This window comes from Olleya marilimosa CAM030, from assembly GCF_000518485.1.
Taxonomy (GTDB): Bacteria; Bacteroidota; Bacteroidia; order Flavobacteriales; family Flavobacteriaceae; genus Olleya; species Olleya marilimosa.
Window position 1 is genome coordinate 346,028 of sequence record NZ_JADR01000002.1, and the last position, 57,671, is coordinate 403,698.

Below are 57,671 nucleotides of genomic sequence, written 5' to 3' on the forward strand. Positions count from 1 at the left end.
GCAGTGGCAGGTGCAATTATTGTTTTTGCGGTGTCTTTAATTGATAGGTTAAAGTTAGATGATCCTGTTGGAGCTATTGCAGTACATTTAGTATGCGGTATCTGGGGTACTTTAGCTGTTGGTCTTTTTGGAGAATTAGCCAGTGGTGCACAGTTTGTAAGTCAGCTTATAGGTGTGGTTTCTTATGCTGTTTTGTGTATAGTATCTTCGTTTTTAATTATTTATACATTAAAGAAAACTGTTGGAATTAGAGTTTCTGAAAAAGAGGAATTGGAAGGACTTGATGCTCATGAGCATGGTATGGATGCGTATCCAGACTTTAGATTAAATGAACATTAAGCTTTAGTTAATTTGTTGAAAAAACCTGAAGACATTTTGTTTTCAGGTTTTTTTTTAACTAAAAAAGTCCGGTAAAAATTACCGAACTTTTTAGACTAATAAATAAATTATTATATAATTGTAGATTGTCCTAAATGAATATTAGCGAAATTAATATTCGTGTCCTTTGGGTTGCTAATAAAGTCGGCAATAAAGTCTCCAACTTTAGAAGTAGAAACATTATCATAGGTTGTATTTAGATCTGGAGTAGTAATATTTAATTTTAAAGATTTTTCTACGCCTTCTTTAATTAATTCTGCTTCCTCATGTAATTCAAAATGTTCAAGTAGCATCGCAGCACTTAAAATTGAAGCTACAGGATTAGCAATACCTTTGTCTGTTGCTTGTGGATAAGACCCATGTATTGGTTCAAACATCGCATATTTATCTCCAACAGATGCAGATGCTAATAGTCCAATTGAACCACCAATGACGCTAGCTTCGTCACTAATAACGTCACCAAATAAATTTTCTGTAAGGATAACATCAAACTGTTTAGGGTTTAAGATAATTTGCATTGCTGCATTATCAACAAATAAAAAGTCTAATGTTACATCTGGATAATTTTTAGCTAAGTCTGTTACAACCTTTCTCCATAAACGTGAGGTTTCTAAAACATTAGCCTTGTCAACTAAAGTGACTTTTCTTTTTCTGCTCTGTGCACTTTTAAAGGCTAAATGTGCAATGCGTTCAATTTCATGTTTAGAATATTCACATAAATCTGACGCAGTATTGCCATCTTCGCTTAAATGTTTTTCGCCAAAATAAATACCTCCAGTCAGTTCACGATAAATAGTTATATCTGTACCTTCTATAATATGTTGTTTTAATGGTGATTTATCCAACAGTGTATCATAGGCCTTAACAGGTCTAATGTTTGCGTAAAGACCAAGTTCTTTTCTAAGCTTTAATAAGCCTTGTTCTGGACGTATTTTTGCACTTGGATTATTGTCGTATTTAGGGTGTCCAATAGCTCCAAATAAAATAGCGTCACTTGACTTGCAAAGTTCTAAAGTGGCTTCAGGTAAAGGATTGTTATGTTGGTCTATTGCTGTAGCGCCAACAGGAGCTTCCTTAAATAAAAATGAATGGTTGAACTCTAAAGCAATTGCTTTTAAAACTTTTATGGCTTGATTTGTTACTTCTGGTCCAACGCCATCACCTGGTAAAACAGCTATGTTTAATTTCATAGTATAAAATTTAATATGTTTTTTTAGCTTCAAAAGCTGTAATAGTTTCTTTTTTGCTTAATAAATAGTCAATATCATCGTAGCCATTTATCATGCATGTTTTTTTATAGGTATCTATATCAAAAGTTTCTTTAAAGGACGTGTCATTAACAGATATAGTTTGATTTAATAGGTCTACTTTTAATAATGTTTCTGGATGATTAGTTATTGTGTCTAGTAAAACTCTTAAAAATTCAGCAGAAACTTGAACAGGAAGTAGTCCATTGTTTAAAGCGTTACCTTTAAAAATGTCTGCAAAAAAGCTAGAAACAATAACCTTGAAACCATAATCGCTTAAAGCCCAAGCTGCGTGCTCCCGACTAGAACCGCAACCAAAATTGTCTCCAGCGACTAAAATACTCCCTGAATATTTAGAATTATTTAAAGAGAAAGACTTATTTATAGAGTTGTCTTTGTTGAATCTCCAGTCCTTAAATAGGTTGTCTCCAAAACCTTTACGATCTGTTGCTTTTAAAAATCGAGCAGGAATAATTTGATCGGTATCTATGTTTTCTATTGCTAACGGAATAGCTTGAGATTGTAGTGTTGTAAACTTTTCCATTTTAATTTAGTTGTTTTGTTATGTCCACAATTTTGCCTTCAATAGCTGTTGCTGCTGCAACTAAAGGACTGGCTAATATTGTTCTAGACCCTTGTCCTTGTCTACCTTCAAAATTTCGATTTGAGGTTGAAACACAATATTCGCCTTGCGGAATTTTATCATCGTTCATTGCTAAACATGCTGAACAGCCTGGTTGTCTTAGCTGGAAACCAGCTGCATCAAATACATCTTTAAGTCCTTCTTTTATAATTTGAGCTTCTACTTGTTTACTACCTGGAACTAACCAAGCGGTAACATTAGCTGCTTTTTGTTTTCCTTTTATATAATTTGCTGCAACTCTAAAATCTTCAATTCTTGAATTGGTACAACTACCTATAAAGACATAGTTAATAGGTTTATTGATTAAAGATTCTCCTTTTTTGAAATCCATATATTGCAATGATTTTTCAAAAGAAGCATCGTTTATTGTTGGTATGTTCTCGGTTACCTTAATTCCCATTCCTGGGTTTGTCCCATAGGTTACCATGGGTTCTATATCTTGTGCGTCAAAAGTATATTCTTTATCAAAAACAGCATCAGCATCGGTTGGAAGTGTTTTCCAATACGCTACTTTTTTATCAAAAGCATCTCCTTTTGGCGCAAATTTTTTGTCTTTTACATAGTCAAAAGTGGTTTGGTCCGGAGCAATCATTCCGCCTCGAGCTCCCATTTCAATACTCATATTGCAGACTGTCATTCTGCCTTCCATGGACATATTTTCAAATACATCTCCAGCATATTCACAGAAATATCCAGTACCTGAGTTTGTTCCTAATTTTGCAATGATGTATAAAATGACATCTTTTGGTAGTACACCATTTTTGAGTGTTCCGTTAACGGTTACTCTTAAGCTTTTTGGTTTGGTTAATAATAAACATTGACTAGCAAAAACTTGAGCTACTTGACTGGTTCCAATACCAAAAGCAATAGTACCAAAAGCGCCATGAGTAGAGGTGTGACTGTCACCACAAACCATAGTCATTCCTGGTTGTGTGATTCCTAATTCTGGAGCCATGACGTGTACAATTCCATTGTATTTATGCCCTAATTGGTAGAGTGTAATATTATTTTTTTTACAGTTTTTGGATAATTGTTCTAATTGATTTCTAGATAAATCATCTTTAACTGGTAAGTGTTGGTTTTGTGTTGGTGTATTGTGGTCTGCTGTAGCTACGATTTGATTAGGTCTAAAAACAGGAATATTGCGTTCTTCAAGCTCGTTAAAAGCCTGTGGACTTGTTACTTCGTGGATTAGGTGTTTATCAATATACAATACTTGTGGACCATTTTTAATGGTTTCTACAACGTGTGCATCCCAAACTTTATCAAATAATGTTTTTCCCATATTAAGCAGAAATTATTTGTTGATACACGTTACTAGTTTCTATAATTTGATGGATGTCTCCATCGTTTATTTCTTTTTTTCTGTCTGCAAAATTTAAAAAATTAGCATACACATCGTCTAGTTGTAATTTGGTTAATTCATAACCAACATTTTTAGCTCTGTAAGCTAAAGCTGCACGACCACTTCTTGCTGTTAATACAATTGCTGATTCTGTTACACCAACATCTTTAGGGTTGATAATCTCATAGGTTTCACGATTTTTAATTACACCATCTTGGTGTATTCCAGAGCTATGTGCAAATGCATTTGCGCCAACTATTGCTTTGTTGGGTTGTGTATAAATTCCCATGCTGTCTGATACTAATTGGCTTAATCCGTAAAGCATTTCGGTTTTTATACTTGTATCTAAGTTTAGATAAGGGTGTTGTTTTAAAACCATAACTACTTCTTCTAAAGCAGTATTACCAGCTCTTTCTCCAATACCATTAATGGTACATTCTATTTGTCTTGCACCATTTATGACGCCTTCAATGGAGTTAGCGGTAGCTAAGCCTAGATCGTTGTGACAATGACAGGACAAAATAGCGTTTTCAATACCTTTTACGTTTTCTTTTAAATATTTAATTTTTGCTCCATATTCACTAGGTAGGCAGTAGCCTGTAGTGTCTGGAATATTTAATACTGTTGCGCCAGCTTTAATGGCAGCTTCACAGACTCTTGCTAGATATTCGTTTTCTGTTCTACCTGCATCTTCTGCATAAAACTCGACATCTTCAACAAACGATTTAGCATATTTTACAGCATCGTAAGCACGTTGTATAATATCTTCTCTGTTAGATTTAAATTTGTGAATGATGTGAGAATCCGATGTTCCAATTCCAGTGTGTATTCTTGGGTTTTTAGCATGCTTTAAAGCTTGTGCAGCTACTTTAATATCGTTTTTAACAGATCGGGTTAATCCGCAAACAGTCGCGTCTTTAACAATTTTTGAGATAGCTTCAACCGATTTAAAATCTCCTGGACTAGACACAGGGAATCCTGCTTCAATAACATTTACGCCTAAAAGATCTAATTGTTTAGCAATGACTACCTTTTGCTCTGTATTTAATTTGCAACCAGGTACTTGTTCGCCATCCCTAAGGGTGGTATCAAATATTTGAATTGTGTTTTTTGACATTTTAAGAGAGAATTATTTTTCATTTGAATTACTAATTTATACTTTGGTTATCTGTTAAGATCCTCGTCCTAAGATGTGTTACGATGTTCAATAAACAAATAAGGTTGTAAATAATTGATTATCAGTAAAATAAAAAATATATTAGTTGATGACTAAAGAGCAAAAAGATAATTTATTTTTATTAGTTAAGTCATTAACTAAGTCTGAAAAGCGCCAATTTAAATTGTACGTGGGTAGACTTGGTGTGAATTCTGATTCAAAATTTTTAAACCTTTTTAATCTATTAGATAAGGCAAGTTTGTATAATGAAAACGCTATTTTAAAAAGCGGAGTGGTAAAAAAACAGCAACTTGCTAATGTTAAAGCGCACTTGTATAAACAAATTTTAGTGAGTTTAAAATTAAATCCCTCACATCAAAATATTAGGTCTCAAATAAGAGAGCAACTAGATTTTGCTTCTATATTATATCATAAAGGGTTATACAGACAAAGCTTGAAGATTTTAGAAAAGGCTAAAGAGGTTGCTATAATCAATGAAGAAAAAAACTTGGCTTTTGAAATAGTTGAGCTTGAAAAGATTATTGAGACACAGTATATAACACGAAGTATTGGTAGTAGAGCTGATCAATTAACCATTCAGGCAAAAGAGTTAAGCGAGCTAAATGTTATTACCAGCAAATTATCCAACTTGTCACTGCAACTTTATAGTATTATTTTAAAAACGGGCTACGTTAAAAATGAAGAAGAAAGTACAGCTGTTACAAAGTATTTTAACGATAGGTTACCAAAAGTTGAGATATCTGGATTGGGTTTTAGAGAAAAACTATGGTATTACAAAGCGCATTTATGGTATAGTTTTTTAATGCAAGATTTTTTAAACTGTTATAAGTATGCATTAAAATGGGTAGATTTATTTTATGAAAACCCTAATATGATAAGCTTAAATCCTGTATTTTTTTTAAAAGGAAATAACTACCTATTAGAAGCTTTATATTTTATAAAAAACAAACCTAAGTTTAAAGCTAAGCTAGCAGATTTTTACTCTGTGGTAGACCAGGCTAATTTCCCGAAAGACGAAAACGTAGCTTCATTAGTATTTTTATATGGTAATTTTCATAAAATAAATTTACACTTCATTGATGGTAGTTTTGATGATGGATTAGTTTTGATACCTAAAATTGAAGCAGAGTTAATTCAGTTTGATAATAAGATTGATGCACATCATAAAATGATATTTTATTACAAATTTGCAAGTTTGCATTTTGGAGCAGGTAATAATAAGGAGTGCATTAAATACTTAGATAAAATTATTTCTAACAAGTCGCTGTCTATGCGAGAAGATTTATTATGTTTTTCTAGAGTTTTAAATTTAGTAGCACATTATGAAGCAGGTCTAGATTATCATTTGGAAACCCTACTAAAAAGTACTTACAAGTTTTTAATTAAAATGAATGACTTACATAAAGTGCAAAAAGAGATGATAAAATTTATTAGAGGTTTACAGGATATTTATCCTCAAGATATTAAAAAGGAATTTAAAAAACTATTAGAAACCTTAAAGCAGTACGAAGACCATCCATTTGAGCGTCGTGCGTTTTTATATTTAGATATTATCTCTTGGTTAGAAAGTAAAATTGAAAACAAACCAGTTGGTAAAATTGTCAGAGATAAATATTTAAAGTTATATGCTTAGTCAGACCATATAAAAAATGATCATCATATAATATTATTAAAATTTAATAGTTTGTATGTCGTAATGCAAGTGGTTTTAAAAAAACAAATGTTATCAAATAGTCAAATAATTGAAATTTCAACCCTAAAACGGTATTTTACCGAAGAAAACAGCACTTAAAAGGTGTTTTTGTTTAAAAAAGAGAATCAAATGTTTTGATAGCATGCTTTTTTTATTACATTTACAATCTCAAATCAGCAATGAAGAAAAATAAAACATTAATAGCAACAGTCTTATTTTTAATGATAAGCATAGTTGGTGTAGCTCAGATAGTAACTCCACCACCTCCAGCACAACAAGTACCTCCTGTAGGGTTGCCAATAGATAGTGATATTATTGTGCTTGTAGTTGTTGGTCTATTGTATGGTGTTTATAAGTTGCTAACTAAACGTAAAGCATCAAACATTTAATTCGTTTAAACGCTTTACATACTTTCCAATAACGTCAAACTCTAAGTTTATTTTAGTTCCAATTTTAAACTGTTTAAAATTAGTGTGTTCATAGGTATACGGTATGATTGCAACGCTAAAACTGTTTTTTTGAGAATTTACAACTGTTAGACTAACTCCGTTTACAGTTATAGACCCTTTTTCTATAGTTATGTTGTTAAGTTTTGGGTCATACTCAAAGGTGTATAGCCAGCTACCATTAGTTTCTGTAGCTTCAGTGCATATTGCTGTTTGATCTACGTGACCTTGTACAATGTGACCGTCTAATCTGTCTCCAAGTTTCATAGCACGCTCAATATTAACTATATCATTAATTTGTAAATCGCCTATATTGGTTTTATCTAAAGTTTCCTTAATAGCAGTAACTTTGTATTGGTCATCATTTATTTCAACTACAGTTAAGCACACGCCATTATGCGCAACACTTTGATCAATTTTTAATTGATTAGTAATGGTACTTTCAATAGTAATATCTAAATTATCTTTAACTGTTGTTAACTGCTTAACAGTTCCAAGTGTTTCAATTATTCCGGTAAACATAAACTTAATCGTATTATTTGGTTAAATTTGCTTTGGTAAATTTACAAACAATAGTTATTAGTATTAATGAAGAAAGAAGAAAATATTAGACTAGGTATATCAATAGGTGACTTAAATGGTATAGGTGCTGAAGTGGTTTTAAGAATTTTTGAAGATAATAGAATGTTGGATTTTTGCACACCTATTATTTTTGCTTCCATTAAAACCATGAGTTTTGTAAAAAATCATTTTAAGTTAGATATTAACTTAAACGGAATTCATAATATAAATCAAGCAATAGCTGGACGAGTTAATGTTTTAAATTGTTGGAAAGAAAACGTAAACATAAATTTTGGACAAGAAGATTTAAAAATAGGTGAATACGCAATAAAATCTTTAGTTCAGGCAACAAAAGCTTTAAAGGAGGACGAAATAGATGTTTTAGTCACAGCTCCTATAAATAAGCACAACATACAATCAGACACTTTTAAATTTCCTGGTCACACAGATTATCTAAATCAAGAGTTAGAAGGTAATAGTCTTATGTTTATGGTAACTCAAGGATTAAGAGTTGGATTATTAACAGACCATGTTCCGGTAAAAGATATTGCAGCCCATATTACTCCAAAACTTATAGAAGAAAAAATTGCAACAGTATACCAGTCATTAATACAAGACTTTAGAATAAACAAACCAAAAATAGCAGTATTGGGCATTAATCCTCATACTGGAGACAATGGCGTGATTGGTAATGAAGATGATACTGTTTTAAGACCTACATTGCAAAAAATAAAAGCTTCAGGTAAGCTAGTTTTTGGCCCATATGCAGCAGATAGCTTTTTTGGATCAGATAATTATAAAAACTTTGACGCTATAATTGCATCCTACCATGACCAAGGTTTAATACCATTTAAAACCCTGTCGTTTGGGCAAGGTGTAAATTATACAGCAGGATTAAATCGAGTAAGAACCTCGCCTGATCACGGAACAGCCTATGAAATAGCAGGAAAAGGAACTGCAGATATTAGTTCTTTTAAAGAAGCTATTTTTACTGGAATACAGATTTTTAACAACAGAAAAGAGTATCAAGAGCTTACCAAAAACCCATTAGGATTTTCTAAACGAAAGATATAAACAAAAAAATGTTTATAAGTCTTTTTAATAAAGAAAATTTTATATATTTGCAGGCTCAAAATAGATGTGGTAATGAAGCAATTAAAAGAATTTACAATACCATTTGTAGGTTTAAAAATAGGAAAACATCATTTTGATTATAGTATAGATCAAACGTTCTTTAATCATTTTGAATATGAAGACTTTAACTCTTGTAATATTAAAGTAGATTTAATTTTAGAAAAAAAATCAACTTTATTAGAGTTAAACTTTCAGATTTCAGGAACAGTAAACGTCAATTGTGATGTTACAAACGAACCATTTGACCTACCAATAACAACAGATTTTGATTTGGTAGTAAAATTTGGAGACGAGTATAATGATGAGCATATAGACATATTAATCATTCCACATGGAGAGTATGAAATAAATGTGCAACAATATATATATGAGTCTGTTGTGTTAGCATTACCAAGTAAACGTATACATCCAGGTGTGGAAGACGGAACATTAGATTCTGATATACTTGACAAATTAGATGAACTTAGCCCAAAGCTAAAAGAAAAAAAAGAAGACAAAGAGGAAACAGATCCTCGTTGGAATACATTAAAAAAACTATTAACGGATAAATAATAATATAAAATGGCACATCCTAAGAGAAAAATCTCGAAAACAAGAAGAGATAAGAGAAGAACACATTATAAAGCAGTTGCGCCACAAATTGCAACTTGCCCAACAACAGGTGAAGCTCATTTATACCACAGAGCGCACTGGAGTGAAGGTAAACTTTACTACAGAGGTCAAGTTTTAATTGACAATTCAGTAGAAGAAAACGTAGCATAATTACTATGCATGCATATAATAAAACGCTCACTTGTGGGCGTTTTTTTTATGATTTGTTTTTCTTTACGTTAAAAAGCATTTACTTTGCATAGAATTAGTCTGAAAAAGAGTAATTTTATTATAATTAAGTCAAATCAGGTCATTTTGGACCTTTTTTTGACTAAAATAGCTAAAATATGAGCAAAATCTCTGCTGCAATTACTGCTGTTGGTGCCTATGTACCAGACTACGTTTTGTCTAACAAGGTGCTAGAAACACTTGTTGACACAAATGATGAATGGATAACATCAAGAACAGGAATAAAAGAGCGTAGAATACTTAAACTAGAAGGCGAAGGGACATCTTACCTTGCCATTAATGCAGCTAAAGATCTGCTTAAAAAACGTAATCTAGACCCTAAAGAAATAGACTTAGTTATTGTCGCAACTGCAACACCAGATTTACCTGTTGCTGCAACAGCGGTATATACAGCAACCCAAATTGGAGCAACTAATGCATTTGCCTATGATTTGCAAGCAGCTTGTTCAAGTTTTCTTTATGGTTTATCCACAGCAACCAGTTATATAGAGTCTGGACGTTACAAAAAAATATTACTTATTGGAGCAGATAAAATGTCGTCTATAATAGATTATACAGATCGTGCTACATGTATAATTTTTGGAGATGGTGCAGGAGCTGTTTTATTAGAGCCAAATACAGAAGGACTAGGTTTTCAAGATGAATACCTAAGAAGTGATGGTTCTGGTAGAGAATTTTTGAAAATTGAAGCAGGTGGATCAATCTTACCTCCATCTCATGAAACAGTAGACAATAAACAGCATTTTGTACACCAAGACGGTCGTACAGTATTTAAGTTTGCAGTTTCAAATATGGCAGATGTTTGCGAAAAAATTATGCAACGCAACAACCTTAGTCACGATGATGTGTCATGGTTAGTGCCACATCAAGCTAATATGCGTATTATTGACGCAACAGCTAACAGAATGAATTTACAAGACGATAAAGTCTTAAAAAATATACATAGATACGGTAATACAACATCTGCAACATTACCATTGTTACTAAACGATTTTGAATCTAAACTAAAAAAAGGAGATAATTTAATATTTGCTGCTTTTGGAGGTGGATTTACTTGGGGTTCTATTTATTTAAAATGGGCTTACAACTCTTAAACTAACTAAATAAAGATTAATAACTTATAATTATGGATTTAAAAGACATTCAAAACTTAATTAAATTTGTTGCTAAATCAGGAGCAAGTGAAGTTAAATTAGAAACTGACGATGTAAAAATCACGATAAAAACGGGATCAGAAACAGAGACTACTTACGTTCAACAAATTCCAATGCAAGCTCAAATGCCAATGCAACAAGCTATGCAACAAGCTCCTGCAGCACCAGCAGCTACAGAAGCAGCAGCTCCAGCAGCAGATGAAAACTCAAAATATATCACTGTTAAATCTCCAATTATCGGAACATTTTACAGAAAACCATCTCCAGACAAACCATTATTTGTAGAGGTAGGACAAACTATTGCAGAAGGTGATGTACTATGTATTATCGAAGCAATGAAATTATTTAACGAAATAGAATCTGAAGTGTCAGGTAAAATCGTTAAAATATTAGTGGATGACTCTTCTCCAGTAGAGTTTGATCAACCATTATTTTTAGTAGACCCATCTTAATTTTAGATTATTAGTGTTTTTGACTGCTTGTAAAGTAGTTGAAAAATCGAATAATCAAATCGTCTAATTATCTAATTTATACAAGATGTTTAAAAAAGTATTAATTGCCAATAGAGGAGAAATAGCATTACGTGTTATCAGAACCTGTAAAGAAATGGGCATAAAGACCGTTGCAGTATACTCTACTGCAGATGCTGAAAGTTTACACGTCAAATTTGCTGATGAAGCAGTTTGTATTGGACCTCCAGCAAGTAGTGAGTCTTATTTAAAAATGTCAAATATTATTGCTGCAGCAGAAATAACAAATGCAGACGCTATCCATCCAGGTTATGGATTTTTATCTGAAAATGCTAAGTTTTCTAAAATCTGTGAAGAACACCAAATAAAATTTATTGGTGCATCTGAAGAGATGATTAACAGAATGGGAGATAAAGCAAACGCTAAAGCAACTATGATAGCTGCAGGTGTACCTGTAGTACCAGGAAGTGAAGGTGTAATTGCAGACTTTAAAGACTGTCTAAAAGTAGCTAAAGAAACAGGATATCCTGTCATGCTTAAAGCTTCTGCAGGTGGTGGTGGTAAAGGTATGCGTGCTGTTTGGAAAGAAGAAGATTTACAAAACGCTTGGGAGTCTGCTCGTGCAGAATCTAAAGCTGCTTTTGGAAATGATGATATGTACATGGAAAAACTTATCGAAGAGCCACGTCACATCGAAATTCAAATTGTAGGAGATAGTACAGGAAAAGCTTGTCATTTATCAGAAAGAGATTGTTCTATCCAACGTCGTCACCAAAAGTTAACAGAAGAAGTGCCTTCTCCTTTTATGACAACAGCTTTACGTAAAAAAATGGGTGAAGCAGCTGTAAAAGCAGCAGAATATATTAAATACGAAGGTGCAGGAACAGTAGAGTTTTTAGTAGATAAGCATAGAAATTTCTACTTCATGGAAATGAATACGCGTATCCAAGTAGAGCACCCAATTACAGAACAAGTTATCGATTTTGACTTAATCCGTGAGCAAATATTAGTTGCAGCAGGTGTGCCAATTTCTGGAAAAAACTATACTCCAAATCTACACTCGATTGAGTGTCGTATAAATGCGGAAGATCCTTTTAACGACTTCCGTCCTTCACCAGGAAAAATTACAACATTACATGCTCCAGGTGGTCATGGTGTTAGACTAGACACGCATGTATATGCAGGTTATAGCATTCCGCCAAATTATGACTCAATGATTGCTAAGTTAATTACAACAGCTCAAACTAGAGAAGAAGCTATCAATAAAATGAAGCGTGCTTTAGACGAGTTTGTTATAGAAGGAATTAAAACAACCATTCCTTTTCATAGACAATTAATGGATCATCCAGATTATTTAGCTGGTAATTATACCACTAAATTTATGGAAGATTTTGTTATAGAAAAACAAATAGAAGAATAAAACTAAGGCTCCGAAATTAATTTCGGAGTTTTTTTTTGATGCATATAACAAATAGCTTCAGTATATTTGAATACTAAAGTAAGTTTCATGAAAAGTCCTAGTTACCTAAAATACAGTCTTTTGTTATTGGTGTTTTTTTCAATAACATCTTGTTTTGAAATTATTGAAGAGATTGACCTAAATAGTGATGGTACAGGTACAATGACTTTTACGTTAAACATGAGTAGAAGCAAGTCTAAACTAGCATCAATAATGCTGTTAGACTCTGTTAATGGTTATAAAATACCTTCAAAAGCAGATATACAAAAAGGACTAAATGATATGGTTTCCGAGCTTAAAAAAGCAGAAGGAATCACTAATGTTGTTAAATCAGCAGATTACGAAAATTTTGTGTTTTCAGTAAAATGTGATTTCAATAAAATTGAAAATATCAATAAGATTACTAACAAAATAACTAGTCAGCAAAAAAGTAACTCAGGATCGACCTCGTATTTATTTGATGATAAAAACGGTGTTTTTAAAAGAAAGTATGTCTATTCTTCCCAAATCAAAAAACAGTATAATAAATTAAAAACCGAGAATAAAAAGATTTTTGATGATGCCTCCTATACAGTAATTTACAGATTTGATAAAGAGGTAAGCACTCAAAACAATAATCAAGCTAAAGTTTCTAATTCTAAAAAAGCAGTTATGCAACGCGTAAGTGCAATGGATGTGATTAATGGTACAGGAGACTTTACCACTCATATTCAATTAAAAAAATAATCCTTAAACTAACACAACCAACCAATGAAAAAATTATCATGTGTAATCATGCTATGTGCATCTGTATTTTCTTTTGCACAAAATTCAACATCAAAAATCCCAAGTGATGCAGCTGTTGTAGCCACAATAAAAGGAAATAATTTGTTACAATTAATGTCAATAGATGAGTTAAATAACTCGTTTATGGGAACTGAGATTTTAAAAGAATTATCTAGAAAACAGACTAAATACAACTCGTTGGAAGATTTTGGTTTTGACTTAAATGGCGCTGCTCATTATTTTTTCCAAGCTAATGATAGTATTAATTACAACGCATTTATCGTTCCTTTAAAAAATGTAACTGCTTTTGAAAGCTTTTTAACCACCCAAAGCAAAAAAGAAATTGCAAACGTTAACGGAATCAGGTCTTTTAAAGATCATAATCAAGGCGGAATTGTTTGGGATAGCTCAACTTTGATAATGGTTGTTGGAAGTACTAACGATGCGTATTTTCAAAACCCAGAGGTCATGGAGCGTTACGGACTAACACAGGATGATTATTATGGATACGTAATAGATGATGCTGTTGTTGAAAGTGCAGAGGATTACGATGATGAAGTTATAGAGGCTGAAGAAGCTTATGAGGAAGAAATAGAAGAAACGGTTATCGAGTCTACAGAAAGTGAAGAGGTCTATGAGGACGAGTATATGGAAGAGGAAGCTACTGAAGTTGTAGAGTATGATTACAATAATGATGCGTCTAACTACCAAATTAAAAGCGCCATAAATAAAAATTGGGCTTTATTAAAGGCAGAGCAGCTTTTAAAGCAACAACCAAATCGTTCTATCTTAAAAAACAAATCATACTTAAGTAGCCTAGACAGTAAAGCAGAAGCTACATTATGGGTCAATGACTTTGGGCAATTATATGCTAATATGTTAGGGTCTATGTACTACAATCAATTAGTTGGTTTTGATTTATCAAGCATGTATGCTAATAATGGTTTAACAGCTAAATTGTTTTTAGAAAACGACAAAATGGTACTAAATACAAAGTACACTATGTCTGATCAAATGGCAGATAGTTATAAAAAAATGACCTCTAGAAAACTTAATAAAAAGTTTTTAGATTATGTAAATGAAGACAGAATGATTGGTTTTATGAGCTACTCTATAGACACAGAAGCCATGTTAGAAGAGTATCCTAAATTAATGAAGTCTATGTATAGCAACATGCCATATTACGGAGAAGAAGCTAGTTTGGGTATAGATTTATTTTCTTTATTATTAGATGAGGAAGCTGTTGGAGAAGTAATTAATGGAGATTTACTGTTTTTATTATCAGGTATCTCTCAGCAAGAAGTAACTTATACTACATACCAATATAATGACGATTATGAGTATGTTGAAGTTGAAAAAACAAAAACTGAAACAGTTCCTGATTTTTTATTAATGGCATCTACGGATGAGCCTAGCATGCTTAATAAATTAATCCAATATACTGTAAATAAAGAAATGGTAACTTTTAACAATGGTTATTACACATTTGAAATTCCAAGAAGCCCACTGGCTATTCACTTTGTAATTAAAGACGGAATTGCTTTTTTAGGTACATCTGAAGCAGAAATGAATAAAATCGTCTCAGGTACATTTGATGCTAAAGTAACATCTAAAACTAAAAAAATGATGTTAGACAATTCTTATTCAGTATTTGTTAGTGCTAAACAATTAGCACAACAATTACCAATAGAAGAGATGGGAATTGACAGAAGTGGTAAGCTAGAATGGTTTTTAAACACAACAGAGGATGCATATATTACAGCATCAAAAATTAAAGGAAATGCAGTTAATAGCGAAATGGTTGTTGGTGTGCCTCCAACCGAAGAAAATGCTTTAAAATACATCTTTAATATCATCGAAAAATTTGCAAAATAATTATTAATGAAAATTAAGAAAATATTAAAAAAAGCAGCCATTATTATTAGTGTGCTGCTTTTAGCTTTTAAAGGCTTTTTAATGTACCGTAATTACACGTCTTACCAAGATGTAATACATTATAAGGCCAATCAAATAGTAAAGGTAAATATTGACGGTATCGCTCAATCACTAGTGTTTAATGCAATTGCAAATCCTTCATTTTATTTAAAATCAAAAAGGGAGAATGACTCTATTATTGATGACGATAACAAACAAAAAAAAGGATTCAATATTCCTGCTAACATCTTTTTATACACTATTAAAGGACAACCTATAACCACAGTATTTACATCCTTTAAAATTTCAGAACAAAACACCTTTAAAGACTACCTTAAAGCTAATTATAAAACTGAAGATTTTAAAGACACCCAAAACTTTACTGTTGCAACAGTATTAAATAATAGTGTGGTTATAGCATTTAACAAAACACAAGCAGTTATTGCATACAATCCAAGTAAGGACGATGTAAATCAAGTGTTTGAAGACATATTGGTAAATCATAAAACATTAGAAAAGTCAGATGTAAAATGGGAGAAATTACAAGATGCAGATGGACATTTTAATTACCTCACAAAAACAGATCATTTGGCTATTAATTTTCAATCTGGAAAAGCTATAATACAAGGTGATTTTGTATTGCCAGTATTTTTGGACACGCCAAAAGTTTATAAAAGCACAAATTTTTCTAAAGATGCTAGTGTAACTTTTAATCTTAATCTACTTTCAACATTAAAGTATGTAAACTTTAAACACAAAAATCAAAGTGTAGACATAGACAGTTTAGATACATATTATAAAGGTCATATGGCTCTAGAAATTGCTAAAGCAACAACACAATTAGACTCGGTAATAACTTATGAGTATAATGACGATTTTGAAAAAGTAGAAACCCTGACAACGGTAACAAAACAAGTACCAGAAATTAATTTGCAATTAACCTCTGACGCTTCAAAACTTTATAAATATTTAGAAAAAATAGCGATAGTAAAAGATGGTAAATTAAGTAAAGATATATTTCCTTTGTATCAAGTTAAAATAGATTCTACTAATGCTAAAAGTTTGCAAGCAAGTACCAATTTATCCAATACAGTAAAATCAATATTAAACGAAACTTCAGAAGTTTTTGCTTTAAACGTTAATTTTGAAAAATTGCAAAAGCAGAATCATTTTCCAATGATACATGATTATTTAGAAAAGCTAATAACCTTAAAAATTATTGGAAATAATTCTCAAAACGAAGCAATAGCAGTAAATGGACAAATGATTTTAAAAAATCAAGATATTAATGCCTTAGCTCAGTTTTTTATTAATCAAAAAGAATAAACAAATTTAGTATCTTACTAAGATGACATTAAGCTATTGGGAAATAAAATCATGGTTAACCAACGTGGATTATACTATTGTTGGTAGCGGAATTGTAGGTTTAAATTGTGCTTTGCAATTAAAAAAACGTTTCCCCAAAGCCAATATTTTAATATTAGAAAAAGGCACTTTACCTCAAGGAGCAAGTACTAAAAATGCAGGTTTTGCTTGTTTTGGTAGTTTGTCAGAAATTGTAGCCGATCTTAAAACACATACAGAACAAGAGGTTTTAGATTTGGTGCAAAAACGTGTCAAAGGATTACAAAAATTAAGAGATAATCTTGGAGATAAAACCATAGATTATCAACAATTAGGAGGTTATGAGTTGTTTAATACTAACAGTGATTTATTTGAAACCTGTTTACATCAAAAAACGTTAGTTAATAATTTATTAAAACCTGTTTTTGAAGACAACGTATTTAGCCTTAAAGAAAATAGATTTGGCTTCAAAAACATCAAGAATCAATACTGTTTTAATCAATTTGAAGGACAAATAGACACAGGTCGCATGATGGAGGCATTACTAAAAAAAGCACTCTTAAAAGGCATTAAAATACTTAATAATGTTTCGGTGTCTAGTTTTTCAGAAGATGCCAATGCTGTTAAAGTGGAGACCAATCAATTTAGTTTTTCTACTTCAAAATTATTAATAGCAACAAATGGCTTCGCTTCGGTTTTGAATATTCCAAAAGTTAAACCAGCAAGAGCACAAGTGTTAATTACAAAACCAATAAAAAATCTTCATATAAAAGGCACGTTTCATTTGGATGAAGGGTATTATTATTTCCGAAACATCGATAACAGAATACTATTTGGAGGTGGACGTAACCTAGATTTTAAAGGCGAAGAAACTACTGAATTAAGTCAAACAGATTTAATTCAGAATAAACTAGAAGCGTTATTAAAAACTACAATTTTACCAAATACACCTTTTCAGATAGAGCATCGCTGGAGCGGAATTATGGGAGTAGGAACTCAAAAAAAACCAATTGTAAAACAGCTTAGTAATAATGTGTTTTGTGGTGTGCGATTAGGCGGAATGGGAGTTGCAATTGGAAGTTTAATAGGAGAAGAATTAGCAAACCTAATAGCGTAATATGTTTAAAAAAATATTCAAATTTTTAGCTAAATGTTTACTTTGGTTTATTATTTCAACCGTTGGTGTGGTGGTTTTATACAAGTGGATGCCTGTACCAATAACACCATTAATGGTCATTAGATATTTTGAAAAGGACAGTCCAAAACTTTTAAAACACGATTGGGAACCAATAGAAAACATCTCTAAAAATTTACAACTAGCAGTGATTTGTAGCGAAGATCAAATTTTTTTAAGTCACAATGGATTTGATTTAAAAGCAATTGAAAAAGCTTACGAAAACAATAAAAAAGGAAAACGTATTAAAGGAGGTAGTACCATAAGCCAACAAACAGCAAAAAATGTGTTTTTGTGGCCACAACGTAGTTGGTTACGCAAGGGGTTAGAAACATATTTTACATTTTTAATAGAGTTGGTTTGGTCCAAGGAGCGTATCATGGAGGTCTATACAAATAGTATAGAAATGGGTAATGGTGTTTATGGTGCTGAAGCTGCAGCTCAATATTGGTTTAAAAAACCAGCATCTAAATTATCAAAATTGGAAGCGTCTGCAATAGCAGCAATTTTGCCAAACCCAAGAAAATATAAGGCTAATCCTGTTACTAATTACATAGCCTCTAGAAAAAATTGGATAATAAAACAGATGAATTTTTATGGTCCTTTAAATTATAAAACAGAGGATGAATAGCACTGAAAAAGTTAAACTAGCATTACATAATGGTTGTGTTTTGTTTACACAAAATAGACTAGATACCATTAATAAAACCATTTTGGAACTGCAAGAATCCTTAACCTCTGAGACTAAAAGTAGCGCTGGAGATAAGCATGAAACTGGACGAGCTATGGTGCAATTAGAACGCGAAAAAGCAGGACATCAATTAGCCGAAATACAAAAGGTCAATCAGCTATTAGCAAAAATAAGTACAGAAAAGACCTCTAAAGTTATTGGCTTAGGTAGTGTTGTTTATACTACAAAATCTAATTATTACATTGCTATTAGTGCTGGAGAACTAGAGGTTGGTACTCAAAAATTTTATGCAATTGCAGCCAATACGCCTATTGCACAATTGCTTTTAGGTAAAACAATTGGCGATGATATTGTTTTTAGAGCACAAAATTTTTCAATAACAGATGTTAACTAACGTCTAAGTCAACAATTTTCGAGGTGTCTTTAGTGAAATTGAATTAGAAAAAAGTTGAATATAATTCCCTTAAATTTAGAATAAGGAACTAGTATTAAAAACAACATTGGTGTGCCTAAATTACAGCATAATAGAGTCTTGTTAGCTATCTCTATTTCGTTGACACATCATGGTGCTTTTAGCGGTTATGCTATTTTGTGATTTCTAAATACTGAGTAGTATTTTTTTCTAAGTTTGTTTTACTTTCAAAAAATACAATGTCATCACCTAATAAGGCTTCAATTAAGTAATAGTGTCCTTTAAAATAAGAGTGCAACACTGTAGCTTTAAGCTCAGAATTGGTTACCATTTTTAATTGATGCGCGTATATTATTGCATCGTTAATTATATTAAACTCGCCAAAAAACGAAGCTATTAATGGTGCTTCTGGATTTTTGAATAAATTTTCTGGGCTATCATTAACAACAATTTTGTTGTCGTACAAAACAATCATTCTGTCTGCAAAACCTAAAACATCTTCTCTGTCGTGGGTTGCAACAATACAAGTTATGTTTTTATCTTTTAAATATCTAAACACATTACGTCTAAGTGATTGTTTTTGGAAGTTATCAATATGACTAAAAGGCTCGTCTAATAAAATAATTTCTGGCTGTTTTGCCAATGCACGTGCTAATGCGACGCGCTGTTTTTGACCACCGCTTAAGGTTTTTACTTTGGTTTTAGCAAGCTCTGTAAGTTCTACAACTTCTAGTAACTCTGCAGTGCGTTCTTTTTTTTCTTCTGGAAAAAAGTTAGACAGGTGTTTACCAATGTTTTCTTCAACGGTTATATAAGGCATTAAGTCAAATTCTTGAGAGACATATTTCATGAATTCATAACCGACAACCAAATTATATTTAGGACCTAAAATCTCTTGGTCTTTCCAGAAAATTTGACCTTCATTTAAGTCAAATTCGCCAAAAATAAGATTTAAAAGAGTGCTTTTTCCAGAACCGCTTTCGCCAATAATAGCAACGTGTTCACCTTGATTAGCAATTAAAGAGATGTCTTTTAAAACAGGTGTTTTATTATACGAAAAAGAAAGATTTTTTACTGCTAGCATAGTCGTGCAAAAATAGTATAAAAAAACCGCTCCAAATGGAACGGTTTTGAAATTTATTATTGTTTTTTAATTCCACCCACCACCTAAAGCTTGATATAGTTTTACATTAGCTAATAATTGGTCTCGTTTAGTTTCTATAATTTCAATTTTAGAATCTAATGCTTCTCTTTGTGTAAGGAGTACTTCTGTATATTCTGCTCTTGCAGATTTAAAAAGTCTAATAGAAAGCTCTATAGCTTCCGTAAGTGCCTCCACTTGTTGTGTTTTTAAAAGGTAACTTTTGTTTAAATTCTCTACATTAGATAATTGATTTTCTACTTCTATAAACGCATTTAAAATCGTTTTTTCGTATTCATAAATAATCTGAAGTTGTTTGTTACTGGCAGTTTTATATTCTGCTTTAATTGCATTTCGGTTAATTAATGGAGCGATTATATCTCCAATTAAAGAATACGCTAAAGATTCTGGTGTGCTAGTTAAAAATTTAGGTTTAAAAGCTTCTAATCCAACACCAGCTTTAATACCAATGGAAGGATAGAAATTTGCCTTAGCTATATTTACGTTTAACTTTGAGGCAGATAACTCTAGTTCAGCTTGTCTAATATCTGGTCGATTGGCTAATAGTTGTGAGGGTACACCAGAGTGCATAACGTCTACTTCTTTAGTTATAAAATCATCAGAATGTCTGATTACTGTTTGTGGGTATCTTCCAACTAAAAAATTAATCAAATTTTCTGTTTCTACTATTTTTTGCTGAATTTGATATTTATTACTTTTATTTTTAAAAACCTCAGCCTCAAAGCGTCTAACAGCTAGCTGTGTTGCTCTAGCAGCTTCTTTTTGAAGCTTTACCATTTTTAAAGCACTTTGTTGTAAGTCTAAGTTCTGTTTAACTATAGTAAGTTGGTTATCCAAAGCAATAAGCTCATAATAGGCACTTGCTATTTCTGAAACTAATTGCGTAACCATAAAGTTTTTACCTTGGATAGTTGCTAAATATTCTAAAACTGCTGATTTTTTACCATTTCTAAGTTTTTTCCAAATATCCAATTCCCAAGAGGCAGAAAGTCCTGCCGAAAAGTTGGTTAATGGTTCCGGAAACTCTTCATGTTCACGTATGTCTAAGTGTTGCTCTACAGCACCATTTCTGGTGAATTCACCAACTTTATCAACTTCCGCACCAGCGTAGATACCTACATAAGGCAAATAGTCTCCTTTTTTAGCTTTTATTTCGTTTTCAGCCATATTAATTTGCTGTAGCATCATATTTAATTCTTGATTATTAGCTAATGCCAAGTCTATCAAGTTTGTTAAATTTTGGTCGGAAAAAAAGTCTTTCCACTTTACAACTGCTGTGTTTAGTGTATCATTACTATTGTTACTGTAAGTCTCAGAAATGGTTTTATTTTCTTCTCTTATCGCTATTTGTGTTGGCACACATGATTGTAATAATAGTACAATCATGATGCTAACAACAAAAAGATGTTTTATGGTTTTATTATTCATCTTTATTTTTTTTGCTTAGTTTTTTAAATAGATTTTTTAGTTTAACAATCTGCTCAGTATTCTTTTTAGTTTGTTGTCCAGCAGATTCACTATTTCTAATAAATTCTTCAGATAAAGGCTCAAGCGACTCATCTTTTATTAGACTTTTTCCTTCAGCCATTTTGGCGAAAATGTAATATAATCCTGGAATAATTAATACTCCGCCAATAGTCCCTATTAACATACCTCCTAATGATGAACTTCCTATGGTTTTATTAGCAATTGCTCCTGCACCTGTTGCTATTATTAAGGGAATTAATCCTGCAATAAAAGCAAAGGACGTCATTAAAATAGGTCTAAATCTAGCTTTGGAACCCTCAATTGCTGCTTCTAGAATTGTAGCGCCTTGTCTTTGTTTTTGCACTGCAAACTCCACAATTAATACTGCGTTTTTACCAAGTAGTCCTACCAACATGATTACTCCAATTTGTGCATAAACATCATTAGCTAATCCCATTGCTTTTAATAGGACAAATGATCCAAAAACACCCACAGGAAGTGATAAAATAACCACTAATGGTAATAAAAAACTTTCGTATTGTGCAGCTAACACAAAGTAGACAAATACTAAAACTATAATAAATATATAAGTCGATTCATTACCTCTACTGGCTTCATCATAGGATAAGCCTTCCCAAGCGATGTCATATCCATTGGGTAGCTCTTTTTTAGCTACTTCGTTTATCGCGTTTATGGCGTCACCACTTGTATATCCTGAAGCAGGTAACCCTCTTATTGACGCAGAATTGTAAAGGTTATATCGTGTAATTTCATTTGGTCCTAATTTTTTTTCAATAGACATAAAAGCGGAGTATGGTACCATATCTCCTTCTTCGTTTTTAACATAAAGCTTTTCTAGATCAGATGGTAGTCTTCTATATTCTGGTGCTGCTTGTGTGTATACTTTAAAGAATCTACCAAATCGAATAAAACCTTGCTCGTAAGTACTACCAATTAAAATATTTAAATTTTCCATTGCTTTACTAATAGTTACTCCTTTTTGCATAGCAATTTTGTTGTTTATTTTTAACTCATATTGAGGGTAGTTTGCAGAAAAGAAGGTAAATAATCCAGTTAGCTCTTTACGTTTGGACAATGCAGCTATAAAGTCGTTATTAATCTTTTCAAAATGTTGATAATCTGTAGAGTTGGTTTTGTCTAGTAAGCGCATTGCAAATCCACCAGAAGATCCAAAACCAGGTACTGCAGGAGGCTCAAAATACTCGATAACAGCTCCTAAATCTTTGGTTTCTTCTTCAAGTTCTTCCATTATCTCATGCACAGAGAGGTGACGATCTGACCAAGGTTTTAAATTAATTAAACACGTACCAGCATTAGAGCCTCGACCTTCTGTCATAATCTCATAACCAGAAAGTGATGACACAGATTCTACACCTTCGGTTTCTTCACAAATTTTTTGAAGTTTTTTAGCAACTTCATTTGTACGTTCTAAAGTTGCTCCAGGAGGCGTTTGGATAATGGCATAAATCATTCCCTGATCCTCGTTAGGTATAAAACCAGCAGGTAATACTTTATTAGTAAAATATATTCCTGCACAAAATGCTGCTAATATCCCAAAGGTTATAATACGTCGCGCTACTATTTTGTTTAGTACTGCTACGTATTTTCCTGTAAGTTTTTCAAAACCATTATTAAACCAAAGTATAAATTTATCTACAATAGATTTTTTAGTTTTCCCATGGTTATTTTTAAGTAGCATTGCACATAAAACTGGTGTTAATGTTAATGCTACAATTGCTGAAATTACAATTGAACCAGCCATAGTAATCGAAAATTGACGATAAAATACACCAACAGGACCTGTCATAAATGAAATAGGTATAAAAACCGAAACCATTACTAAGGTTATGGCTACAATTGCTCCTCCAATTTCGCCTAATACTTCATAAGATGCTTTGTATGGTGTGAGTTGGTCTTCTTCCATTTTAACATGGACTGCTTCCACAACAACAATAGCATTGTCTACTACAATACCAATTGCTAATACTAATGCAAAAAGAGTAATTAAGTTAATTGACAACCCAAATAATTGCATTACAAAAAAGGCACCAATTAAGGATACAGGTACTGCAATGATTGGTATTAGTGTAGAGCGCCAATCTCCTAAAAATAAAAAGACAACAATGGCTACTAAAATAAAGGCATCTCTAAGGGTATGTAAAACCTGCTCTATAGACGCGTCTAAAAAGTTAGACACATCATAACTAATTTGGAAATTTACATCAGGTGGTAAATCTACTTCTAGCTCTGCTAATTTGGCTTTTACCTCTTTAATAACATCACTACCATTACTACCAAACGTTTGTTTTAGGACTATTGAGGCGGATGGTTTACCATCTAAATTAGAATAAATGTCAAAAAACTCACTACCTAAATTCACATCAGCAATATCTTTAAGTTGAATGGTTTCACCTTCTTTATTTGCTCGAACAATGATATTTTTATATTGATCAGGTTCGTTATATCTATTTTGATAGGTTAGTACATATTCTAAAGATTGTGCAGTTTTACCAGAGCTTCTACCTAAACGACCAGGTCTAGCTAAAATGCTTTGCTCTTCCATTGCTTCTAAAACTTCTTCTGCAGAAATATTATAGGCACGCATACGATCTGGTTTTAACCAAACACGCATTGCGTATTTTCTGCTTCCTAAAATTTGTGCACTTGCAATCCCTTTAATGCGCTGTATTTCTGGGATTATTTTGGTATATGCATAGTTGTATAAAAACTTTTCGTCGTTGTGCTTATCTGTACTAGATAGGTTAACGTACATTAACATACTAGGTTGTACAGGTGTTATAATTACACCTTCACGTTGCACTAACTCTGGTAATAATGGCATGACCTGATCCACACGTGTTTTAACCCTAACAACAGCTTCGTTAGGATCTGTTCCTGGTTCAAAAATCACACGTACTGTAGCTTCACCAGCACTTGTTGCATCTGATGCTATATAACGCATGTCTTGCACACCATTTATGGCTGTTTCTAGCGGAATTAAGGTAGAGTTTACTAATACCTCTGAACTAGAACCAGGATAGGCTATAAAAATATTTACTGTTGTTGGTGCTATTTGAGGGAATTGAGATATAGGGAGTTGCTTGATAGCTAATCCACCTATAAATAAGATGATAACCGAAATGACAATAGCCAAAACGGGTCTTTTTATAAATTGTTTAAACATGTCTTTTGAAGATTAAATTCTAAAATTATTCAGCGTATAAGTCTAACTCAGACATTACTTTGGTTGGCTCTAAAAACTTGGTTTCTATTTTTTGATTGTTTTTTACCATTTTTATACCTTCTAATAAAATAGTGTCGTTTTGAGAAAGCCCTTTGCTTATTATAAATAGATGTGGTAGCTCTGCTCCAATTGTAATTTCTTTTTGTTTTACTACATTATTTTTATCTATTACAAAAACATAGGTTTTATCTAACACTTCAAAAGTGGCTTTTTGTGGTATAATTATGACATCTTTAAAAGGGATAGACATTAATACACTACCAGTTTCGCCATGTCTTAAAATACCATCAGGATTAGGAAACGTGGCTCTAAAAGCAATATTTCCGGTTTCGCTATTAAACTCTCCTTCTATAGTTTCAACAATGCCTTTTTGGTTAAATTGTTTGTTATTAGCCATTAGTAAGCCAACTTCTTTTTTAACGTCTTTGTCTGTGCTTGTTATATAATCTAGGTATTCTGCTTCTGGTACGTTAAAATACACCCACATTTTACTATTGTCAGACAATGTGGTTAGTAACTCTCCTTCGTCCAAAAGACTTCCTTCTCTTGCTTCTAAATGGTCCATGATACCATCAAAAGGTGCGGTTATTTTAGTAAAACCTAAATGAGTTTGTGCTAAAGCAACTTCAGCATTTGCTTTATCTAAATTGGCATTTGCCATAGCTAATTCATTTTGAGAAACGACATTGCCTTCTGCTAATAGTTTAGTGTTTTGTAATTCAATTTGTGCAGCATTAGATTCGGCTTTAGCCTTTTGTAATTCAGCTTGATAAATATTTGGCATTATCTGGAACATAGGTTGTCCCTTTTTAACGTGTTGACCTTCGTCTACAAATATACTTTTGAGATAACCTTTCTCTAAAGCTCTTAATTCTATATGTCTTATGGAGTGAATTTGACTAACATAGTCCTTAATTATAGTGGTGTCTTTTTTGATAGGATTTGTAACAAGAAAAGCAACATGTTCTTTCTTTTCTTCTTTTTTAGTTTCGCAACTTGTATGAAATAGACATGCGAATAAACCCATGAAAATGAAGATTTTTTTCATAATTTTTTATTTAAAATAAATTGGTAAAATAAAATAAGATTGTAGCAAGTCATTGCCAATAAGGCATATGATTGGCTGTTTGTGTTATGTTAAAATGTTTTGTAAGTAATAAACCAATTGCAAATTGGTTTTAAAAAAGAGAGAAAATCAGATTATAAAAACCTCTAATCTAATGTGAAGTTTTGTCGAAGGTTGACAAAAAGTTTGTTTGTAATGGTTAGCCTCTGCTTGAAGTTGAGAGGATAAATCGCTTAATAATTGAGCGTTTAAAAATGCAGCTATATAACTACCAAAAGAATTTATAGTGGTATTTGTTACCGATTCTTCATTTTCTGCTTCTTCACTTTCTGTATAATCAAAAATTAATTGGTTGTCTTGATTATTGAAAATTGAAAAGTGAGCGGATTGACTTGAAATGTCATCTATTGAAACTGGGTTTGTTGTTTCAGATTTAGATGTACTAATTAAAGTGAAATTATTATCTAATGTACTATTTGCAAATACGTTTATTACTCCTGAGAATAACAAGAGTATTATTAGCGTCAAATATTTAGAGATAATTTGTTTCATTTTATGGATGCAAAATTATATCAATTGACTAATATCACCAAAATAAAGATTGTTTTTTATGTGTTATTTAAGACTAGAAATATAATATACAAAAAACCTGTAGGATATTGTACCTACAGGTTTTTAATACGTTGTATGTGTTTGTTTTAATCTTTAAAGTTTTCGATTTCTGTTGGTAATACTTCAAAACCCATATTGTATAGTGTAAATCCATAAATATCAGCATATTGCTCTATGGTTTTACTAACGGGAGTTCCTGCTCCATGTCCTGCATCAGTTTCTATTCTGATTAAAACAGGATTGTTTCCGGTTTGTTTAGCTTGTAATTCTGCAGCAAATTTAAAACTGTGTGCAGGTACAACTCTGTCGTCATGGTCACCTGTTGTAACCATCGTAGCTGGATATTGTATGCCTTCTTTTACATTATGTACAGGAGAGTAGCCTAGTAAATAATCAAACATTTCTTTATTATCTTCTGCAGTACCATAGTCATATGCCCAACCTGCTCCAGCTGTAAACGTGTGGTAACGTAACATGTCTAAAACACCAACCGCAGGTAAAGCTACCTTCATTAAATCTGGACGTTGGGTCATTGTTGCTCCAACTAGAAGACCTCCATTAGAGCCACCTCTAATAGCTAAAAAGTCTGATGAGGTGTATTTTTGATTAATAAGGTACTCTGCAGCAGCAATAAAATCGTCAAACACATTTTGTTTTTTAAGTTGTGTTCCTGCATCGTGCCATGCTTTTCCGTATTCACCTCCACCACGAAGATTAGGTACAGCATATATACCACCTTGTTCCATCCATACAGCATTAGCAATGCTAAAACTAGGTGTTAAACTTACATTAAAACCACCATAACCATATAGGATTGTTGGGTTTTTACCATCAAGCGTTAATCCTTTTTTATGTGTAATAATCATTGGTACTTTTGTACCATCTTTTGAGTTATAAAAGACTTGTTTGCTTTCGTAATTTTCAGGATTAAAATCAATATTAGGTTTACGGAATAGCTCTGAAGTACCGTTTTCAATATCATATTTATAGATACTACCAGGAGTTACATAGTTTGTAAATGAATAGTATAATTCTTTTTCTTCCTTTTTAGCACCAAATCCACTAGCACTTCCTACACCAGGAAGTTTTACTTCTCTTACTAATTTACCATCGTAGTCGTACTGCATTACTTTAGATACTGCATCTACCATATATTCAGTAAAAAAGTATCCACCAGCTGTTGAAGGACTTAATACATTTTTAGTTTCAGGTATAAAATCCACCCAGTTTTCTGGTGTCGGATTTGAAGCATCAACAGTAACTATTTTTTTGTTTGGAGCGTTTAGATTTGTAACTAAAAATAATTTTGATCCTTGGTTTTCTATTAAATAAGTGTCACTATCTGTATTACCAATGATTTCTACTAATTTAGAGTTTGGTTGTGTTAAATCTTTAATATATAATTTGTTTCCAGAGGTTGAAACACGAGGTGATATTAATAGGTAACGATCGTCCTCTGTTACGCTTCCGTAGATATATCTGTGTTTTTGCGAAGGTGTACCTCCAAAAATTAATTGATCCTCTTTTTGAGATGTTCCTAATTTATGGTAGTATACTTTATGTTGATCTGTTTTTGCAGATAACTCGCTACCTTTTGGTTTGTCATAGCTTGAGTAATAAAAGCCTTCATTTTTGTACCAAGACATACCGCTAAATTTTATGTCTACTAAGGTGTCTTCAACTATTTTTTTAGACTCAGTATCCATTACTAATATTTTTCGCCAATCGCTTCCTCCTTCAGAAATAGCGTATGCTAAAGTCTTTCCATCTTTAGAAAAACTTGTTCCTCCAAGAGATATGGTACCATCTTCTTTAAACGTATTGGGATCTAAAAATACAGTAGCTGTGTTTGGATCTTCACCAGTTTTATAGCGATATATTACGTATTGGTTTTGTAAGCCATCATTTTTATAAAAATAGGTATAGTCACCTTCTACAAAAGGTGCTCCAATTTTCTCGTAATTCCATAATTTTTCTAGACGTTGCTTTAGTTTTTCTCTGTAAGGAATATTATCTAAATAGCCATATGTAACTTTGTTTTCTGCTTTTACCCATGCTTCTGTTTCTGGACTTCTATCGTCTTCTAACCAACGGTAAGGGTCTTTAACATTTGTGCCAAAATAGTTAGTAACAGTATCAACCTTGGTTGTTGTTGGATACTCAACAACAATACTTTTTTCTTTTTTTTCTGCTTCTTTTTTACAGGACATAATAGTTATTACGGTTAAAATACCAATAGCTAGTTTTTTCATGTTGAAGGGATGGTTTAATTGTGTGAATAAAATTAATTAAAAAAGCACATGTAAACTACTAACATGTGCTTTTTAAGATTTTTTTAATTCTTTATAAATTTTTGAGCTTTAATATTTCCGTTACTAATAATTTTTAAAATATAGTTTCCTGATTGAATATTTGAAACATCTAAAACGTTAGCATTTAATATTCCTTTTAATACTTGTCTTCCATTCATGTCAAAAACAGAATACTCTGTGTTTTTTAAAAGATGATTTTCATAATTTAAATTTAAACTGTGAGTCGTTGGGTTAGGGTAAAGAATAAGATCTGATAATAAAAACTCGTCAAGACTTAATTGATTTTGACCCTCAATTATATTTAATGTTTGATTGATTGTTGGGTTTAAAATTACATCTACTATGCCTGAAGGCCACTCCACTGTTAAGCTTGTAATAGTGGTTGCTGTGCCTAATCCAAAATGTGTGTTTAGCGTGTTCATGTATCTAAATCCGTCACCACTTCTAACATCTCTAATTTGGCTGCCAAGAGCAGTCTCTATTGTTATTCTAGCTCCAATTCCATTTATATTACTAACGTTGCCAACGGTATTTAATGTAATCCAGTTATTTGTGGTGGTGTCATTCATATAAATTGAACCAGCACTACTAAAGGCATCAATAAATCCATCTGTGTTTAGGTCTCCAAAAGATCCTGCTGAAGGTAATATGCTTGTGTAAAGATTAAAAGTCATGTCACCATTACCAATTAATATATTGCCATTTGAAGCTAAGTCCAAAATACCATCATTATCAAAATCGTAAGTTACGTTCTCAATACCAGTATCTGTCATATCTAACACTCCTGAGCCAGCAGTGACATCTGTAAACGTTACTATTCCCGTTGTTGCGTCTAAATCATTTCTCATTAATTTATGAGAACCAGAACTTGCGCCAACAAATACATCCATATCACCATCGTTATCAAAATCTCCCCATGATGAAGACCACGTTTGCATTGGATCTGATAATCCAATTTGAGAGGCTACCTCTGTATAATTGACTACTAATGTATTTGAAGCATCGTAATAAGAGTCATTTCTATACATTTGATTTAGTCTTCTAGCTTCTTCACCACCACATTTGGCGATAAACAAATCAGAATCTCCATCGTTATCATAATCAACGAAAATTGATCCATAATGTCCACCCGAAGAGTAATCTCCTAAATTAAATGGAGCAGTTCCAACTGTAGATTGATAGTATTGTAAATTACCATTGCCATCGTTAATATAATACACAGTAGGTTCTACATCGTGGCAAACAAATGCGTCTAAATGACCATCCATATTTAGATCTGCAAAGTTTGATCGTTGAGAGAATACATATTCTGAACCAGAAATTTCAGTAAATCCTGTTCCAGTATCGTTTGCTTTCATAAAGGTTACACCTTGTCCAGCTCCATATAATAAATCCGTATAACCATTGGCATCAAAATCTGCAGCTGCAAGACTCCAGTTTGGTGTAAAATCAGCAGAAGTGGTTGCAATATTGACAGTATTAAAACCACCTGTCGCTAATTGATAATTAATATTAATATTTGTAGCTGTAACAGCAACAACATCATCTAGAAAATCACCATTCATATCAACAACAGCACGATTTGTCCCAGTTGTAGGTAAAGTTTGTTGAGTAAATGTTACAGGAGCTGGAGGAGGAGGAAGGACTACAGCACCTTCAGTCAATTGCCAATCAAATCCAGAGTCATTCCATTTATCGTCAAAAGCAATATAATATGTTGTGCCAGCAATTACGTTAAATTCTGCAATAGACAAAAAATTTGTTCCAGAATCGTCATCTCCTGCAACACATGTTAAGTTACCACAGGTTCCTGAATATATATGTAATCGAGTGTCTTTTCCTGAATTTTGAGTTAAATCCGTACTAATGGTAACAGTGTAATCGTTGGTTGGTATATACCTGTACCATTCTCCATTTGTTGCTCCAGTTCCATTTGCTGCGCAAATAGGAGTAGGTATTTCTGTTCCATCAATAATTCCGTTAATGGTAAAAACACCTGGACCGACTATGGCAGTGTCTGTGTTTGCATCCAAACAGCTATTACTGTTGGTTTGTGCTTTAATTAAAAAAGTAATTAAGCAAATTAAAATAGTAAGTAGTGGTTTTTTCATGGTTGGCTATTGGTTTATTCGCAGTTTTGTGTTAGTGAAGTGATCCATTGTTCTAAAAGAATAACACCTTCTTGGTGTATGAGTGTTCTGCCTAATAATGGCATTCTATATTCTTCTTGTGTATTATTTAATCTAAAATGAATTAATGAGCGTGCTATGTTATTTGGTTCTACAATTTTAGAGTAAGGTGCTATTGGTGTATCTGGATCAACACAAACACCTAAACTAACCTCACCTTGATAATCTCCAAATGCAAATCTAACAGGTCTGTAGTCACAATGTCTATCTTGACTGTGGCAGTGCGCACAATTAATGTCTAAGTAACCTCTAATTCTGTCGTTAAGTGTTGAGGTAGGATCTTGCCAATTAGAAACCGTATTAATAGTGTTGGGTAAGTTGTCCTCTAAATAACCAATTTCTATCCATTTTTGTAATTGATTTTTAACACCATCAGCGTAAGCTAAATCTTTATTAAGGTTTTGGGGTTTTGGACCAATTGGGATGGAATTAATTTCAGACTTATGGCATGTAAAGCACTCTGCAGCAGAAGGAATCCTGTAAGTGGTGTTTCTTGTTACTCCGTTTTCAATAAAAGTAACATCCGTATAACTTCCGGATAAATCAAAGTATGCTTCTGTTTGATTGTCATTCCAGATGTAATTTGCAAATTTCCAACCTTCGTTGGATTTATACATTAATCGTGTTTCAATAATCCTTGGTAGATTATTTGGTAAGGTATTTTGGTAGTAAAAGTTTTTTATAAAAACAGTGCCATCAGGAAAATTTAATATGGAATAATCATTAACATAAGTTGCCTTTTGGTTTTCTGGCATCCATATAAATCTTTTTTTGTGCGCGTAATCTGTAAATAACGAATTAATAGGCTGATATGGCAGAACGCCCAAAACAGGAGATAAGTCTTTAAGATTGCCTTCAAAAAAATGGTATTCTGATAAAGTGTTAAAAGGAGTTGCTTCTGGATTAAAAATAACAGGAGACGTTGCTGCACTTTGTTGTATTGGGACATACGTTTCTTCTGAGCTACAAGAAAATTGTAGCAAACCAGAAAAAATAATAACTAATAAGATTGCGTAGTTTTTGACCATATAAAAATATATATGGTCACTAATATATAAATTAATTGCCCCAAAAATGGGATTAACTTAATGAATTTTAGCTTGTTATAATTTAAACCAGCTTGTTTTTTACTAAATATTCTGCAATCTGAACTGTGTTTGTAGCTGCTCCCTTACGTAGGTTATCACTAACAATCCACATATTAATAGAGTTTGCTTGAGATAAATCACGTCTAATACGTCCAACAAAAACCTCGTCTTTACCATTAGCGTATAATGGCATTGGATAGGTGTTTGTATCTAAATTATCTTGTACGACTACACCTTCGGTTTGGCCTAAAAGCGTTTTAACTTCAGCTAAATCAAAATCATTTTCAAATGCAATATTAACAGACTCACTATGTCCACCAGCTGTTGGTATTCTAACTGCAGTAGCTGTTACAGCAATAGTATTATCGTTTAATATTTTTTGAGTTTCGTTAACCAATTTTAATTCTTCTTTGGTGTAACCATTGTCTTCAAATACGTCACAATGCGGAATTGCATTTTTAAAGATAGGATAGTGATATGCCATTTCTCCTGTAACGCCATTTAATTCATTTTCTAGTTGTTGTACTGCTTTTACTCCTGTACCAGAAATGGATTGGTAAGTTGAAACGACTATTCTTTTAATTTTATATTTTTTATGAAGAGGAGCCAAACACATGACCATTTGTATGGTTGAGCAATTAGGATTGGCTATAATTTTATCGTTTTTTGTAAGTTGATTTGCATTAATCTCCGGAACCACAAGTTTTTTATCCTGATCCATTCTCCAAGCCGAAGAATTATCAATCACAGTTGTGCCTACTTCTGCAAATTTTGGAGCCCATTCTAAAGATGTACTTCCTCCAGCCGAAAATAAAGCAATTTCTGGTTTGGCATTTACAGCATCTTGTAAGCTAACAATTGTATAGTCTTTACCATTAAATGAAAGCGATTTACCTACAGATCTTTCTGATGCTACAGGTATAAACTCTGATATAGGAAATTGTCTTTCTTCTAATACTTTACGCATAACTTCTCCAACCATTCCGGTTGCTCCAACTACAGCTACTCTCATTTTAAAATACAAATTAAATTAGAGGCTAAAATTAGGGTATTTAACTAAAGAAATAATATAAAAAGTATTAATTTTTTCGTAAAAATATGTGCATAAAAAAACCGATTTTAAATTCAAAATCGGTTTTTTATGATAATACTAATAATTAGATTACTTTTTTAAAGCATCTCTAATTTCCATTAATAATTCGTTATCAGTTGGTCCTGCTGGTGCAGCTGGTTCAACTGGTTTTTTAGTTTTGTTATATGCTTTTACAATTATAAACATGATAAATCCAACAATTATTAAGTTAATTATTGTGTTAATCCAGCTACCATACATGATTGCATTTTCTGGTTTTGTAACAACACCAGCTGCATCTACTACTGCTTCATCAAGTACAAGTTTTTTAGCAGCAAAATCAATTCCTCCTGCAAAATGTCCAACAAATGGCATAGCCACGTTGTTTACAAATCCATTAATTACTTGGCCTAATGCTCCAGCCATAATTACAGCAACCGCAAATTCAATTACGTTTCCTGTCATGATAAAATTTTTAAATTCTTTAAGCATAATTTTAATATTTTAATGTTAGTTAATATTAATGATATTCGAATTTAGTTAAAATTTTAACATAATTGATGTTTGTCAAATATATGTAAATGACATTTATCGACGAAATACACGTTTTACACGTTGAGATATGGCTGTAATTAATTCGTAGGAAATAGATTGTACATTTTCTGCTAAAGCCTCAGCAGTATACTTGTCATCAAATACAATAACTTCGTCACCTTCATTACAATCTATGGAAGTGATGTCTACCATAATCATGTCCATACAAACATTACCTAGTATATATGCTTTTTGATTATTAATGGTTACAAATCCATTTTTGTTACCATATTGTCTTTTAATACCATCTGCATGACCTATTGGTAACGTTGCAGTTTTTGTATCTGTTTGTGCTATAAAAGTTCTGTTATAACCTAAGCTTTCTCCTTTTTTTATATGATGAATTTGTGAGATGTTTGTTTTTAAAGCTGCTATTGGTTTTAGGTGTTTGTTTACATTTGGATCGTTACCAAAACCGTTTAATCCAATACCACTTCTAACCATATCAAAGTGTGCTTCGGGATAATTTATTATACCAGATGTATTACAAAGGTGCAAAAATGGCTTGTAGTCTAATTTAGCATAGACTTGTTTGTATATTGTTTTAAAATGCTCTATTTGAGATACAGTAAATGCTTTATCATCCAAGACTTCACTTTCTGCTAGATGAGAAAATAAACTGGTGATGTGTACAGCTTTGGTTTTAGATACTGTTTCAGTTATTTTAGAAATATCCTCCAAACCAAAACCTAATCTATTTAATCCAGTGTTAAATTTTAAATGTACAGGATAGTTGTGTTGCTTATGAGTTTCTGCGGAAGCGATAAAAAGGTCTAAAACTCTTTGTGAATATAGACTTGGCTCTAGGCAACGTGTAATAATGTCGTCAAAGCTTACGGGTTGAGGATGTAATACTAATATTGGTGTTGTGATTCCTGCATCGCGTAAAGCAACACCTTCATAGGTATAGGCTACAGCAAAATAATCAACTTCTAATTCTTGAAGATATTTTGCGACTTCAATAGCGTCGCTACCATAGGCAAAAGCTTTTACAACTGCTAAAAATTTAGTGCTTCCGGATAGTTTTGATTTTAAAAACTTAAAATTATGTTTAAGTGCTTTTAAGTCTATTTCTAAAACTGTTTCTTGAGCCTTATTCATTAGAGATTTTAGGTTTAATTTTAATCTCCTCAGCAGCTTCAACCTTCATGTCTTTTACTTTTTCTCTAAGGGTTGCTTTATAATACGCAGCTCTGCTTAGAGGTTCATACTCTTCAGTTTCGCCTAATAATACAAGGTTGTCATTAGCAGATTTTCTAAAACTATATTGTGCTAGATTTCCGGTTCTGGTACAAACAGCGTGTACTTTTGTAACATATTCTGCAGTTGCCATTAAGTATGGCATTGGACCAAAAGGGTTACCTTTAAAATCCATATCTAAACCAGCAACAATAACACGTATCCCTTTATTTGCTAAGTCGTTACAGACACGAACAATTTCGTCATCAAAAAACTGAGCTTCGTCAATACCAACTACATCACAGCCATCTGCAAGAATTGGAATATTAGCTGCAGCAGGTACAGGAGTGGATCTAATCTCGTTAGCATCGTGTGAAACTACCATTTCATCATCATAACGTACATCAATTGCTGGTTTAAAGATTTCTACTTTTTGTTTAGCAAATTGAGCGCGTTTAAGTCTTCGGATTAACTCTTCAGTCTTTCCAGAAAACATTGATCCACAGATGACTTCAATCCATCCAAATTGTTCTTTTTGATTTACTGTATTTTCAAGAAACATTTTGTAAATTTAGCACTAAAACGTAAAGCATTTACGTTTTGTATAAAGGTGGGTCAAATTTATTAAAAATCAAAAGGCTAACTTGCAATTAATTCAAAAATTATAAAAAAAAATAAAACCATGAAGAAGAAATTAGAATCAGAATTAATGAGTATTGCACACAGGATTCTAAAACTAGTTGGTAAAGAAGACGTTAATAGGATGCATGCAGAAGTTGCTGTTTTATATGAAAAGTTAACCGTTTTAAAATTTGCTAACGAGAACTTTGAAGATAGCATTCCAACTATTGGTAATGACTCTTCATTTTTTGACATGTTGGATTCTGCCTTCAATAATAAAGTAAGTGATAATATAGAAGTCGATGATAAAACTTATATTAATTTAGACGATGCTGATCAGGATGATATTATGGAGCCTGTCATGGAAAAAATTAAAGATATGGTTGCCCAAATGCCACAAGAAACACATCAAGTTGATGATCTACTAGATTCGGTTTTACCAAAACATAACTATGCTAAAAATGATTTTGAAGAAATAACTGCTGGTTTTGATGAGATACCTGTTTTTGATCCTGTATCTAAATCTGATGTAAATGAAAAAAAGAGTTTAAACGATAAATTAAAATCTGGCTTAAATATAGGTCTAAACGATAAGTTGGCTTTTATTAAACATTTATTTGATGGTGAACCTGATGATTATAATAGGGTTTTATCACAACTAAATACAACTACAACATTAGACGAAGCTGAAAATTTAATTAATAATGTGGTTAAACCAGACTATAATAATTGGATTGGTAAAGAAGATTACGAAGTCCGTTTTATGGAAATTATCGAAGCTAGATTTAAGTAGTTTTTAGGTTAATAATACTTTAATTTTATTAAATGAAACAAACGTCTATTAAGACCTTATTATATTGGATTGCTACAATTTTAGTTTGTGTGATATTTTTATACTCAGCACAGATGTATTTTTTTAATACAAATATGGTAGAAGGCTTTTTTAAAGGGCTAAATTATCCAACCTATTTAGTAATTCCATTAGCAATAGCCAAAATACTTGGTGTTGTTATGATTTTATGGCGAAAAAACAAATGGTTAACAGAATGGGCTTACGCTGGATTTTTCTTTGATGCTTTGTTAGCAACAGTAGCACATTACAATGCAGGACATGGTCTTTTTGGCATGTCTTTTTATGCTGTTATAATAGTTTTAATCTCTTATTTTTTAGGGTTATCGGTTCGTCAAAAAAACAAACTAATAGTTTAAATATATATATCCTACCAAAGGATTTTTTATTGTTGAAATACTTAACACATAATAATATGTGCCAATAGGTAACACTTTGTTTTGATTAAAAGGACCTTGATTTGGCATTCCGTTCCAGTCATTAATATAATTATTACTTTGGTATATTAATGTACCATATCTATTGTAAATTTTTAAATCATTATTTGGATAGTCTTCAATGCATGGTATTACAAAGGTGTCATTTACCATATCACTACCAGGAGAAAACCCTTTAGGGATTTGTAAACAATCATTAACAGTAATCATTGCCCAATCCTGATTATTTGTGTCATTTCTATCAATCTCTAAAACTTCAGTTAAAGTAGCTGTGTTTAAAAGATTATTGGAAGATATAACTTGAGCTGTTATAGTTAAACTCTCTGATTGATTTGGTAGTAAGTGACTTATACTCCATAAAAACGAATTTACATCATAATTTCCAAAGCTGGTGTTAGCAGTTATAAGCTGATAGCCAATTGGGAGTTTTTCAAAAATCAAAATATTTGTAGCTTCGGTAGTTCCAACATTACTAGCGCTAATGGTAAAAGTAACCTCTTGACCAATAGAAGTTTGTGTTGGGGTTACAGATTTTAATACTTCAATATCAACATTAGTTGTATCCTCTAAAACAGTTAATGTTGCATCTGCTTGAGAGCTATCAATATTATTTTGATTGCTAAAATTGCTACTGTTGTTATTGTATATACCTTCCATTGTAGAGGTGACCAAAACCGAAAAACTACAACTCGCCACACCTGCTGGAATAATTAAGTCAGATACGCCAACAAATGTTCCGCCTAATGAGCTAGTAAATGTTGCAGTACATCCATTACTATCTGTCCAAGATATTGGACCTGCTATAGTTAATCCAAGAGGCAAATTGTCTGTAAAGGTTATATTTGATTGCGCTGCGTTACCAGAAACATTAAATACTGTAAATTCTAATTGACTTTGTTGACCTACAATTATTTGGTCTGGAGTAAAGGTTTTTAAAACCGTTGGAGCAATAACTTGCATATTGCTAATTGACAGATTGGTATCGGGAGTTAACTCGTTGTTTTCGTTAATGTTGGCTATGGCTTGTGCAGTATTTGTAAATGCACCACCATAACTTGGTGCTGTTACCGGAATTGCTATTTGTATAGTGGATCCGCCTTCCATATTTGTAATATTACCAGAAATAGTATTACCAGAAATATTAAATGCGGACATGCAGGATGCTATGCCTGAAGTCACAATACAAGATGGTGTTCCGTTTATTGTAAATTCTGGACCTAATATATCTTCAAAAGCAATATTTGTTGCGTTTGAACTTGTGTTACTATTTGTGATGTCTATTATCCAATTAAATGTACTATTTACACCAACAGAGGTAAATTCGGGATAGGTCTGTACAACGATGTCAATGCAAGGAGCTAGATATGTAATAACGTGGTCTCTATTGTTGAGCAAATCAATTTCATTGTTATAATCTACGCTTTCTATTGAAACATTATTTCTTACAATAATAGGATCTGTGCTACACTCTGGTTGCCAATCTACAACCACTTCATAGGTTATTGAGCTTTGCGCAGGAAGCACCACATTTTCTTCAGGAGTAATTTCCCAAAAAACATCGTTTTCTCCTGCTTCAGGAATACCATCCTGAAACTCTCCGATGTTAGCATTAATAATATCATAACAAGTGGCAGTACCTGTGGTATTAATACAATTTACAGAAATTAATGTTCCTGATGAGGCTTCAGTAATAAAATCACTTAAATAAATTATAGAATCTACATTGCCATAATTAGTCGCCACAACTTGATATGTGACTTCTCCCCATTCTATTGTGTTTGTTGGTGTTAAACCACTTGGTAAAACTGGGTTTGTCTGTTCTTTTGTAATATTAAGCATAACAGTTTCGGCAGGATCACATTCCTCTAAAGGAGGTAATAACAAGAAATCACTATCAGCATTATTTCCAATATTTGGATCAATAATAGTGCTTTCTAATAAATTTACACCACTTCTTACGTGTACCAAAGTATTATCGTCTAATTGTATCGAGCAGTCGTCAGGTTCAATAAATACTACAACAGTAGTTACTGTAATTGTAGTGTTAGTGGGTAGGAAAAATTCGCTGCTTTCCCAAAACTGATCCTGATCAGTTAAAGTAAAATCTGTACAGGCAACAGGACCTGTGGTAGCATCACAATTTATGGATATAATGTCCCAATCGGTATTTAAGGTTAAATTTTGAAGAAAAAAGCGCATATAAGCATCTTCAGGACCCATATTACAAATAGTGGTTACAAAAGTTACTTCTTCGTTCCAATTAATTTCTGCTAAAGGATCAGGATTAGTTTGTATAGTAGTTATACATAAATCCGTCATGTCGCAAAGGTTTCCTTGTGGTAATGGATTAGTAATTATGTTGGAACTATCTGAAGATTGATTGATATCAGAAGGGATAAACGTTAGTTCGATTAAACTTGATAATTCTAAATTGGCAAGCTGTATCGCACATGTTGGATCTAAAAAAAGGACTTCCATTTCAAAAGTTATAGATCCTCCAGGTGTAAACTCGATAGGTGTTGTAAAGGTAAAAAAAGGTTGATACGATGTAATCCCAACTGTTACACCTGCATATGTTGAGGTGTCAGGACACAGCACACCAGCAGTAGTACTAATGCAATTTAAACTATTAAGTTGTATTATGGGTACACCAATTAAAGGTCCAAAAGGATTATCAAATCTACTTATAAAGCTTTGTAATGGAAAAGGGATGTCACTATTATTTGTAATAGTAAATTGATAAGTTATAGTTTGGTTCCAATCACTTATTGAAGTGCCTGAAGTAGGTGAAATTTGATTGTAATCAACTGTAAAGTTAATTGGAGGTTCGACTATGTCAATAGATATAACAGACGTGTTGTTTGATAAGTTATTATCCGTTGTGCCTTCAGGCGAAAAAACTGTGGCGTTGGTAGCAACACCTCCAGGAGTTAAAGAGGCTTTAACAACAACCTTTAATTGTACACTGCTATTTGAGGGTAGGTTTGCAATTGCACCAGATATTGTGTTTCCGCTTAAAGTAATTGGTGTAATTGGACTGGCTCCACCAGTTTGATTTTGACTATTTGTGCTTAAAATAGTTAAGTTAGGATTTAATGTTTGTGTAAAAGTTGCATTAGTAACATTACCTCCCGAATTAAAAATGGTAACAATATATTGAAAATCTTGATAAATATTGACTTGCGAAATTGAGCTGCCAGATAAGTTTTGCGCAGCAACTACTATTGATAAATCTGTGGTTTGCGCTTTGCTTATTAAGAATGATAAACAAAAAACAAGTAAGCAAAATGATTTTTTCATGGTTGGTTTATTAATAGATGTCTAATTTACTAAAAGGTTGCTTCAACTCTCTCAAAAAGATTGTAAATTTGAATAAGAATTCAGAGAAAACATGAGTAAATTATATATAGTCCCAACACCAATTGGTAATCTTAAAGACATGACATTTAGAGCTGTAGAGGTTTTAAAAACAGTCGATTTAATTTTAGCAGAGGACACACGTACCTCAGGAAAGTTATTAAAACACTATCAGATTAGTACGCAAATGCAAAGCCACCATATGCACAACGAGCATAAAACGGTAGATAATTTGGTCCAAAAATTAAAAGCAGGAACCACTGTTGCATTAATTAGTGATGCAGGTACACCAGCCATTTCTGATCCAGGATTTTTATTAACTAGAGCTTGTGTAGAGCACGATATTGAAGTAGACTGTTTACCAGGTGCAACAGCATTTGTTCCAGCATTGGTTAACAGTGGTTTTCCTAACGATAAGTTTGTTTTTGAAGGGTTTTTACCAGTTAAAAAAGGACGTCAAACCAGACTAAAACTATTAGCCGAGGAAACCAGAACCATCATTTTTTATGAAAGTCCACACAAATTAAATAAAACCTTAGGTCATTTTTGCGAGTATTTTGGAGAGGACAGACCAGTATCAGTGTCTAGAGAACTAACTAAACTATACGAAGAAACAATTCGTGGAACCGCAAAACAGGTTCTAGAACACTACACCAATAAACCACCAAAAGGCGAAATTGTAATTGTTGTAGGCGGAAAAAGTAAATAAAATATAGGATAAAGATGACAATAAAAGCATTTAAATTAAAATTAAAAAACACACCAAATACTATCGCTTTCGCGGAAACTATGCAAGTTGTGGACACATATTTTGATTTTACACCAACAGCTTTTACAAATGGTTTAGTGCAAAATGCTGCAGGAGAAAATTCAGGTTCATGCAAAGTATTTGCTTTTGCAAAAGCAGAAGCTTTATCTAAAACCGAAACCTTGGCATGTTTTGGCCAGTATTATTTTGAGGAGGTTTTGAAAGACCCAAACGGAACAGGTCATCAAAACATCAGAAACTTTATTAAAACAGGTTTTGAAGGGTTGCAATTTGACCAAAACCCACTAACTAAAAAGAATATCTTATAAAAAAACCTCACTATTTCTAGTGAGGTTTTTTAATATTAACAATGTGTAAGCTTTAATTATACGTGTTTTCCAACCTCAAAACCATGTTTACCTAAGTATTGGTTTCCGCTATCAATAGCATCTTTTTCTAAGGTTGTTCCCATACTATCATTCCATCTGTTTAAGTATCCAAATAAAGAGATTACACCAAGCATTTCTACAATTTCACCTTCATCCCAATGTTCGTGTAAACGTGCTTTAATAGTTTTGTCTACTTGATTTGGTACTTGACTTGCAGCTAAGCTAAAGTCTAAAGCAGCGCGTTCTGCATCATTAAAAGCAGGATGTGTACGGTATTCCCAAATGTTATCTAATTGTTCTTGTTCTGCGCCATAACGCTCTGCAGCTCTAATAGCATGTGCTTGGCAATATCTGCAACCTGTAGCATTACTACTTACCCATGCAATCATTCGTTTTAAGGCAGAGGTGACACGACCTTCATTAGCCATAACCGCTTTGTTTAAATTGATAAAGGCTTTACTTATAGCAGGTCTACGTTGCATAGTTAATACCGAATTTGGACAAAATCCAAGAGTCTCGTTAAAGAAAGTCGCCAATTCTTTAGTTTCTAAATCGTAATCTGCTGTTAAAGGTGTTACTAATGGCATCGTTTTTTCGTTTTTAAATAGTATTTTTGATTGATATCAATAAACGAAAAAATATTCAATTATGTCGCATAAAATTACAACCAATTGGAAAGGAAACATGTTGTTTGATTCTGATAACCCAAGTGGTCATCATGTTTTAATGGATACAGATGTAGAAGGCAAAGCGCGTGAAGGACTATCTCCAAAAGCCTTAATGTTATCGTCCTTAGCAGGCTGTACTGGATTAGATGTGGTATCTATTTTAGATAAAATGAAAATTGATAACTATGATTTAAAAATGGAAGTGGAAGGTTTGTTAACCGACGAGCATCCTAAATATTATCATACCGTAATTTTAGACTATCACTTTACAGGTAAAGATTTAAACCAAGAAAAAATAAACAGAGCAGTACAATTATCTATCGATAAATATTGTGGTGTAATGGAGATGTTTAGACGATTTGCAGAGGTTAAAACCAATGTGCATTTTCATAATAAGTAATTTTATTATTTAAAAAAGAGTCTAATTTATTTATTCTAAATCCATGACATGCGCTGGACTTTAAAACCAAAACCCAATCCTGAAACCGTTAAGTCATTAGCGGATAGTTTGCAAATTGATGTACCCATTGCGTCACTTTTAGTACAACGTGGTATTGAAAACTTTGAGGACGCTAAATCTTTTTTTAGACCTAGTTTAGACCATTTGCATGATCCATATTTAATGAAAGATATGGATAAAGCTGTAGTTAGAATACAACAAGCTATTACTAATAATGAAAATATATTGGTATATGGCGATTATGATGTAGATGGTACGACTTCTGTCGCGTTAATGTCTTCCTATTTAAAAACAAAAACATCATTAGTTGCGACTTATATTCCAGACAGATATGAAGAAGGTTATGGCGTGTCTTATCAAGGTATTGACTTTGCAGAAGACAACGACTTTAGTCTAATAATAGCATTAGATTGTGGTGTAAAAGCGGTAGATAAAGTCGCTTACGCAAAACAAAAAAATATAGATTTTATAATCTGTGATCACCATAGACCAGGAGCTGTAATCCCAAATGCAGTCGCAGTTTTAGATCCAAAACAAGCAGATTGTAATTATCCTTATAAAGAGTTATGTGGTTGCGGTGTTGGATTTAAATTAATTCAGGCTTTAGCCAAAAAGGATGGTGAAACTATTGATGATTTACTTCCGTATTTAGATTTAGTAGCGACTGCAATTGGTGCAGATATTGTTCCCATTACTGGGGAAAACAGAGTGCTAGCTTATCATGGTTTAAAAGTGGTTAATCAAAAGTCTAGAGCTGGATTTAAAGCGATTATCAATCAGCTTAAAAAAGAGACTTTAACTATTACAGATGTTGTGTTTACTATTGCGCCTCGTATTAATGCTGCAGGACGTATGAAACATGGACAATATGCGGTTGACTTATTAACTGAAGTTGATTTTGATACAGCGGTTACTTATGCTGAAGAAATAGAAGCATTTAACGCTGATCGACGTGAAACGGATAAAACCATTACAGTGGAAGCATTAGCACAAATTATTGAAAACAAAGAGGAACAAAGACTAACCTCTGTAGTGTATCAAGAGGATTGGCACAAAGGGGTTATTGGGATTGTCGCTTCAAGACTAATTGAAACATATTACAGACCAACTTTAGTGTTTACTAAAAGTGGAGACAAATTAGCAGCCTCTGCAAGATCTGTGTCTGGATTTGATGTTTATAATGCTCTAGAGGCTTGTAGTGAGCATATCGAACAGTTTGGAGGTCATATGTATGCAGCGGGTTTAACGCTTAAAGAAGAAAACTACGAAGCCTTTAAACAAGCGTTTGAAGATGAGGTTTCTAAAACCATTGATAAAAATTTGTTAACACCAGAAATTAAAATTGATACCACTTTAGAGCTGAGTGCTATTGACGATAAATTTTGGCGCATTATTAAACAGTTTGCACCTTTTGGACCAGGAAATATGACGCCTATTTTTATGACCGAAGATTTAAAAGATACTGGTTATGGTAAATGTGTTGGAGAAGATGATAAACATATTAGATGTACTGTGACCCAATCTGGCAGAGAAAAATTTGTGTGTATTGGTTTTAATTTAGGTAACAAATTAAACCTTATAAAAGATAAAAAACGTTTTAAAGCAGTCTATTCTGTAGACGAAAATCATTGGCAAGGCAATGTGTCTTTGCAATTAAAATTAAGAGATTTAAAAGAATAATATGGCTAAAAATGATCCATACGCAGCATTAAGAATTAGAGAGTTTAATATCTTTTTATTATTAAGATTTGCTTTAGTTTTTGGTTGGTCCATGCAATTTATTGTAATTGAATGGGAAGTCTACACATTAACAAAAGATCCTTTGTATTTGGGGTTAATTGGTTTAATGGAAATTATACCTGCTTTTACTATGGCTTTATTTGCAGGTCATATTGTAGATCAAAGAGAAAAACGAAATTTGTTAGCGCTATGCATCGCTGCATTTTCGTTAATTAGTTTGGGCTTGTTTTTATTGACTTGGGACAAAATTGTTGCCAATTGGGAAACTACTACTATTTTATATTGTATTTATGCTTTAGTCTTTTTTGGAGGTTTTTTACGATCGTTTTTTGGCCCTACTATTTTCTCATTAATCGCTTTATTAGTTCCAAAAAAAATCTATCCTAATGCTGCAACTTGGAGTAGTAGCACCTGGAAAGCAGCAACAGTTTTAGGAGCCTTATTTGGTGGGTTTTTTATAGGTTGGATTGGTGTCGCTAGTACATTATGTATTGTATTTATTTTAGTGGCATTAGCTTTTGTAATTACATTTCAGATAAAAAAGAAGCCTATTTTAAATCCTAATATTGGCGAATCTGTAAAGGAAAGCTTAAAGGTTGGACTTAAATTTGTATTTAATAATAAGGCTATTTTAGGCGCATTGTCTTTAGACATGATTGCAGTTTTATTTGGTGGTGCAGTTGCTTTATTGTCTGTGTTTGCACAAGATATTTTACATGTTGGTCCAAAGGGATTTGGTATTTTAAATGCATCAATATCCATTGGTAGTATCTTAACTATGTTTATTACAACCTATTTGCCAGTAAATAAAAATGCAGGTAAAAAATTATTAATTTCTATTTTTGGTTTTGGGGTTTGTATTATCATTTTTGGAATGTCCAAACTGTTTTGGGTTAGTGTTGCAGCTTTATTTTTTTCTGGTGTAACGGATGGTGTATCTATGGTAATACGTCAAACGATTTTACAATTAAAAACACCTGACCATATGCGTGGTCGTGTAGCCTCTGTAAACAGTATGTTTGTTGGATCGTCTAACGAGCTTGGAGCTTTTGAAAGCGGTATTGCTGCCAAGTATTTAGGTGGTGCTGCTAGAGCTGTAATTTTTGGAGGAGTAATGACGCTATTGACTGTAGTTGCTATTGGTGCAAAAAATAAAACCTTAAGAAACTTAGATTTAACTAAGGATATTGAAGACCATGAAAAGGAGGATTAATACTCTTTTAACTCCATGTTTTCGCCATCAAAAACACCATAGGTAAAGTACTGTATCCAATCGCCTAGATTAACGTATTTAGAGTTATTACCTAAGTCTATGTTTAATGGTAAATGTCTGTGTCCAAAGACAAAGTAATCACGATGTTTAGTCTCTAATTTGCGTTTGCAGTATTGTACTAACCACTCTTTATCGTTTCCTAAAAATTTAGCATCATCGTCACCAGAGATCATTTTATTTTTTACTGACATGTATTGTCCTAAGCGTAAAGCAAAATCTGGGTGTAATAAACGTTGGAATAACCATTTAGCAATAGGATTGGTAAAGACTTTTTTCATGCGTTTGTACCCTTTGTCTTCTGGTCCTAAACCGTCTCCATGTCCTATAAAAAAGGTTTTGTTGTTAAAGGTAAACTCTTTTGGTTTGTGGTAAACTGGTATGTTTAATTCTTCTTCAAAGTAGCCATCCATCCATAAGTCATGGTTGCCTACAAAGTAATAAATTGGGATTCCGGAGTCACTAATTTGGGCTAATTTACCTAAAGTTCGGGTAAATCCTTTTGGTATTACGCGTTTATATTCCATCCAAAAATCAAACATATCACCTAACAAAAATATTGCTGCTGCATCGTCTTTGACCATATCTAACCATGCGACAAACTTTTTTTCGCGAGGTAAGGATAGCTCTTTTGTTGGTGCGCCTAAATGGTTGTCTGAGGCGAAATATATTTTTTTTCCTTTTGGAATTTGCATGTGGTAAAGATAACTATTTCTTGATTATGCCTATTGTTAGCAGGTGTGTGCGTTAGCGATTGATACGGTATCCTTTTTTGTGCGCGCTTATGCGCAAAAAAGATATAGTGGAAAGCGCGACCCTTGTGGTAACGCCCAAAATATTTATTGGTTATCGCTAGCGTACCATTGTGCGTAACTGGTTGCGGTTTCGGATAGTTTTAGTGAGTGTAATTTGATGTTGTTTGGTAAACGGTCTTGTATTTTTTGTGCAAAATCGATGACCATCATTTCGCTGGTTGGTTGGTAGTTTACCAATAATACATTGTGACCTCTGTCTTGAAGCTCTTTGGCTAAATCGACATGTGGTGTATTTTTGTTAAATACGGTTGCGTGATCAAAGACGTCTACTATGTCTTCTTTTACTATTTTTTTTAGGTCTGTAAAGTCTATTACCATTCCAAACTTTACATTATTACTGTCAGAAATTGGTGTACCTATTACTGTTACGTCTAGTTTGTAGCTGTGTCCATGGACATTTTTACACTTTCCGTCATATCCATAAAGTGCGTGTCCAGTCTCGAAAGTAAATTGTTTTGTAATGCGAATCTTGCTCATTAACCAAGGTTTTATTGCGCAAAGATATTGAATTTGTAAAAGCGAAAGGTTATTAGGTTACATTTGCGCACTTTTTTAAATATAAAATAGGTTATGAATCAGATTTTTGAGGCTTTAGATTTTGTTGAAAATCCATTGTATGAGCAAATTATAGAGGATATTGCTAAACAAAAATTTACGATTATTGATGATTTTTTTTCTGCTGAAGAGGTTGATGCTTTAAGAGCTTCTATACTTGATAAGTATGAAGAGGATGCTTTTAAAAAGGCTGCTATTGGTAATAAATTTGATGAGGTTATTGTTAAATCTATTAGAGGTGATGTGATTTTATGGATTGAGGAGGCTAAATCTAATATTGCGGAATCCTTGTTTTTTAATAAGATTAATGATTTGGTTGGTTATTTAAATAAAACATGTTTTTTAGGAATTTTACACAAAGAGTTTCATTATGCGATTTATCCAAAGTCTACATATTACAAACGACATTTGGATACGTTTAAAAATGATGATAGACGTAAATTGTCCTTTGTGTGTTATTTAAACCATGAAGATTGGCAGCCAGAAAATGGTGGCGAATTGGTATTGTATCTAGACGATAATGGTCAAGAGGTTGAAAAGGCAATCTATCCTTTTCCTGGTCGTGTGGTTATTTTTGAAAGTCAAATTTTAGAACACGAAGTTAAACCAGTAAATACTAAAAGATTAAGTATTACTGGTTGGCTTAAAACGCGTTAATTAGCGTCTTCGGTTACGCATTTTATTATAGAAATAGGCTATAATTACAAATAATGCTAGTAATGGAAAAATTAAATTGCTCATAATTTTAAGACTCTTTGTTACGGTTTTTATTGTATCTGTAAAGTAAATAAGCTAATACTACTAAGATAAATAGTGGTAAATATGACCCAATTAAAATACCGATTTGATAATTGTCATCTGGCGCATTTTTTATCTTGTCTTCAATATTGACTTGTAGTAAGCTTAATAACATAATATTTTATTAAGTTGTAAAGTTAGTTGTTTTGTGCAAGAGGCAAAAATTGTTTTCTAAATTTTATAATTAACGGAAATCCACGTGCTATAATCCATAAAGTAAAGGCTATAAATATACCATGGAGTTTTAAATTGTAATAATCTGCAATAAACAGTACAGGTAAAAATACGACACAAGTGGATAGAAGTAATAGGTTACGTAGGTCTTTCATTTTACCTAAACCTTTAAACATACCATCAAATATAAAGGCTAAAGCACATAAGGGTTGCATGGCTAATACCATCCAAAAAACACTATAAAAGGTTTTTAAAACTTCGGGTTCCTTTGTAAAAAGTCTTCCGATAGGATAATAAAAAACTGCTCCAATAATAGCGACAAGTCCGCCTAGATAAATCCCATATTTAATTAGTCTTTGACTTAAGCTTAGTAAATCTTTATAATTTTTTTGACCATATAGTTTGCCAGACAATATGTTTCCTGCACTTGCATAACCATCAATTATAAAGGCTCCTAAAAACCATAAGTTTATTGCAATAGTGTAAGCAGCAATATAGTTTTTACCATAACCTGTGGCATATTTTGTAGCAAAATATAACGTGATATTTAACGCTAGTGTGCGTACAAATAAGTTTAGTATCATTATTGCAAAATTGCCAATTTGTTTGTTTAATGGGAATTTAACCCGAAGTGGAATATTAGTTTTGATTAATAGTAGATAGCCAGATAGTAATGCCATAATTATTTGTGCAATTACACTTGCATAAGCAGCACCTTTAATGTGCATAGGTTGCAGTATACCATCAATACCATAAACAAGTACAAAGTCTAAAATTACATTTAAAAACGCACCAATAATTGCAATTACCATTGGATAGTACGTGTTTTGTAACCCTCTAAAGGTGCCAAAAACTGCGATTACAAATAATGTAAAAGGAAAGCCAAAGACTCTAATTTTATAGTAATCAACGCTATAATCTAAGATTAGTCCTGAGGCATTATAAAGTTTAAATATTTGAGATGTAAATGGATATGTTGTAGCTATAATAACTAGGCTTAATGAAGTAATTAAAAAAATAGCTTGTGCAGGTAAATCCTTAACTTGGTCTAATTTATTAGCTCCAAGATGCTGTGATATAATAGACGAAATAGCACTTCTAGTCTGACCCAATATCCAAATTAACATGGATAAAAATGTGGTAACAATACCAATCGCAGCTAAGGACTCAGTTGGATTAACTTGCACATTTCCAACAACAGCAGCATCAGTTAAGGATAAAATAGGCTCTGATATACCAGCAATAAGTGCTGGAATGGCCAATTTATTTATATGTTTTAAACTAATGGAAGTGCTCAAAATTTGTATTAAAAATGATTTTGTAAAGGTCGTAAAAGATAATGGAAGTTTTTGTGAAGAAAAATCTGTATTTTTGATTTCTAAACACTCTTTTATATGAAATCTATTTTAGTTCCTGTTGGGTCTTCAAAAAACGCACAAAGTCATTTACAATACGCAGTAGATTTTGCTGAGGCTTTTGGCGCAAAATTATACGTTGTTCAAGTATATAATGTTTATACTAAATCAGGAACGATGATTAAGGTGGATCATATTTTAGAAAGAGAAAGTTTAGATTTTTTAAATAAGCACGTTGCTTCGGTTAATAAAAAAAATGTTGAAGTTATTGTAAAAACTTTCAAAGGAAAATTAGTAGATACTTTAGAGTTAGTTTCAAAATCTTTAGACATAGATTTAATTATTTTAGAACCTAGAACAAACTCTATTAAAGATGAAGTTTATTTAGGTAAAACGTCAGGTAAGATTATTAAACAAACTAATATTCCTGCGCTTATTGTTCCGGAAGGTTATACTTTTGGACCTATTAATTCTATTTTATTTGCATTAAAATCTGCTGTTATAAATAAGGTGGATGCTTTAAATCCATTAATAAGTTTAAAAAATCAGTTTAATGCTAAATTAAATTTATTGTTAGTAAAAACACCGTTTCACTCAGCAAGCGATTTTGTTATTGCAGAAGATTTAAAAGCACATTTAACATCTACAAAAGAAACCGAAAACGCAACGACGTTTCAGGGTGTTTTAGAGCATTACAAAGAGTTTAATCCTGATATCCTTTGTGTTGTGCGTCGTAAAAGAGGATTTTTTACTAAAATGTGGGAGAAAAACAGCATCCTTAAAAGGGATTTTTATGTGACTACTTTTCCTGTTTTAGTATTAAGTGGGTTAAAATAATTTACTCAAATTTTGTCTTTTTATCGTTAAAATCAACAGATTTAGCTAATATAATAGCAGTTTGTCGTAAAGTCAATTTTATGTAAAACTTGATTTAACCTTATTTCGTAAGTTTATTTAAACTAACCAAATAATGAAACACTTATACCTGCTAATCTGTTTTGTAAATATGTCTGTATTTGCTCAAAATACAGTTTACAACCCAATTACAAGTGCAGGAGATTTATATGAATACAGTCAATATGTTTCTGTAGGGACTAAGGCTTTATCTATTAACGATTTTCTTCTAGAAAAAAACTTAGATTTTAAAGATTTACATTCTGATAATCAAAGTTTAGGGTTTACTGCTCAAAATTATTGGGTAAAATTTAAATTAGAAAATACATCTAGTGATAAAAACACCTATTATTTAGAAACAGCAAGACCTATTACTGATAAAGCTAACATGTTTGTTGTTACTAAAGACAGTATAGCAAGCTTTAAAAGTGGAGACCAAATACCGTTTGAAACTAGACAAGTTGCACATAGAGCTACGGTTTTTAAATTAGTATTACAACCCAACTCAGTTCAGGATATTTATATGGAATTTGGTAGTGATGGAGAAACAATTAACTTACCACTTAACCTATATACTGAGTCCGAGTTTTGGATCATGAATTATAAGCAACAATTGTTTTTGGGTTTATTTTATGGTCTTTTGTTTTTAGCAGGTATTGTGTACTTGTTTTTTTATACCAGTTTAAAAGAAAAAACATTTTTGTATTATGGTTTTTATGTGTTTTCAATAGCTTTATTACAAGGTGCTTTGGATGGTTTTATTTTTGAATTTTTACTAACAAATGGTGGTTATTTAAACAGTAAAGCGGTTTTAATAACAGCTTTATTTTCTAACTTTTTTCTGTTAAAATATTGCGAGTATTTTTTAAAAGTTTCAAAATATTTAAGCAGCTTTAAAACTATGTATAATGTAGTTTATATTGTTTTAGGAGTTTTGTTTATTATGGTTTTTATTTCGCCTAAAACAATGGAGTTAGTCTATCCATTATCTAACTTAAATGGATTGCTTAGCCTAATTTTATTATTAGCAACAATCTTTACAATGCGTATTAAAAGACTTCGTGTAGATTTTTATTTTTCTGTTGGAATTTTCTTTTTAGTCATAGGTTTATTGGGTTTTGTCATGAATAATTTAAGCCTTTTACCAAATAATTTTTTCACTTTAAACAGTTCTAAATTTGGATCAGGATTAGAGGTCATTTTCTTATCGTTATCTATGACTAATTTACTTAAAAAGTTGAGAGAGGATAAAGAAGACTCGCAAGAACTAGCACTTAATCGATCTCAAGAAATTAGCCAACTAAAGACATTTTTTATGTCTAACATGAGTCATGAGTTAAGGACACCGATTAATGCAATTATGGGTATTGCACAAACAGAATTGAAAAATAGTGGAGATGCTGAAAGCAATAAAAATTACGAAATTATTAAAAATGCCTCTCTTAGTTTATTGAGTAATGTCAACGATATTTTGGACTTTGAAAAAATTGAAAAAAATGAATTAAAACTGGTCTATGAAGTTTTTAATCCTTTTAATGCTGTGACCGAAATTAGTAATAATTGGAAGCTTGAAGCACAACGTAAAGGGTTGGATTATCAGTTTGATATAGATCCAGATATTCCTGATTTTATTGAAAGCGATTTAGAACGGTTTGTACAAATAATTAATAATGTTTTAAGCAATGCTGTAAAGTTTACTACTAAAGGAGGTATTTGTTTTAAATTAAAATGTTTTTCGCAACCAAATGATGTTAATCGATTCTCGCTTCAGGTGTCAGATACTGGTGTTGGAATGACTGCGGAAACCAAGAAGCATATTTTTGATAGTTTTAATCAAATGCGAAACAACCATAAACGTAAATTTGGAGGTATAGGTTTGGGGCTAACAATTGTTAACCGTTTGGTGGATTTGTTTGAAGGAGAAATTACTATTGAAAGCGAATTTGAAAAGGGTTGTGTCGTCTATATAGATTTACCTTTAAAAGTGGTTAAAATAGCATCACTTAGTGATCAAAATATAAATACAAACAAGGTCAGTGCAACACCATTAAAAGTCTTAGTGGTTGAGGATAATATGCTAAATCAAATGGTAATTAAAAAATTACTTAGTACAGATAATAAATTTACAATGGTTATCGCTAATAATGGAGAGGAGGCTTTAAAGCTTTTAAAACACTCTAATTTTGATGTCATATTAATGGATTTGCAAATGCCTATAATGGACGGTTATGAAGCTACAAAACACATTAGAAATGGTAATTGTGGACCAAAAACGCAAGCTATTCCAATTATTGCTGTAACAGCAGATGTTATGCAAGAAACTAAAGAGCGTGTTTTAAATATTGGAATGAATGATTACATGACAAAGCCAATTAATAAAGACCTTTTATTTAAAAAAATAGAGCGTTGTATGTATGATAGTAGTAATTTAAAAATTGCTTAAGCTATAAAAGCTATGCTTTTTAAGGCAACAACCTCTAGTGATTTTGGTAAATAATCATCTATCCATGGATGTTTAGCATTAAATACATGGTTGGTATCTGGTAATGTTAGTAAGGTGCTTTCAGGATTCCAGAGATGTAATGATTTTGCTTCTTCAAAACTTACAGAAGGATCATCAATACCATGGATTATTAAATAAGGAACAACTAATCGCTTACAGCAGTCTTCAATATCTAAACGCGCTTTATTATTAATGTAATCTAGATAAAACTGAAAATTATGAGGCATGTTTTGTTTTGTTCTAGAATTTAATACATATTTAACGCCATCTTTTTTCCATTGTTCTAAGTCTCCTGTTGTAGAGGTGCGTTTACCAAATGCACAAACACTAGCCCAAGTTATTAACTTTGTAATTCTAGGATCTTCGCTTGCTTTTATAATAGCAATTCCACCACCTCTGGAGTGACCAATTAATGTAATATTTTGGATGTCAATATTATTTTTATAGGTGCTATTATTAGAAGTAAAGTGGTTTATTATATCGTCTAAATCTTGTAACTCTTTAGAATAATTGTTTTCAGCAAAGGCGTCTAAATCCGGAAAATCTATAGGTTGATTGACAGTGCCACCATTATGAGAAAAGTTGAATTTTACAAAAAACAAATCTTGATTAGCAAAGGTCTTTGCTACTAAATCCCATGCTCCCCAATCTTTAAAACCTTTATAGCCATGACAAAATATCACTAAAGGTTTTGGTTGGTTGTTATTATTGTAAAAGGTATCAAAAACAATAGGTTTTTGATTGTTGCGTTCTAATATTTGATTTTTTAGTTCCATTTACAGCTCTTTTTCTATAAAATCTTGGTCCTTGTCAAAAATCTCTAGTATTAAATTTTTAAGTTGAATTTCAAATTCATTTATAGTATCCTGAGTGATTGAAGTATCTTTATTTCGGTCGTGACTACTTTCTTTTTTTACAAAAGGAATAAATCCTGCACTTAAGTTTTTAAATGAAATGATACCAGCTTCTACTGGTAAATTAATTTTTTTGTCCTTTAAAAGCATATAGACATACATTAACACTTGAAAAGATTTACTGTATTTTGTGTAATCTGATAATAAATCATCCCAATTAATAACAGACACTTTGCTTTGGTCTACTTTTCCGGTTTTATAATCTATTATTCTAATAACACCATTACACTCATCAATTCTATCAACTGTTCCTCTTAACTGTATTGGAAACGGTAAGGTGTCGATATTAATTTTTACATTTTCTACCTTAGCTTCTAACGCAATAATTTTTATGACATCTCCATTTTTTAAAGCTTCTATTTCTAAGTTTAAAAAATTTAAAACATAGCGTTTAGCAATTTCAAAAACAATAAGATTTTTACCCTTGGTCATATCACCTTCTTTGTATTCTTCTTTAAAAAAAGAGGTGATTAGCGCATCTATTTTAGGTATTAAAGATTTTATATTGTCAACGTTTAATGTTTGCCCAATAAATGGAATATAAAGTGTTTCAAGTGTATTATGTACAACGGTTCCTAATGTATTAGCAGCAATGGTTTCTTCTACTTCTTCCAGATTAGAAATTCCTAATAATTTTTGATAATAAAAGTCTATTGGATTTCTAACATAACTTGTTAAAGATGATGGCGAAAAACCTTTTCTTGCTATTTCTTTTAATTGCGAAATAACACTATCTGTTTTAGCAACAGTAATTAATTGCTTGTTATGATTAGGTACTTTAGGCGTTAATATTTTATGTGTGATTTGGTGTGTGCCTTCTAATTCTAATTGATTAATAAACCTGCTTTTTTCGCCTCCAATTAATGTATCTATTTCTGTGTTATATAGTATATATACATTTTTAGCACGTTGTAGTAAGTGATAAAAGTGGTAGGTGTATACTGCATCTTTTTCTTTATAAGTCGGTAGTTTATTTTCTATTTTAACGTCAAACGGAATAAAAGAGTTGTTGGTTTTACCTGAAGGTAAAATACCTTCGTTAACGTTAGAAATTATAATGGTTTCAAAATCTAAAACTCTAGATTCTAACATTCCCATAATTTGTAACCCTTGTAATGGTTCACCTTGAAAATCTAAGGTCTCAGAACTTAGTAGTTCTTTATAAATACTATATAACCCTTTAATATCTTTAATGTGGTTGTAATCCTGGTTTAGTCTTAAAATCTCATTAAATAGGGTGTTAAAACGATATAAATATTCTAATCCTAATTGATTTTTGTCTTTATCCTCGGTAAGTTGTGCTTTAATAATATTAATAAGGCTGAAGCAGTGTTTTAAAGCTGTTTTAGCGTCGTTATTCCAATTACTAAACAAAAGGGATAATAATGATTTATCGTCGTTGGATAAAGCGCTTAATTGATCTTCGGTTAAATAGACTAAATTATTTTTGTTGATAAGCGCTATTAGTTTTATAGCATTATCATTTTTAAATAATGGTTGAATGTATTGGTGTGAGAGAATACTTATAACATCTTTATAGTAAAATGGAGTAGTATTCTTTTTTTGTAATGTAAATATATGTTCAAATAATGACGCTAATGGAATAGTTTTTAAAGGAAATCCCATGGTTATATTTAATGTCGAAACGGATTCTGGAACAGAGTTTAATACAGGAATAAGTAAGTTTTCGTCACCCAATACTACAGCTGTATTTTTTAAAGTTGAATCCGTTTTACTTAAATCTTGTAAAATAGTTCCTATGGCTTTTGCTTGACCTATATTTTTAGGTACTCCAAAAACTGAGATATTTTTTTTAGAAGTGTAATGGTTGTTTATCCAATTAAAATTATGGTCATTAAAGTAGTTCCATTTTTTTTTGTGTTGTCTTAAAAACAAGCCTGCATCATGAATTTTGTTATTCATAAACTGCTTATCAGTATCCCAATAAATTGTCGCTAAGTTGTTTTGTAATAATTGTTGGATAATGTTTTCTTCTGCCTGATTTAGGGCATTAAATCCTAAAAACACATGATGCTTGTCTGTGTTTTTTATATATTCTTGACTATTATTATAGGCTTGTCTATATAGTAGTCCTTGATAGCCTTGTTTTTTTAAAATCAACGATTGCGTAAATGCGTTATAATAATCGTTTAGTTTATTCCAGAATTTTAAATAACTACTTACCAGTTCTGTTTTGTCTGGCTGTAGTGACCAATGCTCTAAATTTTTAATTGCTTTTAAGTAATCAAATATTTTTTTCTGCGGAATAAGATAACGATCAATCTCGTTAAAATCTTGTAATATAATTTGTGCCCATTTAGTGAATGCTTCAAACGTTTCTCTTTCTTTTTCCGGAGTAAGTGTGATGTATACATTATAAAACTCAAAAAGCAACTCTGTATTTGTTGTAGCTTTTAAATCCGACAACTCTTCAACAAAGGATTCTATACTTATAATTTTAGGAGCAAAAATAGTTTGGTTTAAAGTAAAACTTAGGGTACGTCTTAAAAAGACTCCTGCTCTTCTGCTAGGTAATATAAAGACAAGATCACTAAAGTTTACTTCTTTAGTTACTAAATCGTCAATTACATCTTGTATAAAACTTGTCATTATATAAAAATAAAAAACGCTTCGGTATTCCGAAGCGTTTTTCTATAAAACTTATTAGTGTTTAGTTATAACTTATTTTCTAAGTTTAACTTCTACACGTCTGTTGTTAAATCTTCCAGCTTTAGTAGCGTTACTATCAATTGGGTAGTCTTCACCAAATCCGTAAGCGTTTAATCTTTCAGAGTTAATTCCGTTTTCGATTAAGTAAGCCATTACAGCATTAGCTCTAGAATCAGATAATGTTTGGTTAGAAGTTTTGCTTCCAACGCTATCAGTGTGACCTTCAATTGTGAAGTTTGCGTCTGGGTATTCTTTTAAAATTGCAGTAATAGACTGTAATACTGAGAAAGTTTCTTTTCTGAAGCTTGATTTTCCAGTGTCAAATAAGATAGTTTTAGCATAGCTATTTAACTTGTCTAATACAACTTGGTCTGGTACAGCAATTTCTGGACAACCATTGTTTGCAGCTGTTCCTACTTCTTTAGGACAGTTATCATCTTTGTCTAATACACCGTCACCATCAGTATCTGGCCAAGGACATCCTCCATTTGCAGCAGGTCCTGCTTCGTTTGGACATTTGTCTTTAGAATCTGCAACACCATCACCATCAGCATCTGGACAACCTTTTAAAGATTTTAATCCTTTTACTTGTGGGCAATCATCGTTGTTATCAGATACTCCGTCACCATCTGTATCTGGACATCCGTTAAACTCAGCTAAACCAGCTTCGTTTGGACAAGTATCTTTAGAATCTTCGATTCCATCACCATCTGAATCTGGACAACCGTTAAATGCTTCTAATCCAAAAGTATCAGGACAAGCATCGTCTTTGTCATATATTCCGTCTCCATCAGTATCAGTTCCACCAAATTTAACTGCTAAACCAGCTGAATGTTGGAAATGCTTAGTTAAATAATCTTCAAATGAGTGCTTGTATTTAGACTCAACAAATAAACCAATGTTATCAGAAAACCAGTAAGTTAATCCTAAAGAAGCATTAACTGTTCCTGCTCCAACTGCGTTGTTAGAACCAGCTTTAGTAGATACAGTGTTATAAGCACCTTCTTCAATCCAAGTGTAACCACCTCCAACTCCAATAGCTGGATCTAATCTTTTTGAACCTAATACTTCACCTAAGTGGTATCTTACGTTACCATCAAGAGCGTAGTATGCTAAATCGTTAACACGTAAACTAGGGTTAGTACTATCTTGTCCCCATTTGTTAATTCTGTTTATAGAACCTCCAGCTTGGATAGAGAAGTTATCACCAACATACTTAGATACAGAAATTGTAGATAATGATGGTAAAATACTCCAGTGATCGTTAGCGTTAAAGAATTCTTGGAAGTAATCCCCTTGTGGAGCGTTTTCACCTACAGGAAAAACATCTACTGCGTTTACACCGAAGTTAATAGCCCATGGGTTGTTTTGGTCTTGTGCCATAACGTTACCTAAACTAGAAAGTAGTAACATTGTGAACAATAATCTGCTAAGATTTTTCATATTCAAAAATTTAATTTTTAAGTGTTAATTAAAAGCAAAAATAAGTTGTTATATATTATTAACAAAGACAAATATATAAAAATATTGATTATTTGTTGCTTTTATATCAGTATTATAGATTGTTTCTAAATAATTTCTAATACTTTACCAACTTTAA

Annotated in this window: 52 protein-coding genes (2 of these 52 running past the window's edge); 25 read left to right on the forward strand and 27 right to left on the reverse strand. The window is 32.2% G+C overall.

The window, feature by feature from the left end:
- Positions 1 to 339: the 3' portion of an ammonium transporter gene (locus M890_RS0105575; protein WP_028282588.1), read on the forward strand. Its footprint begins 894 nt before the window's first position; the window shows 339 of its 1,233 coding nt (coding positions 895-1,233); its start codon lies beyond the left edge, outside the window; its stop codon occupies positions 337 to 339.
- A 110-nt stretch (positions 340 to 449) separates the two neighbouring features.
- Here M890_RS0105575 and leuB read toward each other — a convergent pair whose 3' ends face one another.
- The 4 genes from leuB to M890_RS15790 are packed head-to-tail and all read right to left on the reverse strand — an operon-like array spanning position 450 to position 4,730.
- Positions 450 to 1,568, reverse strand: a complete 1,119-nt coding sequence (gene leuB / locus M890_RS0105580) for a 3-isopropylmalate dehydrogenase (protein ID WP_028282589.1) — start codon at positions 1,566 to 1,568, stop codon at positions 450 to 452.
- A gap of 10 nt (positions 1,569 to 1,578) precedes the next feature.
- Positions 1,579 to 2,169, reverse strand: coding sequence for a 3-isopropylmalate dehydratase small subunit (leuD, locus tag M890_RS0105585; RefSeq protein ID WP_028282590.1), 591 nt, complete (start codon positions 2,167 to 2,169; stop codon positions 1,579 to 1,581).
- A gap of 1 nt (position 2,170) precedes the next feature.
- Complete coding sequence (gene leuC, locus M890_RS0105590) at positions 2,171 to 3,553, reverse strand: 3-isopropylmalate dehydratase large subunit (protein ID WP_028282591.1); 1,383 nt, start codon at positions 3,551 to 3,553, stop codon at positions 2,171 to 2,173.
- Position 3,554: 1 nt separating this feature from the next.
- Positions 3,555 to 4,730, reverse strand: coding sequence for a 2-isopropylmalate synthase (locus M890_RS15790; protein ID WP_051437457.1), 1,176 nt, complete (start codon positions 4,728 to 4,730; stop codon positions 3,555 to 3,557).
- Positions 4,731 to 4,878: 148 nt separating this feature from the next.
- Between M890_RS15790 and M890_RS0105600 the strand changes: the two genes are divergently transcribed.
- A complete protein-coding gene (locus tag M890_RS0105600; protein WP_036597181.1) occupies positions 4,879 to 6,423 on the forward strand; it encodes a class I SAM-dependent methyltransferase in 1,545 nt (514 codons plus the stop codon).
- 239 nt (positions 6,424 to 6,662) lie between these two features.
- Positions 6,663 to 6,872 (forward strand): Fjoh_0651 family PID-CTERM protein, encoded by a 210-nt coding sequence (locus M890_RS0105605; RefSeq protein WP_028282593.1) that lies wholly within the window; start codon positions 6,663 to 6,665, stop codon positions 6,870 to 6,872.
- Here the strand turns inward: M890_RS0105605 and M890_RS0105610 are convergent.
- Entirely contained in the window at positions 6,861 to 7,451 is a 591-nt protein-coding gene (locus tag M890_RS0105610) for a riboflavin synthase (RefSeq protein WP_028282594.1), read from the reverse strand. The two genes, M890_RS0105605 and M890_RS0105610, sit on opposite strands and share 12 nt — an antisense overlap.
- 66 nt (positions 7,452 to 7,517) lie before the next feature.
- Here M890_RS0105610 and pdxA point away from each other — a divergent pair, with 66 nt between their 5' ends.
- From pdxA to M890_RS0105670, 12 genes are all read left to right on the forward strand, one after another.
- Positions 7,518 to 8,564 carry a 4-hydroxythreonine-4-phosphate dehydrogenase PdxA gene (gene pdxA / locus M890_RS0105615; RefSeq protein ID WP_028282595.1) on the forward strand — a complete coding sequence of 349 codons (1,047 nt, stop codon included), beginning with the start codon at positions 7,518 to 7,520 and terminating at the stop codon, positions 8,562 to 8,564.
- A gap of 72 nt (positions 8,565 to 8,636) precedes the next feature.
- Positions 8,637 to 9,176, forward strand: coding sequence for a YceD family protein (locus M890_RS0105620; RefSeq protein WP_028282596.1), 540 nt, complete (start codon positions 8,637 to 8,639; stop codon positions 9,174 to 9,176).
- A 9-nt stretch (positions 9,177 to 9,185) separates the two neighbouring features.
- Positions 9,186 to 9,386: a 50S ribosomal protein L32 gene (gene rpmF, locus M890_RS0105625; RefSeq protein WP_028282597.1), complete on the forward strand. Its 201-nt coding sequence runs from the start codon at positions 9,186 to 9,188 to the stop codon at positions 9,384 to 9,386.
- A gap of 176 nt (positions 9,387 to 9,562) precedes the next feature.
- Positions 9,563 to 10,558, forward strand: coding sequence for a beta-ketoacyl-ACP synthase III (locus M890_RS0105630; RefSeq protein ID WP_028282598.1), 996 nt, complete (start codon positions 9,563 to 9,565; stop codon positions 10,556 to 10,558).
- Positions 10,559 to 10,590: 32 nt separating this feature from the next.
- The gene (gene accB / locus M890_RS0105635; RefSeq protein ID WP_028282599.1) at positions 10,591 to 11,070 is read left to right on the forward strand and encodes an acetyl-CoA carboxylase biotin carboxyl carrier protein; all 480 of its coding nucleotides are present in this window, start codon (positions 10,591 to 10,593) and stop codon (positions 11,068 to 11,070) included.
- A gap of 85 nt (positions 11,071 to 11,155) precedes the next feature.
- Positions 11,156 to 12,508 carry an acetyl-CoA carboxylase biotin carboxylase subunit gene (gene accC, locus M890_RS0105640; protein ID WP_028282600.1) on the forward strand — a complete coding sequence of 451 codons (1,353 nt, stop codon included), beginning with the start codon at positions 11,156 to 11,158 and terminating at the stop codon, positions 12,506 to 12,508.
- 87 nt (positions 12,509 to 12,595) lie between these two features.
- Positions 12,596 to 13,273 carry a hypothetical protein gene (locus tag M890_RS0105645; protein ID WP_036597183.1) on the forward strand — a complete coding sequence of 226 codons (678 nt, stop codon included), beginning with the start codon at positions 12,596 to 12,598 and terminating at the stop codon, positions 13,271 to 13,273.
- 24 nt (positions 13,274 to 13,297) lie between these two features.
- A complete protein-coding gene (locus tag M890_RS0105650) occupies positions 13,298 to 15,187 on the forward strand; it encodes a hypothetical protein (RefSeq protein WP_157243261.1) in 1,890 nt (629 codons plus the stop codon).
- A 6-nt stretch (positions 15,188 to 15,193) separates the two neighbouring features.
- Positions 15,194 to 16,552, forward strand: coding sequence for a hypothetical protein (locus tag M890_RS0105655; protein ID WP_028282603.1), 1,359 nt, complete (start codon positions 15,194 to 15,196; stop codon positions 16,550 to 16,552).
- Between the two features lie 22 nt (positions 16,553 to 16,574).
- The gene (locus M890_RS0105660; RefSeq protein ID WP_028282604.1) at positions 16,575 to 17,687 is read left to right on the forward strand and encodes an NAD(P)/FAD-dependent oxidoreductase; all 1,113 of its coding nucleotides are present in this window, start codon (positions 16,575 to 16,577) and stop codon (positions 17,685 to 17,687) included.
- A gap of 1 nt (position 17,688) precedes the next feature.
- A complete protein-coding gene (gene mtgA, locus M890_RS0105665; protein ID WP_028282605.1) occupies positions 17,689 to 18,375 on the forward strand; it encodes a monofunctional biosynthetic peptidoglycan transglycosylase in 687 nt (228 codons plus the stop codon).
- Entirely contained in the window at positions 18,368 to 18,829 is a 462-nt protein-coding gene (locus M890_RS0105670) for a GreA/GreB family elongation factor (RefSeq protein WP_028282606.1), read from the forward strand. The genes mtgA and M890_RS0105670 overlap by 8 nt, the downstream gene beginning before the upstream one ends.
- Before the next feature lie 190 nt (positions 18,830 to 19,019).
- Here M890_RS0105670 and M890_RS0105675 read toward each other — a convergent pair whose 3' ends face one another.
- The 12 genes from M890_RS0105675 to M890_RS0105730 form a co-directional block, all read right to left on the reverse strand.
- A complete protein-coding gene (locus tag M890_RS0105675; RefSeq protein ID WP_028282607.1) occupies positions 19,020 to 19,931 on the reverse strand; it encodes an ABC transporter ATP-binding protein in 912 nt (303 codons plus the stop codon).
- A 66-nt stretch (positions 19,932 to 19,997) separates the two neighbouring features.
- A complete protein-coding gene (locus M890_RS0105680; protein WP_036597185.1) occupies positions 19,998 to 21,437 on the reverse strand; it encodes a TolC family protein in 1,440 nt (479 codons plus the stop codon).
- Positions 21,430 to 24,681: an efflux RND transporter permease subunit gene (locus M890_RS0105685; protein WP_028282609.1), complete on the reverse strand. Its 3,252-nt coding sequence runs from the start codon at positions 24,679 to 24,681 to the stop codon at positions 21,430 to 21,432. Before M890_RS0105685 ends, M890_RS0105680 begins: the two co-directional genes overlap by 8 nt.
- A 25-nt stretch (positions 24,682 to 24,706) precedes the next feature.
- Positions 24,707 to 25,789, reverse strand: coding sequence for an efflux RND transporter periplasmic adaptor subunit (locus M890_RS0105690; protein ID WP_028282610.1), 1,083 nt, complete (start codon positions 25,787 to 25,789; stop codon positions 24,707 to 24,709).
- Between the two features lie 147 nt (positions 25,790 to 25,936).
- The gene (locus tag M890_RS0105695) at positions 25,937 to 26,359 is read right to left on the reverse strand and encodes a hypothetical protein (protein ID WP_028282611.1); all 423 of its coding nucleotides are present in this window, start codon (positions 26,357 to 26,359) and stop codon (positions 25,937 to 25,939) included.
- A gap of 146 nt (positions 26,360 to 26,505) precedes the next feature.
- On the reverse strand, positions 26,506 to 28,671 hold the full coding sequence (locus M890_RS0105700) for a prolyl oligopeptidase family serine peptidase (RefSeq protein ID WP_028282612.1): 2,166 nt from the start codon (positions 28,669 to 28,671) through the stop codon (positions 26,506 to 26,508).
- Between the two features lie 83 nt (positions 28,672 to 28,754).
- On the reverse strand, positions 28,755 to 30,842 hold the full coding sequence (locus M890_RS0105705; RefSeq protein WP_028282613.1) for an FG-GAP-like repeat-containing protein: 2,088 nt from the start codon (positions 30,840 to 30,842) through the stop codon (positions 28,755 to 28,757).
- Positions 30,843 to 30,856: 14 nt separating this feature from the next.
- Complete coding sequence (locus M890_RS0105710; protein ID WP_028282614.1) at positions 30,857 to 31,948, reverse strand: hypothetical protein; 1,092 nt, start codon at positions 31,946 to 31,948, stop codon at positions 30,857 to 30,859.
- 82 nt (positions 31,949 to 32,030) lie between these two features.
- On the reverse strand, positions 32,031 to 33,020 hold the full coding sequence (locus tag M890_RS0105715) for an aspartate-semialdehyde dehydrogenase (RefSeq protein WP_028282615.1): 990 nt from the start codon (positions 33,018 to 33,020) through the stop codon (positions 32,031 to 32,033).
- Between the two features lie 150 nt (positions 33,021 to 33,170).
- Positions 33,171 to 33,572 (reverse strand): large conductance mechanosensitive channel protein MscL, encoded by a 402-nt coding sequence (gene mscL, locus M890_RS0105720; RefSeq protein ID WP_028282616.1) that lies wholly within the window; start codon positions 33,570 to 33,572, stop codon positions 33,171 to 33,173.
- A 96-nt stretch (positions 33,573 to 33,668) separates the two neighbouring features.
- A complete protein-coding gene (gene alr / locus M890_RS0105725; protein WP_028282617.1) occupies positions 33,669 to 34,775 on the reverse strand; it encodes an alanine racemase in 1,107 nt (368 codons plus the stop codon).
- Positions 34,768 to 35,415, reverse strand: a complete 648-nt coding sequence (locus tag M890_RS0105730; protein WP_028282618.1) for a thymidine kinase — start codon at positions 35,413 to 35,415, stop codon at positions 34,768 to 34,770. The genes alr and M890_RS0105730 overlap by 8 nt, the downstream gene beginning before the upstream one ends.
- 120 nt (positions 35,416 to 35,535) lie before the next feature.
- Here M890_RS0105730 and M890_RS0105735 point away from each other — a divergent pair, with 120 nt between their 5' ends.
- On the forward strand, positions 35,536 to 36,267 hold the full coding sequence (locus M890_RS0105735; RefSeq protein ID WP_028282619.1) for a DUF8457 domain-containing protein: 732 nt from the start codon (positions 35,536 to 35,538) through the stop codon (positions 36,265 to 36,267).
- Between the two features lie 32 nt (positions 36,268 to 36,299).
- Entirely contained in the window at positions 36,300 to 36,683 is a 384-nt protein-coding gene (locus M890_RS0105740) for a DoxX family protein (protein ID WP_028282620.1), read from the forward strand.
- Here the strand turns inward: M890_RS0105740 and M890_RS0105745 are convergent.
- A complete protein-coding gene (locus M890_RS0105745) occupies positions 36,672 to 40,061 on the reverse strand; it encodes a T9SS C-terminal target domain-containing protein (RefSeq protein ID WP_028282621.1) in 3,390 nt (1,129 codons plus the stop codon). The two genes, M890_RS0105740 and M890_RS0105745, sit on opposite strands and share 12 nt — an antisense overlap.
- A 91-nt stretch (positions 40,062 to 40,152) precedes the next feature.
- Here M890_RS0105745 and rsmI point away from each other — a divergent pair, with 91 nt between their 5' ends.
- Both rsmI and M890_RS0105755 read left to right on the forward strand, forming a co-directional pair.
- Complete coding sequence (rsmI, locus tag M890_RS0105750; RefSeq protein WP_028282622.1) at positions 40,153 to 40,827, forward strand: 16S rRNA (cytidine(1402)-2'-O)-methyltransferase; 675 nt, start codon at positions 40,153 to 40,155, stop codon at positions 40,825 to 40,827.
- A 14-nt stretch (positions 40,828 to 40,841) separates the two neighbouring features.
- Positions 40,842 to 41,195, forward strand: coding sequence for a HopJ type III effector protein (locus tag M890_RS0105755; RefSeq protein ID WP_028282623.1), 354 nt, complete (start codon positions 40,842 to 40,844; stop codon positions 41,193 to 41,195).
- Between the two features lie 56 nt (positions 41,196 to 41,251).
- Here the strand turns inward: M890_RS0105755 and M890_RS0105760 are convergent, their stop codons facing one another.
- Positions 41,252 to 41,842, reverse strand: a complete 591-nt coding sequence (locus M890_RS0105760) for a carboxymuconolactone decarboxylase family protein (RefSeq protein ID WP_028282624.1) — start codon at positions 41,840 to 41,842, stop codon at positions 41,252 to 41,254.
- Positions 41,843 to 41,903: 61 nt separating this feature from the next.
- Between M890_RS0105760 and M890_RS0105765 the strand changes: the two genes are divergently transcribed.
- From M890_RS0105765 to M890_RS0105775, 3 genes are read left to right on the forward strand one after another with little or no spacing between them, the layout of a single operon-like run.
- Complete coding sequence (locus M890_RS0105765; RefSeq protein WP_028282625.1) at positions 41,904 to 42,323, forward strand: OsmC family protein; 420 nt, start codon at positions 41,904 to 41,906, stop codon at positions 42,321 to 42,323.
- 48 nt (positions 42,324 to 42,371) lie between these two features.
- Positions 42,372 to 44,063, forward strand: a complete 1,692-nt coding sequence (gene recJ, locus M890_RS0105770) for a single-stranded-DNA-specific exonuclease RecJ (protein WP_028282626.1) — start codon at positions 42,372 to 42,374, stop codon at positions 44,061 to 44,063.
- Position 44,064: 1 nt separating this feature from the next.
- Positions 44,065 to 45,336, forward strand: coding sequence for an MFS transporter (locus M890_RS0105775; RefSeq protein WP_028282627.1), 1,272 nt, complete (start codon positions 44,065 to 44,067; stop codon positions 45,334 to 45,336).
- On the opposite strand, the gene M890_RS0105780 is transcribed toward M890_RS0105775, so the two are convergent.
- Together M890_RS0105780 and M890_RS0105785 are read right to left on the reverse strand one after the other, a co-directional pair.
- Positions 45,333 to 46,088 carry a UDP-2,3-diacylglucosamine diphosphatase gene (locus M890_RS0105780; RefSeq protein WP_028282628.1) on the reverse strand — a complete coding sequence of 252 codons (756 nt, stop codon included), beginning with the start codon at positions 46,086 to 46,088 and terminating at the stop codon, positions 45,333 to 45,335. The two genes, M890_RS0105775 and M890_RS0105780, sit on opposite strands and share 4 nt — an antisense overlap.
- A 144-nt stretch (positions 46,089 to 46,232) precedes the next feature.
- Complete coding sequence (locus M890_RS0105785; protein ID WP_028282629.1) at positions 46,233 to 46,685, reverse strand: 6-pyruvoyl trahydropterin synthase family protein; 453 nt, start codon at positions 46,683 to 46,685, stop codon at positions 46,233 to 46,235.
- A 93-nt stretch (positions 46,686 to 46,778) separates the two neighbouring features.
- Here M890_RS0105785 and M890_RS0105790 point away from each other — a divergent pair, with 93 nt between their 5' ends.
- The gene (locus M890_RS0105790) at positions 46,779 to 47,420 is read left to right on the forward strand and encodes a 2OG-Fe(II) oxygenase (protein ID WP_028282630.1); all 642 of its coding nucleotides are present in this window, start codon (positions 46,779 to 46,781) and stop codon (positions 47,418 to 47,420) included.
- An 88-nt stretch (positions 47,421 to 47,508) separates the two neighbouring features.
- On the opposite strand, the gene M890_RS16840 is transcribed toward M890_RS0105790, so the two are convergent.
- Both M890_RS16840 and M890_RS0105800 read right to left on the reverse strand, forming a co-directional pair.
- Positions 47,509 to 47,676 (reverse strand): hypothetical protein, encoded by a 168-nt coding sequence (locus tag M890_RS16840; RefSeq protein WP_191099432.1) that lies wholly within the window; start codon positions 47,674 to 47,676, stop codon positions 47,509 to 47,511.
- Between the two features lie 22 nt (positions 47,677 to 47,698).
- Positions 47,699 to 49,033, reverse strand: a complete 1,335-nt coding sequence (locus tag M890_RS0105800; RefSeq protein ID WP_028282631.1) for an MATE family efflux transporter — start codon at positions 49,031 to 49,033, stop codon at positions 47,699 to 47,701.
- Positions 49,034 to 49,129: 96 nt separating this feature from the next.
- Between M890_RS0105800 and M890_RS0105805 the strand changes: the two genes are divergently transcribed.
- Together M890_RS0105805 and M890_RS15795 are read left to right on the forward strand one after the other, a co-directional pair.
- Entirely contained in the window at positions 49,130 to 49,927 is a 798-nt protein-coding gene (locus tag M890_RS0105805) for a universal stress protein (RefSeq protein WP_028282632.1), read from the forward strand.
- 133 nt (positions 49,928 to 50,060) lie between these two features.
- On the forward strand, positions 50,061 to 52,427 hold the full coding sequence (locus M890_RS15795) for a hybrid sensor histidine kinase/response regulator (protein ID WP_084553563.1): 2,367 nt from the start codon (positions 50,061 to 50,063) through the stop codon (positions 52,425 to 52,427).
- Here the strand turns inward: M890_RS15795 and M890_RS0105815 are convergent.
- The 4 genes from M890_RS0105815 to kbl form a co-directional block, all read right to left on the reverse strand.
- Complete coding sequence (locus M890_RS0105815; protein ID WP_028282633.1) at positions 52,424 to 53,263, reverse strand: alpha/beta hydrolase family protein; 840 nt, start codon at positions 53,261 to 53,263, stop codon at positions 52,424 to 52,426. The two genes, M890_RS15795 and M890_RS0105815, sit on opposite strands and share 4 nt — an antisense overlap.
- Entirely contained in the window at positions 53,264 to 56,011 is a 2,748-nt protein-coding gene (locus tag M890_RS0105820) for a PD-(D/E)XK nuclease family protein (RefSeq protein ID WP_028282634.1), read from the reverse strand.
- A 72-nt stretch (positions 56,012 to 56,083) separates the two neighbouring features.
- The gene (locus tag M890_RS0105825) at positions 56,084 to 57,514 is read right to left on the reverse strand and encodes an OmpA family protein (protein ID WP_028282635.1); all 1,431 of its coding nucleotides are present in this window, start codon (positions 57,512 to 57,514) and stop codon (positions 56,084 to 56,086) included.
- Between the two features lie 125 nt (positions 57,515 to 57,639).
- A protein-coding gene (kbl, locus tag M890_RS0105830; protein WP_028282636.1) for a glycine C-acetyltransferase crosses the window boundary here: on the reverse strand, positions 57,640 to 57,671 show its 3' portion. 1,162 nt of this gene lie beyond the right edge of the window; only the last 32 of its 1,194 coding nucleotides appear in the window; the start codon falls outside the window, past its right edge — the gene reads right to left on this strand; the stop codon is at positions 57,640 to 57,642.

Bases quoted from the DNA above. Each gene is read 5' to 3' on its own strand.
- leuB (WP_028282589.1), bottom strand. From the start codon at position 1,568: ATGAAATTAAACATAGCTGTTTTACCAGGTGATGGCGTTGGACCAGAA.
- leuD (WP_028282590.1), bottom strand. From the start codon at position 2,169: ATGGAAAAGTTTACAACACTACAATCTCAAGCTATTCCGTTAGCAATA.
- leuC (WP_028282591.1), bottom strand. From the start codon at position 3,553: ATGGGAAAAACATTATTTGATAAAGTTTGGGATGCACACGTTGTAGAA.
- M890_RS15790 (WP_051437457.1), bottom strand. From the start codon at position 4,730: ATGTCAAAAAACACAATTCAAATATTTGATACCACCCTTAGGGATGGC.
- M890_RS0105600 (WP_036597181.1), top strand. From the start codon at position 4,879: ATGACTAAAGAGCAAAAAGATAATTTATTTTTATTAGTTAAGTCATTA.
- M890_RS0105605 (WP_028282593.1), top strand. From the start codon at position 6,663: ATGAAGAAAAATAAAACATTAATAGCAACAGTCTTATTTTTAATGATA.
- M890_RS0105610 (WP_028282594.1), bottom strand. From the start codon at position 7,451: ATGTTTACCGGAATAATTGAAACACTTGGAACTGTTAAGCAGTTAACA.
- pdxA (WP_028282595.1), top strand. From the start codon at position 7,518: ATGAAGAAAGAAGAAAATATTAGACTAGGTATATCAATAGGTGACTTA.
- M890_RS0105620 (WP_028282596.1), top strand. From the start codon at position 8,637: ATGAAGCAATTAAAAGAATTTACAATACCATTTGTAGGTTTAAAAATA.
- rpmF (WP_028282597.1), top strand. From the start codon at position 9,186: ATGGCACATCCTAAGAGAAAAATCTCGAAAACAAGAAGAGATAAGAGA.
- M890_RS0105630 (WP_028282598.1), top strand. From the start codon at position 9,563: ATGAGCAAAATCTCTGCTGCAATTACTGCTGTTGGTGCCTATGTACCA.
- accB (WP_028282599.1), top strand. From the start codon at position 10,591: ATGGATTTAAAAGACATTCAAAACTTAATTAAATTTGTTGCTAAATCA.
- accC (WP_028282600.1), top strand. From the start codon at position 11,156: ATGTTTAAAAAAGTATTAATTGCCAATAGAGGAGAAATAGCATTACGT.
- M890_RS0105645 (WP_036597183.1), top strand. From the start codon at position 12,596: ATGAAAAGTCCTAGTTACCTAAAATACAGTCTTTTGTTATTGGTGTTT.
- M890_RS0105650 (WP_157243261.1), top strand. From the start codon at position 13,298: ATGAAAAAATTATCATGTGTAATCATGCTATGTGCATCTGTATTTTCT.
- M890_RS0105655 (WP_028282603.1), top strand. From the start codon at position 15,194: ATGAAAATTAAGAAAATATTAAAAAAAGCAGCCATTATTATTAGTGTG.
- M890_RS0105660 (WP_028282604.1), top strand. From the start codon at position 16,575: ATGACATTAAGCTATTGGGAAATAAAATCATGGTTAACCAACGTGGAT.
- mtgA (WP_028282605.1), top strand. From the start codon at position 17,689: ATGTTTAAAAAAATATTCAAATTTTTAGCTAAATGTTTACTTTGGTTT.
- M890_RS0105670 (WP_028282606.1), top strand. From the start codon at position 18,368: ATGAATAGCACTGAAAAAGTTAAACTAGCATTACATAATGGTTGTGTT.
- M890_RS0105675 (WP_028282607.1), bottom strand. From the start codon at position 19,931: ATGCTAGCAGTAAAAAATCTTTCTTTTTCGTATAATAAAACACCTGTT.
- M890_RS0105680 (WP_036597185.1), bottom strand. From the start codon at position 21,437: ATGAATAATAAAACCATAAAACATCTTTTTGTTGTTAGCATCATGATT.
- M890_RS0105685 (WP_028282609.1), bottom strand. From the start codon at position 24,681: ATGTTTAAACAATTTATAAAAAGACCCGTTTTGGCTATTGTCATTTCG.
- M890_RS0105690 (WP_028282610.1), bottom strand. From the start codon at position 25,789: ATGAAAAAAATCTTCATTTTCATGGGTTTATTCGCATGTCTATTTCAT.
- M890_RS0105695 (WP_028282611.1), bottom strand. From the start codon at position 26,359: ATGAAACAAATTATCTCTAAATATTTGACGCTAATAATACTCTTGTTA.
- M890_RS0105700 (WP_028282612.1), bottom strand. From the start codon at position 28,671: ATGAAAAAACTAGCTATTGGTATTTTAACCGTAATAACTATTATGTCC.
- M890_RS0105705 (WP_028282613.1), bottom strand. From the start codon at position 30,842: ATGAAAAAACCACTACTTACTATTTTAATTTGCTTAATTACTTTTTTA.
- M890_RS0105710 (WP_028282614.1), bottom strand. From the start codon at position 31,948: ATGGTCAAAAACTACGCAATCTTATTAGTTATTATTTTTTCTGGTTTG.
- M890_RS0105715 (WP_028282615.1), bottom strand. From the start codon at position 33,020: ATGAGAGTAGCTGTAGTTGGAGCAACCGGAATGGTTGGAGAAGTTATG.
- mscL (WP_028282616.1), bottom strand. From the start codon at position 33,572: ATGCTTAAAGAATTTAAAAATTTTATCATGACAGGAAACGTAATTGAA.
- alr (WP_028282617.1), bottom strand. From the start codon at position 34,775: ATGAATAAGGCTCAAGAAACAGTTTTAGAAATAGACTTAAAAGCACTT.
- M890_RS0105730 (WP_028282618.1), bottom strand. From the start codon at position 35,415: ATGTTTCTTGAAAATACAGTAAATCAAAAAGAACAATTTGGATGGATT.
- M890_RS0105735 (WP_028282619.1), top strand. From the start codon at position 35,536: ATGAAGAAGAAATTAGAATCAGAATTAATGAGTATTGCACACAGGATT.
- M890_RS0105740 (WP_028282620.1), top strand. From the start codon at position 36,300: ATGAAACAAACGTCTATTAAGACCTTATTATATTGGATTGCTACAATT.
- M890_RS0105745 (WP_028282621.1), bottom strand. From the start codon at position 40,061: ATGAAAAAATCATTTTGCTTACTTGTTTTTTGTTTATCATTCTTAATA.
- rsmI (WP_028282622.1), top strand. From the start codon at position 40,153: ATGAGTAAATTATATATAGTCCCAACACCAATTGGTAATCTTAAAGAC.
- M890_RS0105755 (WP_028282623.1), top strand. From the start codon at position 40,842: ATGACAATAAAAGCATTTAAATTAAAATTAAAAAACACACCAAATACT.
- M890_RS0105760 (WP_028282624.1), bottom strand. From the start codon at position 41,842: ATGCCATTAGTAACACCTTTAACAGCAGATTACGATTTAGAAACTAAA.
- M890_RS0105765 (WP_028282625.1), top strand. From the start codon at position 41,904: ATGTCGCATAAAATTACAACCAATTGGAAAGGAAACATGTTGTTTGAT.
- recJ (WP_028282626.1), top strand. From the start codon at position 42,372: ATGCGCTGGACTTTAAAACCAAAACCCAATCCTGAAACCGTTAAGTCA.
- M890_RS0105775 (WP_028282627.1), top strand. From the start codon at position 44,065: ATGGCTAAAAATGATCCATACGCAGCATTAAGAATTAGAGAGTTTAAT.
- M890_RS0105780 (WP_028282628.1), bottom strand. From the start codon at position 46,088: ATGCAAATTCCAAAAGGAAAAAAAATATATTTCGCCTCAGACAACCAT.
- M890_RS0105785 (WP_028282629.1), bottom strand. From the start codon at position 46,685: ATGAGCAAGATTCGCATTACAAAACAATTTACTTTCGAGACTGGACAC.
- M890_RS0105790 (WP_028282630.1), top strand. From the start codon at position 46,779: ATGAATCAGATTTTTGAGGCTTTAGATTTTGTTGAAAATCCATTGTAT.
- M890_RS16840 (WP_191099432.1), bottom strand. From the start codon at position 47,676: ATGTTATTAAGCTTACTACAAGTCAATATTGAAGACAAGATAAAAAAT.
- M890_RS0105805 (WP_028282632.1), top strand. From the start codon at position 49,130: ATGAAATCTATTTTAGTTCCTGTTGGGTCTTCAAAAAACGCACAAAGT.
- M890_RS15795 (WP_084553563.1), top strand. From the start codon at position 50,061: ATGAAACACTTATACCTGCTAATCTGTTTTGTAAATATGTCTGTATTT.
- M890_RS0105815 (WP_028282633.1), bottom strand. From the start codon at position 53,263: ATGGAACTAAAAAATCAAATATTAGAACGCAACAATCAAAAACCTATT.
- M890_RS0105820 (WP_028282634.1), bottom strand. From the start codon at position 56,011: ATGACAAGTTTTATACAAGATGTAATTGACGATTTAGTAACTAAAGAA.
- M890_RS0105825 (WP_028282635.1), bottom strand. From the start codon at position 57,514: ATGAAAAATCTTAGCAGATTATTGTTCACAATGTTACTACTTTCTAGT.